At 58.4% G+C, this 56432-nt stretch carries 57 protein-coding genes and 1 other RNA gene (2 of these 58 only partly in view); 21 read left to right on the top strand and 37 right to left on the bottom strand.

Annotated elements, in window-relative coordinates; all coding sequences use genetic code 11:
• Positions 1-1552: the 5' portion of a [protein-PII] uridylyltransferase gene (locus tag HY36_RS08160; protein WP_081806102.1), read on the bottom strand. It extends 1301 nt beyond the left edge of the window; only the first 1552 of its 2853 coding nucleotides appear in the window; it begins with the start codon at positions 1550-1552; its stop codon lies beyond the left edge, outside the window.
• Positions 1553-1680: 128 nt separating this feature from the next.
• On the bottom strand, positions 1681-2145 hold the full coding sequence (locus HY36_RS08155; protein WP_035551356.1) for an Lrp/AsnC family transcriptional regulator: 465 nt from the start codon (positions 2143-2145) through the stop codon (positions 1681-1683).
• A gap of 113 nt (positions 2146-2258) precedes the next feature.
• On the opposite strand from HY36_RS08155, the gene HY36_RS08150 reads away from it, so the two are divergent.
• On the top strand, positions 2259-3461 hold the full coding sequence (locus tag HY36_RS08150; protein WP_035550963.1) for a methionine gamma-lyase: 1203 nt from the start codon (positions 2259-2261) through the stop codon (positions 3459-3461).
• 4 nt (positions 3462-3465) lie between these two features.
• Here HY36_RS08150 and HY36_RS08145 read toward each other — a convergent pair whose 3' ends face one another.
• The 8 genes from HY36_RS08145 to rmuC all read right to left on the bottom strand — a co-directional run bounded on the left by HY36_RS08145 (position 3466) and on the right by rmuC (position 10901).
• A complete protein-coding gene (locus tag HY36_RS08145; protein ID WP_155841802.1) occupies positions 3466-4869 on the bottom strand; it encodes a mechanosensitive ion channel family protein in 1404 nt (467 codons plus the stop codon).
• Positions 4870-4920: 51 nt separating this feature from the next.
• A complete protein-coding gene (locus HY36_RS08140; RefSeq protein WP_035550960.1) occupies positions 4921-5286 on the bottom strand; it encodes an EthD domain-containing protein in 366 nt (121 codons plus the stop codon).
• On the bottom strand, positions 5283-6518 hold the full coding sequence (locus tag HY36_RS08135) for an acyl-CoA dehydrogenase family protein (protein WP_035550957.1): 1236 nt from the start codon (positions 6516-6518) through the stop codon (positions 5283-5285). Before HY36_RS08135 ends, HY36_RS08140 begins: the two co-directional genes overlap by 4 nt.
• 82 nt (positions 6519-6600) lie before the next feature.
• The gene (gene truA, locus HY36_RS08130; protein ID WP_035550954.1) at positions 6601-7341 is read right to left on the bottom strand and encodes a tRNA pseudouridine(38-40) synthase TruA; all 741 of its coding nucleotides are present in this window, start codon (positions 7339-7341) and stop codon (positions 6601-6603) included.
• 9 nt (positions 7342-7350) lie between these two features.
• A complete protein-coding gene (locus tag HY36_RS08125) occupies positions 7351-7836 on the bottom strand; it encodes a GNAT family N-acetyltransferase (protein WP_035550952.1) in 486 nt (161 codons plus the stop codon).
• Positions 7836-8789 (bottom strand): methionyl-tRNA formyltransferase, encoded by a 954-nt coding sequence (gene fmt, locus HY36_RS08120; RefSeq protein ID WP_035550949.1) that lies wholly within the window; start codon positions 8787-8789, stop codon positions 7836-7838. The genes HY36_RS08125 and fmt overlap by 1 nt, the downstream gene beginning before the upstream one ends.
• Positions 8790-8984: 195 nt before the next feature.
• Positions 8985-9512 carry a peptide deformylase gene (gene def / locus HY36_RS08115; protein WP_035550946.1) on the bottom strand — a complete coding sequence of 176 codons (528 nt, stop codon included), beginning with the start codon at positions 9510-9512 and terminating at the stop codon, positions 8985-8987.
• 45 nt (positions 9513-9557) lie between these two features.
• Positions 9558-10901 carry a DNA recombination protein RmuC gene (rmuC, locus tag HY36_RS08110; RefSeq protein ID WP_035550944.1) on the bottom strand — a complete coding sequence of 448 codons (1344 nt, stop codon included), beginning with the start codon at positions 10899-10901 and terminating at the stop codon, positions 9558-9560.
• Positions 10902-11041: 140 nt separating this feature from the next.
• On the opposite strand from rmuC, the gene HY36_RS08105 reads away from it, so the two are divergent.
• Both HY36_RS08105 and HY36_RS08100 read left to right on the top strand, forming a co-directional pair.
• On the top strand, positions 11042-11635 hold the full coding sequence (locus tag HY36_RS08105) for a hypothetical protein (RefSeq protein WP_035550941.1): 594 nt from the start codon (positions 11042-11044) through the stop codon (positions 11633-11635).
• 64 nt (positions 11636-11699) lie between these two features.
• Entirely contained in the window at positions 11700-12629 is a 930-nt protein-coding gene (locus tag HY36_RS08100; RefSeq protein ID WP_081806101.1) for a glycosyltransferase family 2 protein, read from the top strand.
• 6 nt (positions 12630-12635) lie between these two features.
• Here HY36_RS08100 and HY36_RS08095 read toward each other — a convergent pair whose 3' ends face one another.
• From HY36_RS08095 to HY36_RS08080, 4 genes are all read right to left on the bottom strand, one after another.
• Positions 12636-12962, bottom strand: a complete 327-nt coding sequence (locus tag HY36_RS08095) for a YbaB/EbfC family nucleoid-associated protein (protein WP_035550939.1) — start codon at positions 12960-12962, stop codon at positions 12636-12638.
• A gap of 16 nt (positions 12963-12978) precedes the next feature.
• Positions 12979-14658 (bottom strand): DNA polymerase III subunit gamma/tau, encoded by a 1680-nt coding sequence (locus tag HY36_RS08090; RefSeq protein ID WP_035550937.1) that lies wholly within the window; start codon positions 14656-14658, stop codon positions 12979-12981.
• Between the two features lie 72 nt (positions 14659-14730).
• Positions 14731-15510, bottom strand: coding sequence for a tyrosine-protein phosphatase (locus HY36_RS08085; RefSeq protein WP_035550934.1), 780 nt, complete (start codon positions 15508-15510; stop codon positions 14731-14733).
• Positions 15511-15592: 82 nt separating this feature from the next.
• Positions 15593-16417 (bottom strand): mechanosensitive ion channel family protein, encoded by an 825-nt coding sequence (locus HY36_RS08080; protein ID WP_035550931.1) that lies wholly within the window; start codon positions 16415-16417, stop codon positions 15593-15595.
• A 198-nt stretch (positions 16418-16615) separates the two neighbouring features.
• On the opposite strand from HY36_RS08080, the gene HY36_RS08075 reads away from it, so the two are divergent.
• Entirely contained in the window at positions 16616-17521 is a 906-nt protein-coding gene (locus tag HY36_RS08075; protein WP_035550929.1) for an SDR family oxidoreductase, read from the top strand.
• 95 nt (positions 17522-17616) lie between these two features.
• Positions 17617-18180, top strand: coding sequence for a YSC84-related protein (locus HY36_RS08070; protein ID WP_420896675.1), 564 nt, complete (start codon positions 17617-17619; stop codon positions 18178-18180).
• Between the two features lie 78 nt (positions 18181-18258).
• Here HY36_RS08070 and HY36_RS08065 read toward each other — a convergent pair whose 3' ends face one another.
• Complete coding sequence (locus HY36_RS08065) at positions 18259-19710, bottom strand: AMP nucleosidase (protein WP_035551348.1); 1452 nt, start codon at positions 19708-19710, stop codon at positions 18259-18261.
• 322 nt (positions 19711-20032) lie between these two features.
• On the opposite strand from HY36_RS08065, the gene HY36_RS08060 reads away from it, so the two are divergent.
• Together HY36_RS08060 and HY36_RS08055 are read left to right on the top strand one after the other, a co-directional pair.
• Positions 20033-20383, top strand: a complete 351-nt coding sequence (locus tag HY36_RS08060) for a UrcA family protein (protein ID WP_035550923.1) — start codon at positions 20033-20035, stop codon at positions 20381-20383.
• Between the two features lie 192 nt (positions 20384-20575).
• The gene (locus HY36_RS08055) at positions 20576-20947 is read left to right on the top strand and encodes a PRC-barrel domain-containing protein (RefSeq protein WP_035550918.1); all 372 of its coding nucleotides are present in this window, start codon (positions 20576-20578) and stop codon (positions 20945-20947) included.
• 86 nt (positions 20948-21033) lie between these two features.
• On the opposite strand, the gene HY36_RS08050 is transcribed toward HY36_RS08055, so the two are convergent.
• The gene (locus HY36_RS08050) at positions 21034-22062 is read right to left on the bottom strand and encodes a ribonucleotide-diphosphate reductase subunit beta (protein ID WP_035550914.1); all 1029 of its coding nucleotides are present in this window, start codon (positions 22060-22062) and stop codon (positions 21034-21036) included.
• Between the two features lie 235 nt (positions 22063-22297).
• Between HY36_RS08050 and HY36_RS08045 the strand changes: the two genes are divergently transcribed.
• Positions 22298-23155: an alpha/beta hydrolase gene (locus HY36_RS08045; RefSeq protein ID WP_051602632.1), complete on the top strand. Its 858-nt coding sequence runs from the start codon at positions 22298-22300 to the stop codon at positions 23153-23155.
• Positions 23156-23161: 6 nt separating this feature from the next.
• On the opposite strand, the gene HY36_RS08040 is transcribed toward HY36_RS08045, so the two are convergent.
• The 4 genes from HY36_RS08040 to HY36_RS08025 form a co-directional block, all read right to left on the bottom strand.
• Entirely contained in the window at positions 23162-25147 is a 1986-nt protein-coding gene (locus HY36_RS08040) for an alkyl/aryl-sulfatase (RefSeq protein ID WP_035550912.1), read from the bottom strand.
• Positions 25148-25241: 94 nt separating this feature from the next.
• Positions 25242-26273: a lipid A deacylase LpxR family protein gene (locus tag HY36_RS08035; protein WP_035550910.1), complete on the bottom strand. Its 1032-nt coding sequence runs from the start codon at positions 26271-26273 to the stop codon at positions 25242-25244.
• A gap of 17 nt (positions 26274-26290) precedes the next feature.
• On the bottom strand, positions 26291-27142 hold the full coding sequence (locus HY36_RS17785) for a lipid A-modifier LpxR family protein (protein WP_162175968.1): 852 nt from the start codon (positions 27140-27142) through the stop codon (positions 26291-26293).
• Between the two features lie 366 nt (positions 27143-27508).
• Positions 27509-29377, bottom strand: coding sequence for a ribonucleoside-diphosphate reductase subunit alpha (locus HY36_RS08025; protein ID WP_051602629.1), 1869 nt, complete (start codon positions 29375-29377; stop codon positions 27509-27511).
• A 369-nt stretch (positions 29378-29746) separates the two neighbouring features.
• Between HY36_RS08025 and HY36_RS08020 the strand changes: the two genes are divergently transcribed.
• Positions 29747-30298, top strand: coding sequence for a hypothetical protein (locus tag HY36_RS08020; RefSeq protein WP_155841798.1), 552 nt, complete (start codon positions 29747-29749; stop codon positions 30296-30298).
• An 11-nt stretch (positions 30299-30309) separates the two neighbouring features.
• Here HY36_RS08020 and ffs read toward each other — a convergent pair.
• An RNA gene (gene ffs, locus HY36_RS18110) (signal recognition particle sRNA small type) lies at positions 30310-30407 on the bottom strand.
• 120 nt (positions 30408-30527) lie between these two features.
• Between ffs and HY36_RS08015 the strand changes: the two genes are divergently transcribed.
• Positions 30528-32618, top strand: coding sequence for an alpha/beta hydrolase family protein (locus HY36_RS08015; protein WP_241764171.1), 2091 nt, complete (start codon positions 30528-30530; stop codon positions 32616-32618).
• Between the two features lie 163 nt (positions 32619-32781).
• A complete protein-coding gene (locus HY36_RS08010) occupies positions 32782-33855 on the top strand; it encodes an acyltransferase family protein (protein WP_081806100.1) in 1074 nt (357 codons plus the stop codon).
• Positions 33856-33866: 11 nt separating this feature from the next.
• Here the strand turns inward: HY36_RS08010 and HY36_RS08005 are convergent, their stop codons facing one another.
• Both HY36_RS08005 and typA read right to left on the bottom strand, forming a co-directional pair.
• Positions 33867-34052 (bottom strand): hypothetical protein, encoded by a 186-nt coding sequence (locus HY36_RS08005; RefSeq protein WP_035550903.1) that lies wholly within the window; start codon positions 34050-34052, stop codon positions 33867-33869.
• 80 nt (positions 34053-34132) lie between these two features.
• On the bottom strand, positions 34133-35965 hold the full coding sequence (gene typA / locus HY36_RS08000) for a translational GTPase TypA (protein WP_035550901.1): 1833 nt from the start codon (positions 35963-35965) through the stop codon (positions 34133-34135).
• Positions 35966-36124: 159 nt separating this feature from the next.
• Between typA and nudC the strand changes: the two genes are divergently transcribed.
• Both nudC and HY36_RS07990 read left to right on the top strand, forming a co-directional pair.
• Positions 36125-37039: an NAD(+) diphosphatase gene (gene nudC, locus HY36_RS07995; RefSeq protein WP_051602628.1), complete on the top strand. Its 915-nt coding sequence runs from the start codon at positions 36125-36127 to the stop codon at positions 37037-37039.
• A gap of 107 nt (positions 37040-37146) precedes the next feature.
• Positions 37147-37419: a hypothetical protein gene (locus tag HY36_RS07990; RefSeq protein WP_051602627.1), complete on the top strand. Its 273-nt coding sequence runs from the start codon at positions 37147-37149 to the stop codon at positions 37417-37419.
• A 382-nt stretch (positions 37420-37801) separates the two neighbouring features.
• Here the strand turns inward: HY36_RS07990 and HY36_RS07985 are convergent, their stop codons facing one another.
• Together HY36_RS07985 and HY36_RS07980 are read right to left on the bottom strand one after the other, a co-directional pair.
• On the bottom strand, positions 37802-38212 hold the full coding sequence (locus HY36_RS07985) for a YHS domain-containing (seleno)protein (RefSeq protein ID WP_035551330.1): 411 nt from the start codon (positions 38210-38212) through the stop codon (positions 37802-37804).
• A 76-nt stretch (positions 38213-38288) separates the two neighbouring features.
• Positions 38289-38792 carry a hypothetical protein gene (locus tag HY36_RS07980; protein ID WP_051602626.1) on the bottom strand — a complete coding sequence of 168 codons (504 nt, stop codon included), beginning with the start codon at positions 38790-38792 and terminating at the stop codon, positions 38289-38291.
• A 183-nt stretch (positions 38793-38975) separates the two neighbouring features.
• Here HY36_RS07980 and HY36_RS07975 point away from each other — a divergent pair, with 183 nt between their 5' ends.
• Entirely contained in the window at positions 38976-39869 is an 894-nt protein-coding gene (locus HY36_RS07975; protein WP_035550900.1) for a LysR family transcriptional regulator, read from the top strand.
• Here HY36_RS07975 and HY36_RS07970 read toward each other — a convergent pair.
• Positions 39866-40702, bottom strand: a complete 837-nt coding sequence (locus HY36_RS07970; protein ID WP_035550898.1) for a prephenate dehydratase — start codon at positions 40700-40702, stop codon at positions 39866-39868. The genes HY36_RS07975 and HY36_RS07970 overlap by 4 nt on opposite strands.
• A gap of 161 nt (positions 40703-40863) precedes the next feature.
• Here HY36_RS07970 and HY36_RS07965 point away from each other — a divergent pair, with 161 nt between their 5' ends.
• Positions 40864-41739, top strand: a complete 876-nt coding sequence (locus HY36_RS07965) for a c-type cytochrome (protein ID WP_051602625.1) — start codon at positions 40864-40866, stop codon at positions 41737-41739.
• Between the two features lie 14 nt (positions 41740-41753).
• Here the strand turns inward: HY36_RS07965 and HY36_RS07960 are convergent, their stop codons facing one another.
• Positions 41754-42602: an NlpC/P60 family protein gene (locus tag HY36_RS07960; RefSeq protein ID WP_035550895.1), complete on the bottom strand. Its 849-nt coding sequence runs from the start codon at positions 42600-42602 to the stop codon at positions 41754-41756.
• Positions 42603-42625: 23 nt separating this feature from the next.
• A complete protein-coding gene (locus HY36_RS07955; protein WP_051602624.1) occupies positions 42626-43015 on the bottom strand; it encodes a MarR family transcriptional regulator in 390 nt (129 codons plus the stop codon).
• Positions 43016-43144: 129 nt separating this feature from the next.
• Here HY36_RS07955 and HY36_RS07950 point away from each other — a divergent pair, with 129 nt between their 5' ends.
• Together HY36_RS07950 and HY36_RS07945 are read left to right on the top strand one after the other, a co-directional pair.
• Positions 43145-43624, top strand: a complete 480-nt coding sequence (locus tag HY36_RS07950) for a transcriptional repressor (RefSeq protein WP_035550894.1) — start codon at positions 43145-43147, stop codon at positions 43622-43624.
• Entirely contained in the window at positions 43621-44544 is a 924-nt protein-coding gene (locus tag HY36_RS07945; protein ID WP_051602623.1) for a thioesterase family protein, read from the top strand. Before HY36_RS07950 ends, HY36_RS07945 begins: the two co-directional genes overlap by 4 nt.
• On the opposite strand, the gene HY36_RS07940 is transcribed toward HY36_RS07945, so the two are convergent.
• Positions 44541-45734, bottom strand: a complete 1194-nt coding sequence (locus tag HY36_RS07940; RefSeq protein ID WP_051602622.1) for an amino acid aminotransferase — start codon at positions 45732-45734, stop codon at positions 44541-44543. The genes HY36_RS07945 and HY36_RS07940 overlap by 4 nt on opposite strands.
• 126 nt (positions 45735-45860) lie before the next feature.
• On the opposite strand from HY36_RS07940, the gene HY36_RS07935 reads away from it, so the two are divergent.
• Complete coding sequence (locus HY36_RS07935; protein ID WP_035550892.1) at positions 45861-46691, top strand: DUF1206 domain-containing protein; 831 nt, start codon at positions 45861-45863, stop codon at positions 46689-46691.
• An 8-nt stretch (positions 46692-46699) separates the two neighbouring features.
• Here the strand turns inward: HY36_RS07935 and HY36_RS07930 are convergent, their stop codons facing one another.
• Genes HY36_RS07930 through hppD form a run of 5 tightly spaced genes read right to left on the bottom strand, consistent with a single transcriptional unit; the run spans position 46700 to position 50744 of the window.
• Complete coding sequence (locus tag HY36_RS07930) at positions 46700-47329, bottom strand: 3-oxoacid CoA-transferase subunit B (RefSeq protein ID WP_035550889.1); 630 nt, start codon at positions 47327-47329, stop codon at positions 46700-46702.
• A complete protein-coding gene (locus tag HY36_RS07925; protein WP_035550886.1) occupies positions 47329-48036 on the bottom strand; it encodes a CoA transferase subunit A in 708 nt (235 codons plus the stop codon). Before HY36_RS07925 ends, HY36_RS07930 begins: the two co-directional genes overlap by 1 nt.
• A gap of 45 nt (positions 48037-48081) precedes the next feature.
• A complete protein-coding gene (locus HY36_RS07920) occupies positions 48082-49092 on the bottom strand; it encodes a fumarylacetoacetate hydrolase family protein (protein ID WP_035550884.1) in 1011 nt (336 codons plus the stop codon).
• Positions 49093-49095: 3 nt separating this feature from the next.
• A complete protein-coding gene (locus HY36_RS07915; protein WP_035550882.1) occupies positions 49096-49647 on the bottom strand; it encodes a VOC family protein in 552 nt (183 codons plus the stop codon).
• On the bottom strand, positions 49647-50744 hold the full coding sequence (gene hppD / locus HY36_RS07910) for a 4-hydroxyphenylpyruvate dioxygenase (protein ID WP_035550879.1): 1098 nt from the start codon (positions 50742-50744) through the stop codon (positions 49647-49649). Before hppD ends, HY36_RS07915 begins: the two co-directional genes overlap by 1 nt.
• 91 nt (positions 50745-50835) lie before the next feature.
• On the opposite strand from hppD, the gene HY36_RS07905 reads away from it, so the two are divergent.
• On the top strand, positions 50836-51303 hold the full coding sequence (locus HY36_RS07905) for a MarR family winged helix-turn-helix transcriptional regulator (RefSeq protein WP_035550876.1): 468 nt from the start codon (positions 50836-50838) through the stop codon (positions 51301-51303).
• Between the two features lie 3 nt (positions 51304-51306).
• Here HY36_RS07905 and HY36_RS07900 read toward each other — a convergent pair whose 3' ends face one another.
• From HY36_RS07900 to HY36_RS07890, 3 genes are all read right to left on the bottom strand, one after another.
• Positions 51307-53121 carry an SLC13 family permease gene (locus HY36_RS07900; protein WP_035550873.1) on the bottom strand — a complete coding sequence of 605 codons (1815 nt, stop codon included), beginning with the start codon at positions 53119-53121 and terminating at the stop codon, positions 51307-51309.
• Positions 53122-53209: 88 nt separating this feature from the next.
• Positions 53210-54190, bottom strand: a complete 981-nt coding sequence (locus tag HY36_RS07895; protein ID WP_035550870.1) for an alpha/beta fold hydrolase — start codon at positions 54188-54190, stop codon at positions 53210-53212.
• Positions 54190-54927 (bottom strand): DUF4197 domain-containing protein, encoded by a 738-nt coding sequence (locus HY36_RS07890; protein ID WP_035550867.1) that lies wholly within the window; start codon positions 54925-54927, stop codon positions 54190-54192. Before HY36_RS07890 ends, HY36_RS07895 begins: the two co-directional genes overlap by 1 nt.
• A 178-nt stretch (positions 54928-55105) precedes the next feature.
• On the opposite strand from HY36_RS07890, the gene HY36_RS07885 reads away from it, so the two are divergent.
• The gene (locus tag HY36_RS07885) at positions 55106-55468 is read left to right on the top strand and encodes a BlaI/MecI/CopY family transcriptional regulator (protein ID WP_035550865.1); all 363 of its coding nucleotides are present in this window, start codon (positions 55106-55108) and stop codon (positions 55466-55468) included.
• A protein-coding gene (locus HY36_RS07880; protein ID WP_035550862.1) for a M56 family metallopeptidase crosses the window boundary here: on the top strand, positions 55465-56432 show its 5' portion. It continues 1063 nt past the right edge of the window; only the first 968 of its 2031 coding nucleotides appear in the window; its start codon is at positions 55465-55467; its stop codon lies off the right edge, out of view. The genes HY36_RS07885 and HY36_RS07880 overlap by 4 nt, the downstream gene beginning before the upstream one ends.

Raw genomic sequence — 56432 nt, 5'->3', positions numbered from 1 at the left:
TATGCTCATCAACCGTGTAATGATGATACATGTTGAACTGTGTTTGGGCGACGATACCGCCAAACTCGGGGATGGCCTTACCCAGAACGCCCGCTTCATTCATCCGCCGCAGGATGAGACCAGGCTCCTTGCTGCCAAGAATAGCGTCCAGTATCAGCCGCCTTCCCTCGTCGGAACTACGGACGCTTTCATTCAGGGCGCGCAAGTTCCGGGTAATTGCCGACAAGGCATTCGGATGAATATCCTTGTCTTCCCGGCGGGCAATAATGAAGAGCCGGAGCATGTTCAGCGGGTCATCCTTCATCACGTCTTCAGATGTGATGCTCACCCGCCCGGCATCCACCACAAACCCCTTGTCAGCCAAGGCTTGCGGCGTTTTCTGTGGCAGCAGTCTGCGGAACCCTTCAGGCTTCTTCTTCTGTTCAGCCTCCAGCTTCGCCGCGATAATGCGCGTCAATGCGCCAACATCTTTCGAAACGAGGAAATAGCGCTTCATGAAACGCTCGACACCCAATTGCCCCGTACGGTCCCGATAGCCCATACGCGCCGCAATTTCCGGCTGCAGATCAAAGCTCAAACGTTCCTCCGCGCGCCCTGTCACATAATGCAGGTGACAACGCACCGTCCACATGAACTTCGCCGAGCGAATAAAGGACGTATACTCACTACGCGTGAACGGTCCGCCCTTCATTACGTCTTCGAGAGTCTCGCCACCATAAATATGCTTCACGATCCAGTAGAGGGTCTGCAGATCCCGAAGGCCGCCCTTGCCTTCCTTGATGTTTGGCTCAACCACATACCGCGCATCACCCTGTCGGGCATGACGGGCGTCGCGCTCGGCAAGCTTATCCATGATGAACTCGGCGTCTTTTCCTTCGACGGCTTCCTTCATGAATTTCGACATCATCTCGTCGGAAAGAGCTTGATCACCGCAGATGAAACGAGAGTCCAGCAGAGACGTCTTGATCGTTACGTCTTCTGCAGCCAGCTTCACACATTCTGCTGGGGTACGGAATGCGTTGCCAACTTTCAGCCCCATGTCCCACAATGCGTATAGCATGTACTCGATCACGCTTTCCGTGTGCGGAGAGGCCTTGTAGGCGCGCAGGAACAGCAAGTCCGTATCTGACGACGGCGCCATCACCCCTCGCCCGTATCCTCCCGTCGCGAGAATGGCGAGACGCTCGGCCTCTGTGGGGTTGCGCGCACGGTGCACATGTGTGGTGGTGAAGTCATAAAGCGCATGCACAACCTCATCCTGTACCGCGGCAAGTAATCGGGCCGTATCCAGGCCGTCCGCCCCTTGCTGCAGTCGTTCTTGCGCAATCATGCGGCCTCTGAACATGGCGCCGTGCAAATGATCCAGGGCCGCCTTGCGCATCGCCTGCGCGTCCCCAAGATTATCAAGCGCTGCCGTGGTCAATTTCACCCTCAGCGAGCGACCATCAATGATGTTGGAAATACGCCACTTGCCCGGCCGGCGGCTCGTCCGGTTGCGGGATTCAACGAGAGTGGGCTCTTGCGCGGGTTTGACGGGAGAATCTGTGCTCATGGATAGCCTATATAGCAAGTCACACTGTCCCGCCTATGCCATGATCACCGAAGGCCGGATTTTCCCGCTTCTCGACCTCAGGTGCGCTGCCAATCTGGCAATCCGGCGGCGTAATGCCCCGCATCCGGTCAGGTATTGATCTTTACCGGCAACACGCGGGATTTCTTGACCACGCCATAGGCGAAACTGGTCTCGACCGATGAAATCCCCGGCAGCTTCTGAAACGTCTGTCTTACCAATTGCTCGTATTCGTCGAGGCTGCCCGTTACGACTCGCAACTGATAATCTGAGCCACCTGCCATCAGGTAGCAGTCGAGTATCTCAGGCGTTTCCTCAACAATCTTCTCGAACTTCTGGATCGTGTCTTCTGTATGGATAGACAGGCGGATCCTGACAAAGCACGTTATCGGGTATCCGCAGGCCTTCTGGTCGATCGTCGCGGAATAGGCCTTGATGATACCGGCCTTCTCCAGATTGCGAACCCGGCGCAGGCAGGGAGAGGGAGACAATCCAATTTTCTCTGCGAGATCCTGATTCGTCAGACGGCCATCCTCTTGAAGGGCCTGAACGATTTTAGCGTCAATTTTATCCATACCACCCTCGAACTGGTATAATATGCCAATCATCACGCCATGCTTGGCATAAATTGACAGCACCTGTCCCGAGAGCGCTGCTATATTGCTTCGACAGACAGCAAGGTTCCCCCATGGCCCTCAAACCGTCACGCGATCCAGGATTTGCAACCCGAGCCATTCATCATGGCTACTCACCTGCGAATCATTCGCACTCTCTTACTCCGCCCGTCCACATGACGTCTACCTTCGTTTTCCCCGATACTGCAACAGGTTCGGCACTTTTTGCGGGGGAAACCGAAGGGCATTTCTATTCTCGCATCTCCAACCCCACGCTTGAAGTCCTCGAAACGCGCTTGGCGAACCTTGAAGGGGCCGAGGCTGGTCTTGCGACGGCCAGTGGAATGGGCGCGATTGCTTCGACGCTCTGGACGCTCGTCAAACCCGGCGACGAGATCATCACGGACCAGACGCTCTATGGCTGCACGTTTGCGTTCATGCGGGATGGGTTGTCTCGCTTCGGTGTCAAAGTTCGGCATGTGGATCTGAGAGACCCGGAGAATCTGCAGGCGACAATTAGCGACACGACGCGGATTGTGTACTTCGAAACGCCAGCAAATCCCAACATGCGCCTCGTCGACATCGCCGCGGTGTCGTCAATCGCGAAACAGGCCGGCGCGCTGACCATTGTAGACAACACCTACGCGACGCCCTTGCTGACGCGCCCGATTGAGCTTGGCGCGGACCTAGTTGTCCACTCCGCCACCAAATATCTGGGCGGGCATGGAGACCTGGTGGCAGGTGCTGTGTGTGGCCCGGCTGACCTTGTTCAGGACATTCGCCTGATTGGCGTAAAGGACATGACCGGCTCAGTGATGGCGCCCCTGACCGCCATGCTGGTCATGCGGGGCCTCAAAACCCTCCAGCTAAGGATGATGCGCCATTCTGAAAGCGGCCTTCGCATCGCCAACTGGCTCGAACAGCATCCAGCCGTTTCAGCCGTCCACTATCCCGGTCTGCCAAGCCACCCTCAGCACGATCTGGCCAAACGCCAGATGTCGGACTTTGGCGGCATGATCGCTTTTGAACTGGCCGACGGGTTTGAGGCCGGGACAAGAATGATGGACCGACTACAGCTCATCCAGCGCGCCGTAAGCCTTGGGGACGCCGAATCCCTGATCCAACACCCTGCCAGCATGACCCATTCGACCTACTCTCAGGAAGAACGCCTCGCCCACGGCATTTCAGATGGCCTCGTCCGTATGTCGGTCGGATTGGAGGATTCAAAGGACCTGCTGACAGATTTGGATATGGCACTCGGTAGCGATCGCAGCTAAATTCCTATTCAACGGGTCTTTGTTCGTCCAGCAAGTCAGCCTCAGAACTGCTGGCACGTTCGGCATCGACTTTCTCATCAATCGTATTGTCAGCCGCGACATCGGAATCATAATTTGAACTCGGTCGAGCTTTCACGCGCGGCTGTTCAGCTGCCCCAGCGCCGCGGCTTTCAGGCTTTGCGCTTTTTAATGCATCTTCCACGCCGCTATCGAAGCGAACACGATAAATCGGTTCCGGCAAGGTGAAGCCCCCCTCTTCCAAGACATCCTTGGTAGCGACGATCGCAAGACCTCGGGCCTTGGCGAAATTCGTTTGCCTTTGATCAACCCAGCCCATGAAGCGCAGCACAATATTTGAGTCTCCGACAGTCTGCACGAGTGCTTCAGGCTCTGGGCAGGATAGCACGAACGACATGGCCTTCAGTCGATCAAGGCCTATCTGCATTGCCGCCACAGGATCATCAGCTGCGTCAACACCGAGTTCAAATTCAAAACGGCGCTCTGGGTTACGCGTATAATTCAGAATCACTGCCTTGAAGACAGCGGAGTTAGGAATGCGTAGATGGTTGCCGTCCAGCGTCATCAGGATGGTCGAACGCGAAGTTAACCGCATCACCTTTCCCTCATGCTCATCGATGACAACGTGCTCGTTCGCCCGGAACGGTTGGCGTACACTGAGCATGATTGAGGACACATAGTTTTCCAGCGTATCACGGACCGAAATGCCGATTGCCAGGCCAATCACGCCAGCACCGCCCAGGATCGTTCCCATCAATGCAGTCGCGCCAAGCACATTCATCGAGACGACCAGCGCAACCAACAGCATCAGTATTCGGAACGCGCCGGACACCAACTCCTCAAGGAAGGGATTCGGGAGCGCCCAACGCCACAGGCTACGCCACGAGGCCACAAGATGCCCCAGTAAAGCCAGGAACAGGAAAACCGCGAGGGCTGCGCCATACAGTGGTAAAGCGCGGTAAAGCTTGTCCAGCCTCCCGGAGGGGTCTCCGAAAAACGGCCCGGCACCATTATCTACCGATAACCTTCTTTCTATCTGGTTCTCAACTGTGACCACCCCATTCACGCGCAGGGCAATTTCTTCAGCGCGAACTTCCGCAGCCGTGTTCGCCACTTCTCCACCCAGAGTGACCACACCGTGGCTTACGTCCACGGTCACTTTGCGCAGCGTAGCAATCTCATCAAAAATACCGGAAATACGCGTCTTGATTTCTGAATCGCTCGCCTGTGGTGGCGGAGTCTGGATAGCAGGCGTAGGATCCTCGATCGGCCCTGATGATTGCGCAAACGCTATCGGGCCGACCACCGCAATGCAAAGCATCATCAGACTGACGCATACTCCATTTGCCAGCGAGCAAAGATTGCCGATTGCGATTTCGTTCCGTTTCACCTGCGCAGAATACGTGAAACAGTTGAAAGTTCCATTCGGGCAAGTCGTCAGCTAACTCACGACTTCAAACTCATCCCCAAACCAGAGCGGAGAGTTTGCCAAGTCTATGAACTTCTTTTCGTCCTCCAGCAGTTCGGCGCCGGCTTTTGCCGCCGCCGCGTTGCTCTTGGCGGCCATGGCCTTTTCGCTTTTGAACCATAGCTCAGCGACGCCATCATAAACTGGAGGACCACCGCGGCTCGCCTGCATGCTGGCATTCAAATTGTCATGCGATGTATGATTCTGCACGTAGCGGAGGATCCCCAAAACCTCTGCATGTTTCGCCACCAGTGGTGCATGCTTCTCTCGCCAATAGACTTGAAATTCCTCTCGGCTGAGATGTGGCAATCGTCGCAGGCAGAACGTCAGCTTGATCATAGCAGATCGCCCCCCGCCGCACCGGCGGTTGTACCATCCTTCTTGAAAGCGCGGATGACATTCTTTCCCGTGATCCATTTGTGCACCTCATCCGGCCCATCGACCAGGCGTTGTGAACGAATGTGTGTGTACCAGGCGGCCAGAGGCGTATCGAGCGAATAGCCAAGCGCGCCGTGCAGCTGGATTGCTGTGTCCACCACCTTGTGAACCATATTAGCCAGATAGACTTTGGCGATACCGTTTTCCTGGCGCAAATCCATGCCGTTTTCCGCCTTGTAGGCGATATGCATCAACATGAGGCGCGCGATGTAGAGCTGGCTGGCACACTCCGCGAGCATGAATTGAACGCCCTGCCGGTCTTCGAGGGGCTGGCCAAAGGTTTCCCGATTGGTGACATGTTCCGTAGCAAGATCGAGTGCCCGCTGAGCCATGGCCACATTGTGCATGCCGTGGCGCAGGCGACCATAGGCAAGACGATGCTGGCCCATTGAGAATCCGCCCCCTTCCCCACCGAGCAGATTCTCCTCGGGAACAACAAGGTTTTCGATCTTCACTTCGGCATGTCCGCCGCCCATTTCCTCATAATGCGGGCCATGCACTGCCATCGTCGGAATATCCCGGATGATCTTGTAACCGGGATTTGGCAGCTCAACGATGAAGGTTGAGAATTGCTGATGGCGAGGCGCATCGGGATTTGTCTTTGCCATGACCACGGCGATGTCGGCTGCCGTAGCCGCGCTCGAAAACCATTTCTCGCCGTTCAGGACGTAATTTCCCTTGCCATCCTTCTCGGCGCGCGTCTGCATCCCGGTGGCGTCGGCCCCGGCTGCTTTCTCAGTCATCGAATAGCAAATCCGCTTTTCGCCATTCAGCAGTGGCTTCAGATACTTCTCTTTCTGAAAATCCGTACCATGTGCCAGCAGGGTCAGCATGGTGGCGTCATCCGGCCCCTGAGAGTTCATCGACAGAGCGCCAAGGTGGCTTTGGCCAAGTTCCATTTGCACGAGCGCATTGGCGAGCGGGCCAAGCCCCATGCCGCCATGCTCTACCGGGATGAAGGGGCACCAAAGCCCACGCGCCCGCGCTTTCTTCCGCAATTCGGGCAACACCTCCTTGAAAGGCCTACCCGCAGCCATTTCCTTCTCCGCGGGAATGCACTCATCTTGCACCCACTGGCGCACGCGCTCGCGCACTTCCTTGGCATCCTCTGGAATCGTGAAATCAATCGCCATTGCCTGTCTCCCTTTGTTGTTTTGAAGGGAGGCTAAGTCGGAAGCGTTTTGTAGAACAGGCTGACTTCGCGTCAGCAACACGTCACTCGTAGTCGACTTTCTCGAGGTACAAGCCATCGGGCGGCGAAATTGGCCCGCACTTCGTTCGATCTGCAGCCTCCAGAATCTGCTTGATCCATTGCACCGGGCGACGACCACGGCCCACTTCGACCAGACTGCCGACCATTGAGCGCACCTGCCTGTGCAGGAAGCTCTGAGCGCGACAGGTCAGTTCGACCCTGTCACCATATCGCGACACGGAAATGGCATTAAGCGTGCGAAGCGGCGAATTTGCCTGACAATCCGTGTCGCGAAATGTCGTGAAATCGTGCGTCCCGACCAGGTGTTGCGCCGCTTCGTGCATCTTGTCCGCATCAAGTGCAGACGGCACGCGCCAGGCCAATCCACGCTCCAGTGTCAGGTCCGCCCGCCGGTTGACGATGATAAATCGATAGTGGCGTTCGGTAGCGCTGAAGCGGGCACTGAACTCATCGTCGACTTCTTCGGCCTTCAGGATAGCAATCGGATGAGGACGCAAATGGAAATTCATCGCATCGGCGACCTTGTGGCCACGATCGATCTGCAAATCCATGTGCGCGACTTGCCCGGTTGCATGCACACCACTGTCTGTGCGTCCCGCGCCAAACACTTCGACTGGCGCGCCATCATCCAGTTTGGTCGCGGCCTCTTCCAACGTGCCTTGCACAGTCGGGAGCCCCGGCAGGCGCTGCCAGCCCTGAAACGGGCCACCATTGTATTCTATGAGCAGTCTGTATCGTGGCATCGCGCTGCCCTAGCCAAAGGCAGGCGGATAGGTCAACCGTCCGGACGCTGGCGCATCGGGATGAAGGCGCAACGCCATGAACGCTTCGCCTGACCAATCGCTATCGAACGGTGCAGCCAGATCCGCAGAAAACCCAAATCGCGGATAGTACTCGGGATGACCCAACACGAACACAATTTGTTCGCCTGCTCCTTCCAACGCCATAAGCCCCATCTGGATCAGGCCGCTTCCGATACCGGTCTTCTGAAAATCAGGATGAACCGACATCGGTCCCAATCCGACGGCGACTGGCGCGCCGTCGATGCGTATTCGGAAAAACTGGATATGGCCGGCAATCAGATTGTCATCGCTCGCGACCAAGGAGAGAACACTGTCTTCGCCTTCGGACATAGCCTTCACAATCCTGCCCTCGTCCTGGCCACCAAATGCAAGATCATTCAGGGCGATGATTTCCGCGAGATCCTCGTCTCGGGCGGGTCGAATCCAGAAACTCATCAGCCGAACACCGTATCCGGAGCAATTGCCTGTCCTTTCAGGAACTGCTCAGCATCCATCGGCTTCCCTCCTGGTTTTTGCAGCTTGAGGATACGCACAGCGCCCCCATCACCACAAGCCACGAGCAAACGATCATCCAGAACCATACCAACTGGCGCGGACGTTTCGCGCCCGGACCGCCGGCTCATCAATAATTTCAGCCTGATTGGCTCATCCTTGCCCGGCGGCGTCCATTCGCACCAGGCACCCGGAAACGGTGAAAGCCCTCTTATCTGGCAATCCACCTCCCGCGCCGACTTGCCCCAGTCAACGCGCTGGTCCGCCGGGCCGAGTTTCGCGGCATAAGTCATCCCGTCTTCCGCCTGCGGAACAGGCGTGAGACTTCCATCCGCCAACCCAGCCAGCGCGCGGGGCGCAAGCTGTGCTGCCAATTCTGCCAAGCGATCGTGAACTGAGCCTGCGGTGTCTTCTACCGTGATGGGTGTACGTTCAGTGGCGACGACCGGGCCAGTGTCGAGCCCAGCCTCCATCATCATCGCATCAACACCCGTTTCCGTGTCGCCGGCCATGATCGCACGTTGAATTGGGGCTGCGCCACGCCAACGCGGCAGGATCGACGCGTGCATGTTGAGACACCCCAGCCTGGGCGCATCCAGAATAGCCTGAGGCAGGATCAGCCCATAGGCGACCACAATTGCTGCATCGAGTTCCAGCGCAGAAAATGCCTCCTGCTCCGGTGGCTTCTTAAGGGATTTTGGCGTGCGCACCTCGATGCCTCTCGCTTCGGCGAAAGCATGCACCGGTGTCGGGGTCAACTTCTTGCCCCGCCCGGCAGGCCGGGGCGGCTGGGAATACACGCAAACGACTTCATGGCCTGCCGCCATCAGTGACTGAAGCACACTGACGGCGATATCGGGGCTGCCCATGAAGGCAAGACGAAGAGGTTTTGTCATGATGTCGGAGATAAGCGCTCAGAGACGTTTTTGAAAGCGCAGAGTCCAGGACGTGTCAGCGCATTGCCGCTGTCATGCTGAACGGCACCACCCCGCTTCCACCAACGACATATACAATAACGGCGGCAAGAATCAGCGCCAACATCCATCGGAACCAGGATAACGCGAAAGGATTTGCGCGTTTCCTCATCTGGATCAGGCTGCGCTCTTCTGCTTGAGTCGCTTGATCTTCTTTACCTTATCCACGGCGCGCTGGCGCTTCAGGCGAGATAGGTAGTCGATAAACAACGTGCCTTCGAGATGGTCCATCTCGTGCTGGATGCAGACCGCATACATGCCGGTCGCAATTTCCTCGACCTCGTTGCCATCATAGTCGAGATACTTCACGCGGCACTCTGTCGGGCGCTCAACTTCCTCGAAAATATCCGGCACCGACAGGCACCCCTCTTCATAGGGGGCCTTGTCCTCAGTCAGAGGAAGGATTTCGGGATTTACGAAATAGCGCGGCTGCGCCTCCTCACCTTCCTTGGCCAGATCCATCACGATCACCCGCAACGGAACACCAATCTGGATCGCAGCAAGGCCAATGCCCGGCGCGTCGTACATCGTATCCAGCATGTCATCCATAAGCGCGCGAATGTCGTCAGTGACGCCACCCTCGACGGGTTTCGACACTTCCTTCAGACGCGGGTCCGGGACGGTGAGGATTTCTCTGATAGCCATAAGGATGAAATATGTACGCTAGGCCGGATGGTCAACACTTGCCCCTCATTCGGCGGCAAGGGGTTTCTTCGGCGCCCCAAAGTCCAGCTCTCCTGTGTTTTCAGAAACATTCGCCCTGTTTTCGATCTGTTTCGGCTCAGACAAGGTTTTCGAAGGCGGTGCGATTTCCATGTCCTCGAACTTGCGCAGTGTTGGCAGGACCCGTTTATCAAAAGATCCCATGGCTGAATTGAAGTGATCAACCGACCCGTTGAGAGACTTCCCGAGCTTTTCGATATGGCCCAGCATCACGCCCATACGGCCATACAATTCGGCCCCCAATTCAGCCGCAGCCATGGCATTTTCATTCTGGTGATGCTGCCGCCACAGATGGGCGACGGTTCGCGCAAGCGCGATCAGTGTTGTGGGCGTTGTGACGATAACCTGGCGGCTCATTGCTTTCTCGATCAGGTCTGGCGAATGCTCCAAAGCTGCCGCGAAGAAGTTTTCTCCTGGAATGAACATGGCAATATAGTCGAACCGTCCGCCCAGATTGGACTGATAATCCTTTGACGCGAGCCCATTCACGTGGCGCTGAACGCTGGCAGCATGCGCTTTCAGGTGCGCCGCCCGTTCCGCCGGGTCTTCAGCGTTTACGGCTGACATGTATGATGCGAGCGAAACCTTGGAGTCGACGACGATCTGACGCCCCCCCGGCAAGTGGATGACGGCATCCGGACGCTGCCGCCCCTGCTCCGTATCGTCGTGCACCTGTTCGGAAAAGTCGCAATGCGCCGATAGCCCAGCCTGTTCCATGACGTTGCGGAGCGTCATTTCACCCCAACGTCCTCCGCCCTTCGGTGCGGTCAACGCGCTCACCAACTTGCCGGTCTCCTGAGTGTTCGTCTTCAGGCTTTCGTGAATCGCTTTGACTTGTTCCTGAATGGCAGACTTGTCTTCAGTCCTGACTTTCTCGATCTCATCCACCCGCTTCTTGAACGCGTCGAAATTCTCCCCGATCGGCTTCATCAGCTCTTTCAGTTCACCCTGCGCACCTTCTCGATGTCGCTTGAATGTCTCTTCTGCACGCTCAAGAAACTGGACATTCGCTCTCTGCAGCACGCCTTGCGCCATTTCGGCGAATTTGCGCTCATCCTCCGCACTTCTTGCTTTCGCTTCAGCCAGTTCGAGTTCAGCTTTTCGCGCCACCTCTTCCAGTGTCCGCGCGCGTTGCTTCGCTTCATCGAGATCGTCAGTCGCCCGTTCCAGATCGAGCGTCAGCCGCTCTTCTTTCGCGCCCGACTTGCTCGCCAACCACCATGCCGTGCCCGCGAGTGCGAGGGCCAACAGAAAGAGGATGAGATGCGCAGCGTCAAACCCAGCGCCGCCAATAATGATAACAGGTTCCATTCGCTCTGCCTCGCACGATTCTCGCCGGAACATATAAGGAACGGCAAATTGTGTCCATGATTGGGCTCATTTTCGGGCGAACTTGACTTCGCGCAAAGGATGATACCCTTTTCCACTCGGATCACTAAAGGGGCTAATTGATGCGGCTATTCTGGATCGGCCTGCTGGCTGGGCTTGTAGCGTGCGCATCGCCTGCCCGCGCGCCGGTGGATATTGAGCCGCCAGAGACAGCAGAGATCACATATCTTCCGCCGCTGGCCGAAGTAACGCTCGTCACCGCAGCCGGCATGCGAGAGCCACGGCCGGAGGAAAGCGATACCGCACGTCTTAACCTTGCCGAAGCCTTATCCAGCATGGTGCCAGAAGAGCTTTTCGATCCATCTCGAAACGCTACGGATCGAGCTCAACTCTTGTCGCAACACCTGGGCACGCTGGACCCTGAATCTGTTGCATTGGCTGAGCCAACAGACCGACTCGTTGCCCTCATTCGGGTCCGCTATGATTTCGAAAGCTCTGCCAGCCGGCTCGTTCAGGGCAGTCTTGACGTCATGTTCGGCGGCGTGCCCGGTCCGGATGGGATCGAACAATCCGCAGAACTCCTCCTAGTGAACTCAAAGACAAATGAACTAGTATGGTACTGTCAGATTGACGCCCGCGATCCACGGAAGACAGAAGAGGCGCAACGCCTGATTAATGAGCTTATCGCGAGAACTTTACCGCCAGCGGAAACATAGGACTGTAATCCAGGCGCGGATTCGCTAAATCATGGCACAGGATTTGCTGGCAACTACAACCAGCATGTTTTACTCGCAAGAACTCTGGAACGAGGTCGCCAAAGTGACGATCGACATTTGCGTCTGCACCTATCGCAGACCATCCATCGAAGACACATTGCGATCGCTGGATCTGCAGAACTTGCCGAAAGGTACTTCACACCGGGTCATCGTGATCGACAACGATGAGACACCAAGCGCAAAAGACCGCGTCGAGGCAATTGCCAAGACGCTTGCCGTTCCCGTGACGTACATACATGCGCCAGCAAATAACATCTCCCTTGCCCGGAATGCCGGGTTGGATGCTGCGACGGCAGAATGGATCGCCTTTATCGACGATGATGAAGTCGCAGATCCAGACTGGCTCGCTTCTTTGCTCCAGATGGCCAAGACACGTGAACTGGACGCAGTGTTTGGTCCGGCCTATGCGGTGTATCCTGACAATGCTCCAGACTGGATGCGCGAACAGGACTATCACTCAAACATTCCCGTACGGAGAGCTGGTGTCGTTCAAACGGGCCACACATGCAACGCGCTGATGCGTGCCAGCTCCTCACTCGTAAAAGGGCAGCGCTTCCTTTTGGAAAAGGGGAAAACGGGCGGAGAAGATACCGAGTTCTTTTTCCGCCTATGGTATTCAGGCGCCAAATTCGGGATCAGTGAAGCTGCGATCGTCCATGAAGCAGTGGACCCGAAGCGGCTGAATGCAGAGTGGATTCGCCAACGAAAGTTTCGCTCCGGCATGAGTTTTGGCTATCACTATCTGAAAACGCGCAACCCGGTGACACTCACTTTGACCGTCCTTTCTTCGGCGGCAAAAGTGGGCTTCTGCTACGGAATGGCCGTGCTGCATGCATGGTCAGAGCAAAAACGAAATTACTGGACAATGCGCGCCGCTTTCCATCGCGGATGGATGGCTTCGGCGTTTAGAACTGCCGAACCTGAACTGTACTAGACTGGCTTAGAACGGCATCTTGAACCCTGGCAGCATGCCGCCGCCCAGGCCCTGAGTTGCTTCCTTCATCGCCTTCTCCATCGCTTCATCCAGACGCTTGCGAGCATCGGAATGAGCAGCCTTGATGAGGTCTTCAACGATCTCGGCATCATCAGACATGAGCGATGGGTCGATCTTTACACTTACCATATCCCCCTTGCCTTTGAGGCGAACCGAGACAAGGCCTGCCCCCGCGACGCCTTCGGCCTCGGTCGCCTCGATCTTCTCCTGCGCTTCCTGCATCTTGGCCTGCATCTGCTGGGCCTGTTGCATGATCTTGCCAAGGTCTTTCATGGGAAGCGGGCCTCCTTCAGGCCGTTCGTCTGGAGTTCAAATCGATGACATTGCCATCGCTCGTCGGCGGCTCTGTCACATCAACAATGGTTATACCGGGGATACTCTTCAAGGCGTCTGCGACAGCGGGATGACTGGCGGCAGCGGCAAATAGCTCTTCCCGGGTTCGGATCTCGGTCTGGCGCATGGTTTCCGCGTCCGTACGGATCTGCTCGACCACCCAGTCATCGCCTGTATCTCTCTCCAGAAAGGCTTTCAGGCGCGCCAGAAGATCATTCGGCGCCTGCTCTTCCAGCTCGCACGAGAAATAGCCATACCGCACCGGCCCAGGGCGCACGTATCGCTCAAGTTCGACCTGCAGATTCACTTCTCGATGCTCGCCGAGATAGGCGACGATCTGGGCAAAGCTCTCCAGCCCGCCGGCGGAAGACGGGGCCATACCGTGTTGTTCAGGCTTTCCCGGCGCACCGCCTTTTTCGGCAATCATGCGCGCCGCCTCTTCCGGAGACGGAAGGTTTGCAGCGGCTGCGAGACGCAGGATAATCATGTTCAACGCCGTCGCCGTATCAGGCGCAGTTTGAAGATCATTGAACCCAGACAAAAGTATCTGCCAATAACGCGACGCCTGAGCGGCGGTCAGCTTCTGCGCCATGGCGAGCGTGCGTTCCGTCCATTCAGCGGGCCCGGCAGACTGGAATTCGCCACCGGTCGCCTGCGCGACGGACACATCCGCGCATACATCCATAAGGTCTTTCAGGATCACGGCAGGGTCCGCGCCGGCATGGATCTGGTCTTTTACTTCGGCCAGCGCTTCCGGCGCGTTGCCGGAAATCGCCTTCTCGAATGCATCCAGAAGACGCGCACGATCGCCAAGCCCCAGCATATCCCGCACTGCGGCTCCGGTGACTTCCTCACCATCCATCGTCTGGACGATGGCTTGGTCCAGAATGGAGAGCCCGTCGCGCACAGAGCCCTCCGCTGCGCGCGCGATCAGCGCGAGGCCCTCCTCTGAAACTTTCGCTCCCTCATTTGCGGCGACACGCCCCAAATGTGCTGCGAGATTCACCGCATCAAGCCGTTTCAGGTCAAACCGCTGACACCGCGACAGAACCGTGATCGGAACCTTGCGAATTTCTGTGGTCGCAAAAATGAACTTCACATGCGGTGGCGGTTCTTCCAGAGTCTTAAGCAGCGCGTTGAACGCCGCCGTCGAAAGCATATGAACTTCGTCAATGATGTAGACCTTGTGGCGGGCCGATACCGGCGCATATCGCGCCCCATCCAGCAGGTCGCGCATATCGGCAACACCCGTGCGACTGGCTGCGTCCAGCTCCAGCACATCCGGATGCCGGCTCGCCATGATGGCGTCGCAATGCTCGCCCTTCGGGTCGAGACGGATGGACGGCCCATCATGATCATCGGATTGATAGTTGAGCGCGCGGGCCAGAAGGCGCGCCGTCGTGGTCTTCCCGACGCCGCGCACACCGGTCAACATGAACGCATGCGCCACGCGGCCCGTCTCGAACGCATTGGAGAGCGTACGAACCATCGCCTCCTGTCCGATCAGATCCTCGAACCGGCGTGGCCGGTATTTACGCGCAAGGACCTGATAAGCCTCCGATTTCGGAGCCTCATCCTCCCCGAACATGGAGAAGGTCTGGTCGTCGCGTTCTTCGGGGAGTTCGGAATCGCTCATCGGGCGCGACTTTAACGAGTCTCAGGGCGCTGCGGCAATGGGGCGAGTGTCGAATAAAGTGGAAGGCGCGGCTCACGCTTCCAACAGATGCGCCCGAAGCTGTTCTTGAGCCGCGTCATCCACGCCCAGAACTTCCGCCAGATAGGCGTCAACAGTGCCATGCTTGTCATGAATGACGTTGAAGGCCGTATCGAGGTAACGCAGCCGAACACCGAGGAAGGGGCGAAACACTTCAGGCTCATAAACCTTGCCGACCTGCTCATTAAAGAAAGCAGCAGCCTGGGGCAGGAATTCATCGACATTCACCGCCGTATTGGTCAGCTCATAGTCGGCCCGCAAATCTGCCTCTTCGACGCCTAGCACGTGATGCGTCAAGGCGCAGAGAATGCCGGTGCGGTCCTTGCCAGCGGCGCAGTTCACAAGCCCTGCGGCTTGTCCTTCCAGTCCAGCGAGATGCTCAAACCAGCTGGAAAACAATTCCGCATGATGTGCCTTGAACGGCGCGAGCGCATAATAGTCGTTCATCCAGTCATCGGCCTTCTGGGCGTCAGCCTCGACCTTTTTCAGGAATTGCGCATGTGGCGCTTCATGCTCACGCCCGCCATCATGGGTCAGCGTGTTCGGGGCAGACCAGCGAGCGACATTGCGTTCGCGCTCATCAGGGCGGCGAAGATCGGCCTGCAGGTGGATGTCCAGGGCGCCCAGCGCTTTCAGATCATCCTCGGTCGCCTCGGCATAATGGCCGGACCGGAACAAGCGCCCCCGTTTGATCTGGCCGCCATAACGGGATTTATACCCGCCAAAATCACGAAAATTGCGAACGCCCTGAAGCGAATAGATTCTGTCTGTCATGCTGGCGACCTAGCCCGCATGCGCGCCCGCGTCCAGATGAGCGTTGGGGAAGGTTTTGTGACCTCCCCCAGACAGTCTCGGCCTATTCGTTGACCACAATCACCTTGCGGTGCGGGAACGGAATCTCGATACCAGCTGCATCCAGTGCCTTCTTCACCTGCTCCGGCAGCGAATAACGCACATCGAAATAGTGCGCGCCATCGCAGAACGGACGCACCAGGAAATCCACCGAACTGTCGTTCAGGGTCTCAACCTCCACAAATGGAGCCGGATCTTTGAGAACATGCGGATGATCAGCCAGAACCTTTTCGATGGTTGCACGTGCCTTGTCGATGTCCTCGCCATAGGCGACGCCGAAATGCATATCCACGCCGCGCACGGGATGGTGGCTATGATTGATGATCTGATCGCCCCAGATCTGACTGTTGGGAATGATGATCTGCTGATTGTCGAACGTCTGAAGCACAGTGGTGAACAGCGTTATTTCCTCTACCTTCCCGAACTTGCCCGCCGCATCGATGAATTCGCCCACACGGTAGGGTCGGAACACCATTAGCATCACGCCAGCCGCCAGATTTGACATTGCTCCCTGAAGCGCAAGACCCACCGCCAGACCGGCGGCACCCAGCAAGGCGACGATTGACGTCGTTTCAACACCGAACCGGTTGAGCACCGCGATGATGACGAACGCCAAAATCACATATTTGGCGACGCTGCCGAGAAACCGGAACAGGGTGTCATCAAGGCGCGCATTCCGCTCGCCCATGTTGCGGATGCTTTTCCCGATCCGCCCGGCGATCCAGAATCCGACGATCAGGATTACGATTGCCAGCAATATGTTGGTTGCCCAGGCCAGTGCGCCCGGCAGGTATTGGTTGATATCTATCTGTTCGACCCAGTCTGTCATGGATCAGCCCCCTCTTTGGTTTGCGTTACAAAATCGTAAGCCAGACCACGCCTGAACGCCGACAGGCCCGTTTGTTCAGTTCAGGTTCACCCGATCATTCCGGATCCCTGTCCCAGGTCGCCGCTCAGGTTCGACACTGTCGGGAACCCTCGGCGTTCGGGACTGTTGTTTGGCTAGTCACCCACTTACGAGGCCACCATGTCAGACACAGTTGAAAACCAGTACGCCATGCGCGATCCGCGGACGCAATACCCCAAGCCCCCCTTCCCGAAACAGCCGCAGGACAAACCCGGCTTCGATCACAAGATGGACCCCAAGGCAGACCATGGCGAAGCCAGCTATCAGGGCTTTGGTCGCCTGAAAGGTCGTAAGGCTCTAATAACTGGCGGGGATTCCGGCATCGGACGCGCGGTTACGATCGCCTATGCGAGAGAGGGTGCAGAAATCTGCATCAATTACTTGCCTGAAGAAGAGAGAGACGCGCAGTGGCTGGTCGAACTGCTGAAAAAGGAAGGCCACACCGTCCATACAATTCCGGGAAACCTCACGGACAAGAGCTTCTGCCAGAAACTGGTGAAGGACGCTCAAGCGAAACTGGGCGGACTGGACATTCTGGTGACCAATGCCGGCAAGCAGGTGCGCCAACCCGGCATTGAAGACATCACAGACGCGCAATTCGATGAAACGATGAAGACGAATGTGTACGCACTGTTCTGGCTGACAAAGGCTGCATTGCCCCTGATGCCGCCAGGCGCTGCGATCATAAACGTCACTTCAAATCAGGGTTTCAGTCCCGCGCCATATCTGCTCGATTATGCGACGACAAAATTCGCGATCAGGGGCTTCACTGAAGCAATTGCCCAAGGCGCCATCGAAAAGGGCATCCGGGTCAATGGCGTCGCGCCAGGACCGTTCTGGACGCCACTTCAACCTTCCGGGGGCCAAACGCAGGAAAAAGTTCAGGAGTTCGGCAAGGCAACGCCGATGGGCCGACCCGGCCAACCCGCCGAACTGGCCCCCACTTTTGTGTTTCTGGCGTCGCAGGAATCCAGCTATATAAGCGGTGAAATCATCGGCGTTACCGGAGGCAAACCAATCAGCTGATTCCGACACCGCGCGACACGCCCGCCAAGCGCGCCGCGTTCGGGAACCATCCCCGCCCTACCACAGTTATGTGACCTGGATCGTAAAGGAGTCCGATCATGAAGACGTTTCGTTTTGCCCTGCTGGCTGGTTGCTTTGCCGCCAGTTCCGCATTTGGCCTGAGTGCCTGCTCATCGCTCCCTGACGAAGTGGACCGGGCACAAATCGACGCCGGGAGTCGCGCGGCTCTCAACAAGCTGATCAGCGAGAACTCTGCGGCACGCGCCATCAATGGCCAATCCCGCGCCGTTCTCGTCTTCCCATCAATGGTGAAGGCAGGCCTTGGCCTCGGCGGCGCCTACGGTGAGGGTGAGCTGATCCGCGCCGGATCAACTGTCGACTATTATAGCTCCTTCACAGGCTCATGGGGCCTGCAGGCAGGCGCGCAATCATACGGTTATGCGGTATTCCTGATGAACGACGATGCGGTCGAATATCTTGAAGAATCCGATGGCTGGGAGATCGGCGTCGGGCCGACTGTTGTTCTGGTGAATGCCGGAGTTGCAGAAAACCTGTCGACCTCTACACTGAAAGAAGACGCTTATGCGTTCGTGTTTGACCAGAAGGGCCTGATGGCTGGTATCAGCATTGAAGGCACGAAGATCACGAAGCTGCATTAAACGGCTAAGGCTCAGGTGAGCCAGGGCGAAGGCGCAGGATACCGGCTCAGCCGTGTACCTGCGCCTTTTTCCGTTCAACTAGCGGAAAGGCGGTTCGTCAAACGCACGCAATTTCCGGCTGTGCAGTTTCGCGCCCTTGTCGGCGGAAAGGCGCTCCAGCGTTTCTATGCCAATACGGATATGTTCCCCGATTGCTCGCTCATAGAAGCGGTTCGCTGCGCCAGGTAGTTTGATTTCACCGTGCAGCGGCTTGTCTGACACGCATAGCAACACGCCGTAGGGAACGCGAAGACGGAAGCCATTTGCGGCAATAGTCGCACTTTCCATGTCGATCGCGATCGCGCGGGACTTGTTGAACCGACGCGCCGACGCAGAAAAGCGCAACTCCCAGTTCCGGTCATCTGTCGTCACCACGGTTCCCGTCCGCAAGCGGCGTTTCAGTTGCTTTTCATCTTCCCCGGTTACGCTCGCCGCAGCCTGTTGCAGGGCCACCTGAACTTCCGCAATTGGCGGAACAGGAATTTCCGGCGGCAGGACGGCGTCCAGCACATGATCTTCGCGCAGATAGGCGTGGGCGAGCACATAGTCCCCGATCGCCTGACTGTGTCGCAAGCCACCACAATGGCCGACCATCAGCCAGACTTCCGGACGCAACACCGCCAAATGGTCAGTGATCGTCTTGGCGTTGGAGGGACCGACGCCAATGTTGACCAATGTGATGCCGCCACCATTTGGCGCGCGCAGATGATAGGCTGGCATCTGGAACCGGCGCCAGGGTGAAGCATCAATCTCAGCGCGCGACGTATCCGTGGGCTCGGATATCTCAAGGCCGCCAGGAACGGACAGGGATGTATAGTGGTTATCGTCGCCAAGCTTCTGCAACGCCCAGTCACAGAACGCATCAACATAGCGGTGATAGTTCGTGAACAGCACATAATGCTGGAAATGCTCAACCGGCGTTCCACAATAATGTTGAAGGCGCTTCAGGGAAAAATCCACGCGCTGCGCATCGAACAAGGCAAGCGGGTGCGTTTCGTATGGCTCGTACAATTCCCCATCGGCAACCTCGTCACCAATATCGGCAAGATTCGGGCTTGGGAAATGGCGCGCCAATTCAGCCGGGGAAATCTCTTCCAGCCCGCTCGCCTGCCCCTGATCCCACACATAGGCATAGGGAATTTCGGAATCCGACTGCTCGACGAACACATCGATGTCATAGTCCCGCATCAGCAGTGACAACTGCTCCATCAGGTAACCACGGAAGAAGTCCGGCCGGGTGATCGTAGACACATAGGTGCCGGCCTCCGACATTTTCCCGAAGGCGCGTGATATCGGCGGCGGAGGGCCTTCCGGATTGTAGACGAGGCGAATCTGCGGATAGCAGAAAGCGCCCGACGCCCTCAAATCAGCAGATGGCGGCGTTCCCGAATGAAGGAAGATGTCCAGCGCGGACGACAAAGCGGAGACAGCGTCGGAATAGAGTTTCTCGAGCGCGTCAATAACTTGATCTGGTGTGTTCAATTTCGACATGACACCAAATGGCTGCATTGCGACTTTCTGTCAATCTGCAGGCCTCCGAGCGCTGTATGTGACAAACAAATAGGCAGCCAAAGCTCAGCCTTCGCGCATTTTGAGGTGCAAGGCAGCTATGACTTTCTGCTGTGCACCTTTTTGTTGAGCCATGCGCAAACATGCGCTTTTGTTGCAGCGCAACATGACACGTCAGTCCCGCGCGGAAAGGCCATGACGCTTCGGCGTCACTGCGGGGAGAACAGACAAATGGCGTGGCGTGGGGCGGGAGGAGTTCCCTGTCGGCAATCATGCCGTCGCTAACTCTTAAGGTAGTTTAGACATGAAAAAGTTCATCGTTCCGGCACTTCTGGCCGCTGTAACCCTCGCTCCTGCTGCAGCCACTGCAGAAGGCAAACCCATCACTGTAGAAATTGCCTACGATAAAGCGCTGCTGGGCTCTGAAGCCGGTGCCGCTGTTGTTCTCGAGTCCATTGAGGCTCAAGCCAAGGAAGCCTGTTCTGCACGTTCGCCGGTCACCAACCAGCCTTATGTTGACCGCACCTGCACCAAGAACATCAAGAAAGCTGCCCTGAAAAAAATCCTGAACAAGCAGGAAGTTTCCGGCCTCAGCACCGCGCCTGCATTCGCGCGCCAAGCTGTGACCCTCGTCGCTGACGCGGGACAACGCTAGACCACGTTTCCTCCCGGAATAGCGTTGGAGGGGCTGCCCAGGGCCACGGGCAGCCCCTCATTTTTTGTGCAGAGCAACAAAACCGGATCAGGGGCATACACCGGGAAGATTAAACTGGCGCAATCATGGATCGGAGGATTGTTGTGCACGTTGGTTTGGTCTGGGTGGGCTACTCAAACCCCGGAGGCAAACATGCCAAACGACGCTACAATGACTTCCAATCCTCTCATCAGTTCTGACCGCGTTGAAGGCACAACCGTCTACAACACGGCAGGCGACAAAATCGGACATATCGACAATCTCATGCTGGACAAGCGCAGCGGCAAGGTTGCCTATGCTGTCATGTCCTTCGGCGGATTCCTCGGTATTGGAGAGGAATACCACCCCCTTCCCTGGCAATCTCTCGATTATGATGAGCGCCAGGAAGGCTATGTCGTAGACATCAGCGAAGACCAGCTTCGCAAGGCACCTACGCTGAAACGGACGGAATACGACCGGCTACGCGACGACGCTTATGGCCGCAGCGTGTATTCCTATTACGGTGCCGCGCCATTCTGGTACTGACGCCGGTCCAGAACCTCGGCCCAAAAGAAAAAGGCGCGCTTTCCAAACCGGAAGGCGCGCCTTTCACACATCAATTCAATCAGTAACTAGCCGATAGTCGCGTCGACGAGCTTGCGCTGATCGAATTTCGACCAGACACCATCATCGCCATGCCAGTCGCCGCTTGTCGCGCCCTTTGAGTATTCTGTCGCGCGCTGCTCAAAGAAGTTTGCGTGCTCAACCCCGTTGAGGATCTCCGTCAGCCACGGGATCGGGTGCGTCGTAACGCCAAATACCGGCTCCAGCTTCAACTGGCCCAAACGCCAGTCAGCGATGTAGCGAATGTACTGCTTGATGTCGTCGGCGGTCATACCCTCGACCGGTCCCATTTCGAAGGCGAGCTCGATGAACTTGTCTTCGAGCGACACAACCGTCCGGCAGCATTCGCGAATGCGTTCGCGCAGCGCATCATTCATGACGCCTGTTTCGGCACAGAATGTATGGAACAGCTTGATCATGCCCTCGCAATGCAGCGACTCATCGCGCACGGACCAGGACACAATCTGCCCCATGCCCTTCATCTTGTTGAAGCGCGGGAAGTTCATCAGCATCGCAAAGCTGGCGAACAATTGCAGGCCCTCGGTAAAGCCGCCAAACACGGCCATGGACACAGCGATATCCTCATTCGTGTCCGTGCCGAACTGGCCGAGATAGTCGTGCTTCGCCGCCATCTGTTCGTATTCCATGAACGCCGAGAACTCGGAATCCGGCATGCCGATAGTTTCCAGCAAAAGCGCATAGGCCGCGATGTGGATCGTCTCCATGTTGGAGAAGGAGGCGAGCATCATCGACACTTCGGTCGGTTTGAACAGGGGCATGTAATGCTCCATGTAGTTCGCACCAACTTCAACATCTGACTGGGTGAAGAAGCGGAAGATTTGAGTGAGCAGATTGCGCTCGGAATCGTTGAGCTTCACAGCCCAGTCCTTGCAATCCTCACCGAGCGGCACTTCTTCCGGCATCCAGTGAACCTGCTGCTGGATCTTCCAGAAGTCATACGCCCACGGGTAACGGAAGGGCTTGTACGCCCGGCTCGGGGTCAGCAATCCGGGCACATTTGAATTTCCGTCAGCCATCAGGGCCTCCTAAATCGTCTGCTGTATTTTCGGGAACAATCTACACCACATATAGTGCCTGAACCGCGGACGGCACGCAAGATGTTTGACTGTGGCAAAGTGCACTTGTTCACAGGCTTGCTCACAGTTTTGGCATAATTGCCGCTTAAGGCTGGCGCCGCACGCATTCCTGCAGATAGATCGGCACCATTGCAGCGTTCAAGCGTTCCACACCCGCCCTACGAGACGAGATTTCATGCGTTTATTCAGTGTCATTCTACTTGCCTTGTTTGCAAGCCTGTCGACCGCAGCGCCAGCGAACGCGAAAGTGATCCGCGATGTCATCTACAATGATGCGCCCGGACTGGACCCCGGTGACGTGCGTGCAGACGTGTACCTGCCTGAGAATCCGGACGGCGCGCCGATGATTCTGATGATGCATGGCGGCGCCTGGACGTTTGGAAACAAACAGAGCGGCCTCGGCATGTTTCAGGCGCGCTACTTCACGAGCGAAGGATTCATCTTCATTTCCGTGAACTATCGCCTCGCACCCGCCAATCCCTTCCCGGCACAGCAGGAAGATGTTGCCGCCGCCATCGCCTATTTCCACGAACACGCCGACGAGATCGGTGGCGACCGCAACAATATGTTCCTGATGGGCCATTCGGCAGGCGCACACATGGCGGCGCTCACCGCGATCGATCCAGACTATCTCGACGAACATGATTTGACGCCGTCCGTCATCAAGGGGGTCGTGGCGATGGACAGTGCCGCCTACAATCTTGTTCGCACGGGCAGCGATGGCGACATTCCGGATTTCTACCACCCAACTTTCACGGGCGACGATCAGGATGTCTGGGCAGCGGCCTCCCCCACGCTTCAGGTTGAGGAAACCACGGACATCCCGCCATTTCTCCTGCTGTATGTGAACCGCGCCGTTTCCCCCAGTCGCGCGAAGGAACTGGCCGAAGCCCTCAATAGCGCCGGGCACAAGGCGGAGGCCCGGCTCGTGAAGAAGCGCGACCACAAAAGCCTGAATGACCGCCTCGGTGAAAAAGGCGACAAGGTCGCGCCAATGATCGTGGACTTCTTCCGCGATCAGATGAGTGATTGATTCGCCTTACGGCTCGACCACGTTGAACCAGAAGTCCGGCGTTTCGAGCGCCGAGAACCAGGCCATCAATGCCATTGGGTCGCCTTCAACCGACGCCTCACCTGCAGCCGCGATCTCCCGGAAACTGCGGGCCTGAAGGATCAGGTCGTTAAACGCATCCCGCGTCAGGGTCAGCGTGGCGACCGCATCGTCTGATTGTGTATTGGGGCGCGGGAATGCCGTCGCCTCCCCCACATCTATCACAAAGTCTTCGCCGGTGTCGGTGAACTGGAAATTCAGTTCGAACGGATCACGGCTCAGACTTTCGGGCGAGTAGCGAACAGCAAGCGCGTTGAACAATTCAGCGGTCGGTACACCTTCAACAAATTCCCGGCTTCGCGTGCGGACCTCTCCATCGTCTGACAATCCCAAACGCAATTCTTGGGCGCCAGTGAGATAGTAATCCCGCCACGCGCCGCTTTCTGCCTGAAAGCCGAGCTGTTCATAACTCGCTGCCAACCAGTCGCGGGCCGCCTGGTTTTCCGGGTTTGCAAACACGGCATAGTTCAGGACCTCGGCTGCCCATCGATAGTCACCTTCGTCGAAGGCTCCCTGCCCGATTGCAAGCGCGGCCTCTTCGCCCCCGACAGCCTTGATGAACCGTCCGGCCTTGGCCTCCAGAGGGTGGGCGTTGAACGTGGCAGGCACACCATCCCACCAGCCAAAATATGCCTGATAGACAGCCTTCGCATTATGGTTCAGCGTGCCGTAATAGCCGCGCGTATCGAAACTATCGGTCTGCACCGACGGTTCGGGCAGCGCCTCGGCGATCTCGAACTGAGTTTCGCCCCTGTTCGCGCGACGCACCGTCTGGTCATGCGTGTAGCGATAAATATCGCGTTGGCCTCTCAGATAGGATTCCACATTTTCCTGCCCAAAGGTCGGCCAATGATGGGATGCAAACACGACGTCAGACTTGTCTCCATACTCTGTCAGGACATAGTCAATCACGCGGCTCCATTCCAGCAAGTCGCGAACCTTCGCCCCGCGCAGGGTCAGCGCATTGTGGAATGTCGCCGTGGCAACTTCCGCTGTGCACAGAGCATTGAACTCAGGCAGGTAAAACATGAACTCTGCCGGCGCCTCCGTCCCTGCCGCATCCACGAATTCAAACGTGACACCATCAATCACCCGCACCGTACCGCGCCCCGGCACTTCCTCGGTCGGCTCTATCAAGCCTATAGTGCCTTGCGCGAGCGCTGGCCCGAGTCCGACACCCACCTGCCCAGTCGGTCCACTTGGCAGAGAGCTGCCAAACATCAACACGGCCCGGCGGCTCATATAGTTTCCGGCGAGCAGGTTTTCCGCCACGGCAGATTCCGCAAAGCCAACAGGCGCCAGCACTGGCACGCCTCGGGCCTCTATATCGACTTCGTCGATCACACCGCGGACGCCCCCGAAATGATCGCCGTGCGAATGGGTGTAGATCACGCCGGTCACAGGGCGCTCGCCTAGCGTATCGTTGACCAGTTGAAGGCTGGCCGCCGCCGTTTCCTGGCTGAGCAAGGGGTCAACAATGATCCATCCGGTCTCACCGCGAATGACAGACATCACCGCCAGATCGTAGCCGCGCACCTGATAGATCCCGTCCATCACTTCAAACAAGCCATGCTCGGAGTTCAGCCGCTCCTGTCGCCAGAGCGACGGGTTCACCGTATCCGGACTATTGCCTTCGATGAAATCCCGATTACTGACCTGCCAGACCGTGTTGCCATTCGCTTCAGTAATCCGATCCTGCTTCAATTGGGCGAGCAGCCCGCGGGTTGCGTCGACGAAGTCTGATGTATCCCCAAGAGGCAAGCGCTCTGCCACAGCGGCGTTTGCTGCGCGGGTCGCATCCGTTGCAACGCCCATTGGCGGCGCTTCCGACTTGATAGGCCGGTCACTCGTCTCCGAATTTTGTGAACACGCCCCCAGCGCAATGGCGATAGCCAATCCGACCAGTCTTCTCATGATTTCCTCCCATGCGGATGTCTCTGCTCCGCTTTCGGGGCAGTGTGCGATGGGCGGAAATTGAGCGCAAGCCAGCCGCGAGGGAAATCAATGCCTAGCGCGCGATGCTGATAGAGAGGGCCCCGAAGCGTTGTGGACCATCCTGACGCACGAATTCTTCGGTTCGGTTCACAAAGGTAAAGGCCAGCTGCACGCTGCGATAATGGACGGCTATACCAGCCTGCAAGTCTCCGACGACCGCGCGGCGATCCTCCACCCGTGGGCCGTCGCGCCAGAGATTGCCATCAAGGAACATGTCGCGCGCAATCGCCCGGCCATCTACACCGACAAAGAAATATCCGCCGAGCGGATCTTCCGGCGTGCCAGGGACGAATTCCCCCGCTCCGGATAGTGCCGGACGAATACGGGGCGGTCCGAAACTGGAATCAAGGTCCCATCCAATCCGCGCGGTCAGCCCCGTTGCGCCATATGTGCGCACATTTCCAAGCGCGACGCCCAAATGCGCCCCGAAATCGGTTTCCAGCCCCAAGGGCAGGTCTGGACCGTCAAACATCTGAAGACGCTGAGCGATGATTTCGACACCCGGCTCATCCTTCAGCTGATAGTCCCAGCCTTTCGCGGTCGGTGCACCAATGATCTCATGCCAGGTATTCTGGACGAATTCCCCAGCTGCGGACGGACCGACCACTCCGAGATTCACCTGTAGGGTATCCTGCGTATTCTCGCTGCTGGCGGCAACTGTTGACGAGAGCGCCAGCCAGGCCGCGTATGGTCGGTCGGTTGGGTCCGGCACAAAGGCCTGCGTGTCTTCCGGCGTGAAGATCGCGTGAGAGAGTGCAAACCCCTGCCTAAGCTCTGTCCGATCAAGATCAATCCATGGCAGGCGATATGCGACCCATTGAAGGCCAGGGTGGACATTGTCCGCGCCCGAAACACGCTCAATCCGCAATCCGTTGGAATAGTTTCGATCTGTGCCACCGCCGAAGAAATCATTCTCCGTAGAGAAAGAAACAACCGCCGGCTTGCGCGGCACGGTTGGCTCATCCTCCTGCGCGAAGGCGGCGGGCACATTCAGAAAAGCTGCGGACAGAGCCGCAGCCTTGAAAAGTGTGGTTGGAGCGTTCATGCGCTTGCGATTAGCAGTTAACGGCGCATCGTGAAACTAACACCTGCGAAATCTTCCGTTTCACTGATGCTGACATTGCGGTCGGAATATTTCACTTCACGGCGGATATAGCTGAGTGACAATTCTCCGCCGCTCCTCTGGACGGACACGCCGGCCTGCAGATCTCCTACGGTCACTTGATCTGTGAGGGACATATCACCGAGGCTCGGCCGGAAGCCGTTCGCATCGGCGTCCCATACCAGCGCTTCGCCATCTGCGCCGGCAAAGATATACCAGCCCTGCGGCTGTCCGTTGCGGTCGAGAATATCAATGTTCTGACCGATACGAACCTCACCCCCTACACGGCGGGTCAGGATCTCGCCCTCTTCCCGCACAGCGATCCGCGGGGCAACGCCAACGTCGAATTTCAGTCCGGTGACTTCGCGTGGGGCGGAGATGGCAATCTCTGCGGCGATGTCCTTCTCGATACGGCCAGGGCGTGTCAGCGCTGCACGGCTACGTTCGGCGGAAACGGCCACCAATGTGTCGCTGTTTCCCCAATCGATGCGTGTATTGTTTGGAATGCTGAACTCGGCTGTCGGGGCCTGCCGATAATCTACCGGCTCGCTTGCGAGTAGCCGGGCGGCAACCTGATTGGTGGCCTCAAGCGGCACACCGCTGAACCGATGCGATTGCGCGCTGAACACATGAACCGAAGCCTTGTTGGAGGCCGAAGCGACGAGTTCAGTGTTCGATGCAGTCGGCACGGCCATCTGCATGCCGAGGCTCGGTGGAACGATGGCTTCAGAACGCACCTGTTCGTGCGGGGACGTGGTCGCGCACCCCTGGCAAGCCATGGTTATGACTGCGGTCGATATTACAAATACCATTCGCTTCAAGCCTCGCATGTCTTAATCCCTGAGCCGTCTCTCTCAAGGATTAGACCAATCGACGCTTAACTTAGCATAAAGATGTCGCCAGCCTCAAACGTCGATCAGCCGAAATACATTAATTTGTTCGATTTGAACTCGTACCTGTAGTTTTTGTTCCAGAACCCGGAAAATTTGTGGTTTTCACATGGTTTTCTCTGGAAGAGACGCCGAATTGAAATTTAACCTATTGTAAAATTTCATGAATTTCGTGGCAAGATTGCGGCGCGGCCAGTAGTTCCGGCTACATTAGTAGTAGACCAACAAAAGAAACCGGCACCTCATTGAGGTGCCGGTTCTGATTCTTCGACCGTTTTCGGCGACGCTTTACTGGCAGGCCAGGCACTCGTCATAGTCGGTGTTCGGCGTCTCCATTTTCTGGGTGCCGATCTTCTCGGACCCGGCAAATGCAGCGCGCTGTACCGATTTGGAACGGCAGTAATAGAGCGATTTGAGCCCCTTCTCCCATGCAGTCCAGTGCAGCATGTGCAGGTCCCACTTGGCGATATCACCCGGCAGGAACAGGTTCAGCGACTGGGACTGGCAGATATAAGGCGTGCGATCCGCGGCCAATTCAATGATCCAGCGCTGGTCGATTTCGAACGCCGTCTTGAAGACAGATTTCTCATGCTCGTCGAGGCAATCGAGATGCTGGACAGATCCCTCATGCTCCAGGATCGATACCCAGACATCGTCAGAGTTCTTGCCCTTGCTCTCAAGCAGCTTCTCCAGCTGCTGGTTCTTCACGGTGAAGGAGCCAGACAGCGTCTTGTGCGTGTAGACGTTTGCCGGGATCGGCTCGATACCTGCCGATGTACCCCCGCAGATGATGGAGATCGACGCGGTCGGAGCGACAGCCATCTTGTGGCTGAAGCGCGCCATCATGCCCACGTCACGCGCGTCCTCACACGGGCCACGCTCTTTGGCCAGCTTGACCGAAGCAGCGTCTGCGCCCTGACGCATGTGTTTGAACATCTTCTCGTTCCAGACTTTGGACATGGCGCTTTCCAGCGGCACGTTCATCGTCTGCAGGAAGGAGTGGAAGCCCATCAGACCAAGGCCGACGGAGCGCTCGCGTTTCGCCGAATAGACGGCGCGGGCCATTTCCGGCGGTGCACGCTCAATGAAGTCTTCCAAGACGTTGTCGAGGAAGCGGAAGATGTCTTCCAGGAAGGTCTCATCCTTCGACCACTCAAGGAACTTTTCGGCATTGACCGAGGACAGGCAGCAAACTGCCGTACGGTCCTGCCCCGCATGGTCGATACCGGTTGGCAGGGTGATCTCTGAACAGAGATTCGATTGCGTGACCTTGAGGCCCAGCTTGCGCTGGTGGGCCGGCATGGAATTGTTCACCGTGTCCGTGAAGAGCAGGTATGGCTCACCCGTCTGCATGCGCAGCTCAAGAATCTTCTGCCACAGCTTGCGGGCATTGATGGTGCGGATCACTTCGCCCGACTTCGGGCTGATCAGGCCATATTCTTCATCATTCTTCACCGCATCCATGAAGTCGTCGGTGATGTTGATACCATGATGCAGGTTCAGGGATTTCCGGTTGAAGTCGCCCGATGCCTTACGGATTTCAAGGAATTCCTCGATTTCCGGATGGTGGACATCGATGTAGCAAGCAGCCGACCCACGACGCAGCGAACCTTGGCTGATCGCCAGCGTCAGCGAATCCATCACGCGGATGAACGGGATGATGCCGGAGGTCTGACCGTTCTGGCCCACTTTCTCACCGATAGAGCGCACATTGCCCCAATAGGTGCCGATGCCACCGCCATTGGAGGCCAGCCAAACATTCTCGGTCCAGGTTTCAACAATATCGTCCAGAGAGTCGCCGACCTGGTTGAGGAAGCAGGAAATCGGCAGGCCGCGGGCCGCGCCACCGTTCGAGAGAACAGGCGTCGCTGGCATGAACCAGAGCTTGGACATGTAATCGTAAAGGCGCTGGGCGTGCTCGCTGTCGTCAGCGAAAGCCAGCGACACCCGCGCAAACATGTCCTGATAGGATTCTCCGGGCAGCAGATAACGGTCCTGAAGCGTCTTCTTGCCGAATTCAGTCAGCAAGGCATCGCGGGATTCGTCAATCTGAATTGGGTTGCCCTCAACAACGCGCAGCAGACCTTCCACACCTGCCTTGGGCTTCCCCTTGCGCAGTGCAGTTTCAGACACAGATTTGGCCTCGGTTGCAGACATAGGTGCAGCCCTCCAGATTCATTAGAAACATATAGGTCCGGAAGCCCCTGAAAGCCAGATATTGCTCTCAACCCCGTTCCTGACACAACATATAGTGTCTGAAGGTTAATAGGCGGTCAACGGGACAAGTCTCAAAAACGTCAAGATAGCCGTGGAATTCGGGTTAATGAATGGTTAACACACCCCGCAAACTCCCGCCACTATTGACCTTTCGGAAGCTGCACAAAACTGCATCAAATTTCAGCTTCCCGCCTTGGCAAAAAAGTCTCTCGAAACCGGAGTCGAAATCGATTCCGTTAATGCCAGATGACCAGATCCATACCGATTGCGCGACCTGATTGGGAAATTCGCTAACTATCCCCGTGCATTATGCCACTACGCCCCACTCCGGCACGCGAGGACACGATGCTCAACTGGCTCAAGAATCAAACACTCCACAATTGGTCGAGCGCGCCCATCGTGAATGATGGCGAAACCATCATCGACGCGACCGCTGCACAGATCTACGAGAAGCTGGACTTCGCGACGCCCCTCAATGCGTATAGCGAACGCGGATACGTGTTCGGTGCGGGCAATCCGGCCTACGACATCTTCGAAGCGACAGACCCCGGCGAGCCAGGCAAGACACTGATCTTCGAAGTGACTGAAGCGCGCCCCGGCAAACGTTACTGCTACCGCACCACGATCCGCGATGCTGACGCTGACTGCCCGGTGATCGAATCGTCGAGCGAGTACACGATCATCCCGCAGAAAGATGGTCGGCAGCTGCTGCACCTTCAGGAATCCAGCGTGCTCGCCTCTGGCCTGAACCGTCACGCCTACATATTGGAACGCGCCAAGCTGAACTTCTCGGTGTTCCGCACGCTCGCGCGCCTGAGGCTCCATCTGGAACTTGGCACCGACCTGCGCGACATCAACTGAATTTCCTGAAAAGCGGAGACAGACGAGCGACCCGGGCGAAAAACTCGTTGGGGCTGCTTCGTTCCCGACCTGACCCGATTGGCGAGCGACCCGTCCGCCGCCTGCCTCCTGTCGCCTATATGCTTCGCTGAAAGCGGGGGCGCAAGGGCCAGCGACACCCAAACCACTTACCCGGCGCTCAAAACCCGTGTTAGCCTCCTTGCCTTCAGGGATGATGGAGGACTGCCCCGTGAAACTTCACCGTATCGCCACCGCCGCCAGCGTCGCGGCGCTTATGGCCGTATCGCCTGCTTTCGCCGATTCTGACGCAGCAGATAAGAGCAAGCGTTTCACCGCTGAGCGCGTATTCGACATGGAGTACGCCACCGATCCGCAGATTTCGCCAGATGGGCGCACCATCGTCTATGTCCGCCACAGCATGGACCGGATGACGGACCGCGACACAGGCCATCTCTGGGCGATCGATGTGGAAACCGGCACACAGCGCCCCCTGCTCGGCGCGAATGGCAGCGCCGGCGCTCCGCGCTGGTCGCCGGATGGCACACGCCTGCTCTTCTCGACCTCCGAGAACGGCAAGCCAGCGCTGAAGATCGTCTATATGGACACCGGGCTCTCCTATTCGCTGGCCCAGTTTGAAGAAGCACCGTCTGGCGCAACCTGGTCACCCGATGGCAAGAGCATCGCCTTCTCCATGTTCGTACCCGGCGAAAAGCCCGGCTTTGCGACCGCGCCCAAACAGCCCGAGGGCGCGAAATGGTCTGACCCGGTCAAGGTCATCGACGATCTGACGTTCCGGTTTGATGGCCAGGGGTATCTCGAGGATGGCTCGGACCAAGTGTTCGTCCTGCCCGCTGAAGGCGGCTCTCCGCGCCAGGTTACCAAGGGCGAAGCCGACATGGGCGGCGCAGCCTGGCTGGACAATGATACGCTGCTCGTCTCGGGTAATCTTGCCGATGATCGCGACATGGACCCGGTCGAAAGCGAGATCTATGCAGTCGAACTGTCTGACCTCTCCATAACGCCGCTCACCAGCCGCGATGGCCCAGACCACTCGGCACTCCCCTCGCCCGATGGCCAGACGATCGCCTTCCGCGGATACAATGACGAGCTGAAATCCTACCAACAGAACAAGCTCTATCTGATGGATGCGAATGGCTCGAATGTTCGCGAGCTTGCGCCAGATTTCACCGGCTCGCCGAATCAGGTGCGTTGGGCCCCGGATGGCAAAAGCCTGTTTGTCCTTTTCGAGGATCATGGCGTCCTGACGCTGAACGAGGTCGACCTGCAAGGCCGTATGACGTCAGTCGTCACCAATATCGGCGGCACATCCATTGGGCGCCCCTATGCCGGCGGCAGCTTTTCCGTGGCGAAGAATGGACGCCGCGAACAGATTGCCTATACGGCCGGCTTCGCAGACCGTCCCGCTGAGGTCGGCACCATCCGCTCAGACAGCCGCGACAACCGTATCCTGACGGACCTCAACGCGGACGTTCTTCCTTATCTGGACATGTCCCCGATTGAAGAGATCAAGGTCGCCTCCAGTCATGACGGTCTTGAAATCGAAGCCTGGGTCGCCCTGCCGCCAGACTTCAAGGCTGATGGCAGCTTCCCGCTGATCCTGGAAATTCATGGTGGCCCGTTCTCGATGTATGGCCCGTTCTTTGCCAGCGAGATCCAGCGCTACGCTGCAGAGGGCTATGTCACCGTTTATGTAAACCCACGCGGGTCTACCGGGTACGGAGAAGACTTCGCACAAGCCATCGACCGCGCCTATCCGGGGTATGATTATGATGACCTAATGAGCGTCGTCGATGATTTGGTGGCGCGCAATTATGCAGACCCTGACCGCCTGTTCGTGACCGGTGGCTCCGGCGGCGGAATCCTGACCGCGTGGATCGTCACGAAGACAGACAAGTTCGCTGCGGCGGCCTCGGTCAAGCCGGTGATCAACTGGATGACAATGGCGATGGCCAGCGACATCTCCCAATATGTTCGCCGGCACTGGATTCGCGAAGATCCGTGGACGAATCCGGAAGCCTTTCTGAAATTGTCGCCGATCTCCTATGTCGACAAGATCGTTACGCCGACGCTCGTCATGGTGGGCGAGGAAGACTGGCGCACCCCGACCTGGGAGGCGGAGCAATTCTACACGGCGCTCAAGATGAATGATGTGGAAACGGCTCTTATCCGCGTGCCGGGCTCACCGCATTACATCGCGGGCCGACCAAGCCGCCTGATTGCCAAAACGGACAATATCATGGGCTGGTTTGCCAAATATGATCCAGCCAAGACGGAATCCGATTCTGACACAGGCGAATAGATTCACACCATGTTTCAGACAGTGCCCGGCCTCCGGGCACTGTCGTTCGATCTAACCTGTTCTGCAAACATATTTACAGAACAGGGAGTTGCACCCGGCCACCTCTTCTAATTGGCCCCCGTCTTGCGTTGTGGACACGCAATTGGTTTTGGAGGGGCTGGTCATGCTCAACAGCATTAACCTGCTCAGGACATTGTCGTGTTTCGCTATCTTGATCTTCCACATACGGGAGTTCGTGCACGCTCATTCTGATACCGTACACCTCGCCTTCTCTGCCGCGCCCGGCTTCCACCTGTTCCTGGCAATCAGCGGCTTTATCCTTGTCTACATCACCCAGCCGCACGACACCCCCATGAACTTCATGCTCAAGCGGACGGTGCGAATCGTCCCGCTCTATTGGACTGCCACAACATTGGCTCTGGGCATGGCACTCCTGAAACCGTGGCTGTTCCAGGATGCGGACACCAGCCTGTCATCCATCATAAGCAGTTATCTCTTCCTGCCGCATTACGATCTTGGGGCTGACATCCAGCCAATCCTGTTTGTGGGATGGACGCTGGGCTATATAATGCTGTTCTATCTACTGTTCTCGCTCACGCTGTTCGTTCCCGAACAATATCAGATTCCAAGCGCTATCTTGATGACGCTTGGCGTCATCGCAGGCGCGCATCTTTTGCCAAATGGTGCGTATCGCGAATTCTATGGCGACCCCATTCTGGTGGAGTTTGCAATGGGGTGCATCATCGGCCTGATACTACGTCAGAGCCATGTTCAAGACTTTGTACGACGCACCCCCATGTGGCCTTTCGTTCTGATCGGACTTGCGGGGTTCGCACTTGCAATGAAGCTCGATTGGGAGGGGTGGGGCAAAATCGCTACCTATGCGCCGCCGAGCGCGTTGCTTGTCTTCGCCTGCGCGGGCCAGGACCTGTTCCGTCAGCCCCTCAAAAACAAGATGGTCTCAGTCGGTGGGCAAATCAGCTACGGTATCTTTCTGATCCACCCCCTGCTCATCTCGGTAGTGGGCGTGGCGGTTTTCAATATCACCGGAAATGATTGGGTAGCGACCGCACTGATGTTCGTGGTGATCATACCACTCACAACAGTGCTCGCTTATCTCAGCTTCCGGTATTTCGAAACGCCGTCGAACACTTGGCTGCGCCGTACTTTGCGCTTGTCCAACAAGCCGCCGAAATCCGTCCGGCAAGTGCAGATTCCCAGCCAGCCCGGTACGTAGGCGGGCGCCTGCTAGTCACTGGCCGCGGTTTCATCCCGCCGACGAGTTCTCGCGACGCCCGTGATGATCCCGAAACCAATCAGGATGATGGCGCCAACCCCGATCCAGACGGGCGGTGCACCGATCAGGTAGGCTGCATAGGCCAGACCCGAAATCAGGATCAGGAAACCGATAAGATAGAGTCCGAAGGACGACATTGTGCGCTCCAGTGCTGTTCATGCAACTGGAGACACAACGTCAGGATGTCTTGGCGGTTCCCGGGTGCGGCCGGCGCCGATCAGGCGTCCGCGTTTGCCTTGGCGGCGCGCTTGCGCTCGTGCGGGTCGAGATGAACCTTGCGCAGGCGGATATTCTCCGGCGTCACCTCGACCAATTCGTCGTCAGAGATATAGGCCAGCGACTTCTCAAGCGTCATTTGCAGAGGCGGTGTCAGGCGCACGGCATCATCTGTACCGGAGGCCCGCACGTTGGAGAGTTTCTTGCCCTTCAGCACGTTCACTTCCAGATCATTGTCACGATTATGCTCGCCAATGATCATGCCGCCATACACCTTGTCGCCCGGATGGATCATCATCGGGCCACGATCTTCGAGGTTCCAGAGCGCGAATGCCACTGCTTCGCCCTGGTCCATGGCGATCAGTACGCCTGTGTGACGACCCTGGATCTTGCCCTTGTGCGGCTGGTAGTCGTGGAACACGCGGTTCATGATGGCCGTACCGCGCGTATCAGACAACAACTCGCCCTGATACCCGATCAGCCCGCGCGTTGGTGCATGGAAGATCATGCGTGTACGCCCCACGCCGGATGGACGCATGTCCAGCATCTCGGCCTTGCGCTCAGACAGTTTCTGAACAACGGCGCCGGAATGCTCGTCGTCCACGTCGATCACGACTTCCTCAATCGGCTCAAGGCGCTCGCCATTCGGGCCTTCCTGCATCACAACCTGCGGACGCGACACGCCAAGCTCAAAGCCCTCGCGGCGCATGGTTTCGATCAGAACCGCCAGCTGCAGTTCGCCGCGGCCGGAAACGGTAAAGGCTTCGGCGTCCGTTGCGCGCTCCACTTTCAGCGCGACATTACCTTCGGCTTCTTTCAGCAGGCGATCCCAGATCATCCGGCTGGTGACTTTCGAACCTTCAGTGCCCGCCAGCGGAGAATCGTTCACGCGGAACGTCATGGAGATGGTCGGCGGGTCAATCGGCTGGGCGGCCATCGGCTCACTGACTGACGGATCACAGAACGTGTCGGCCACGTTCGCTTTGGTCGTTCCGGCAAGCGATACGATGTCACCTGCATTGCCTTCTTCCACCGGCACGCGCTCAAGGCCGCGGAAAGCCAGAACCTTCGAAACACGGCACTGTTCCACCAGTTCGCCATCGCGATTGAGGATCTTGATCGCCTGGTTCGGCTTCACAGAGCCAGAGGCAATACGGCCCGTCAGAATGCGGCCAAGGAACGGGTCAGACGAGATGGTCGTCGCGAGGAAGCGGAACGGCCCCTCTTCCACCTTTGGCACCGGCACGTGATTGACCACCATTTCGAACAGCGAATCCATGCTGTCGGTCGGGTTCTCGTAATCCGTGCTCATCCAGCCCTGCTTGGCTGAACCGTAGAGAATCGGGAAATCGAGTTGCTCGTCGGTCGCGTCCAGGTTCGCAAACAGGTCGAACACTTCATTGATCACTTCATCCGGGCGACGCTCAGGCTTGTCGATCTTGTTGACAGCCACGATGGGACGCAGGCCAACCTTCAGCGCCTTGGACACAACAAATTTCGTCTGCGGCATCGGGCCTTCAGCGGCATCAACCAGCACGATGGCACCGTCCACCATGTCCAGGATCCGCTCCACCTCGCCGCCGAAATCAGCGTGTCCGGGCGTATCCACGATGTTGATGCGGTAGTCTTTCCACTCAACCGAAGTCGTCTTGGCGAGAATCGTGATTCCGCGCTCTTTTTCCAGATCGTTGGAATCCATCATGCGTTCGGCGGTCTTTTCGTTCTCGCGGAACGTGCCGGATTGCTTCAGCAATTCATCGACGAGCGTGGTCTTGCCGTGGTCAACGTGGGCAATAATCGCGATGTTGCGCATTTTCTCGATAGGCGTGGACATGAAGGATATGCTTTCGGGAGGGAGGCTGTTTTGCCGCGCACATACACGGGCCCGCCGCAATTGGCTATGCTTTGTTGTCAGGCACCCCCTGCCGCGGCGCACCGCATTTACAAACGGACCATCAGACGGCAAGTCAGCTCGGCAAAGTGAGGACCCTCCATGACCAATTCCAATGACATGCCCCTTGCCGCCAATCCCATCGACCGCGCCGCCCATCACCGCAAGGATGATGCCTGGCTCGATACGGCCTTCAAACGCGATGATGTGCTGGTATTGCTGCTGCGCAATGGCGACCCGTTCGCCGCAAAGGATGGCGGTCTGGTCTGGATGGGGCCGGAAATCGAGCAGGTCTCACCGGGGTCCCCGCGTATTTTCCTCGGTGAAGACAAGAACGGAACGCCGATTTTTGCGGTGAATTTGCCGTCCAAATTCGATCTGGAAAGCTCCCTCATTGCTGGCGCAGGCGAATTCATCGAGTTTCGGGCTGCCGCTGGCCGCATGAGCCCGCTGGAGGCAAATTGCGCCTCCACGGCGCGCAGCATCTTCCTGTGGCATGGCTCGCACGGCTTCTGCGCGAAATGCGGTGCCGGCACGGCCATTGTGGAAGGCGGCTGGAAACGCGAATGCCCGGCCTGCGGCACCGAACATTTCCCACGCACAGATCCGGTTGCCATCATGCTGGCGGTGAAAGGCGAAAAATGCCTGGTCGGACGACAGGCAAACTGGCCCGCCGGCTTTGTTTCGAGCCTGGCAGGCTTCTGCGAACCTGGCGAAACCATCGAACAGGCTGCTGCGCGCGAACTGGAAGAGGAAGCCGGCATCGTTTGCAACCCCGCGAGCGCCGAATATGTTGCCTGCCAGCCTTGGCCATTTCCCTCATCCCTCATGGTCGGCCTCATTCTGGAAGCGGACTCCGAGGAAATCACCATCGACCCGTCCGAACTGGAATCGGCGGAATGGATCAGCCGGGACGATGTGAAACAGATGCTCGCCGGAACGCATCCGCGCCTCTTCTGCCCGCCCCCGATGGCCATCGCGCATCACTTGCTGAAGACCTGGGCTGAGCGCGGCTGACACGCTCATCTGACCTCCGACTATCCCCTCACTGAGCTCCACAAAACTGGAGTTGATTTTCCTCGAATCAATCTAGTCTGAAAGTTGCCATTTACAGGAGACCCGACATGGCAACGACAACCTTGAAGAAACCAGCGAAAAAGGCTGAACCCAAGAAGGCCGCAGTAAAGAAGGCCACGGCGAAAAAGGCCGCCCCGAAGACTGTCGCCAAACCTGCTGCAAAGAAGACTACAAAGCCTGCAGCAAAGAAGGCCGCGGTGAAACCAGCCGCAAAAAAGGCTACCGCCCCGAAGGCTGCAGCAGCCGCCAAAAAGCCAGCTGCCAAAGCAGCGAAAGCGGCCAAGCCGGCAGCAAAGAAGACGACCGCAAAGAAGAAATAGGCTTGCGGCCATCAGTGTCAGGAACGGGCGGGCCCTCCGCCCGTTTTTTAATGCCCAACTACAGCGCATGAAAAACCCCCGCATCGCCTGGATGCGGGGGCGCTGGCAGACCGGCGGCAAACGGCATCGAGTGCCCTCCGGATTGCGCAGACTGAACTGATCACGGGCCGGTCTGTCCCCCCAAAGATCCTAAGCACAGCCTACCGGAATATTGTGGCATTTCTTTTCGCACCGCGTTTACCGGGCGTTTTTCTCCCGCGCCTCAGGCGACTCCCGGGGAAGTCGGAAAATGCCTGCAAATCCCGAGGCTTGGCGGCTATCCCATTTGCCGACTGGCCATCGGTATCAACCGACATCAGATTAACCAATGAGTCGCGCGGCCTCATTCATTAATCGCCGCCCACTCTGAATTGGCCTTTTCGATAAAGCCCGGAATATCCGCGTCCCACTTTTTCTGGATGTTCTTGTTGTAGTTCAGATAGAGCTTGCCATCGACAATCTTCCAATATCGCGCATCTCCCTTGGCGTGCTTACCATCTGCCATCGCCCAGGCACAGTAACCGCCATACTGGGGTGCGTAGGCTTCAGGATCTGCAAGGAACGCATCCCGGTTGTCCGCGCTGGCGAACTTGAACTGGGCGCCCATATACTCCGTCGTGAATTCATCCCGCCCCTTCACCGGCTTTCCTTCGGCGAAATAGGCGACGGGGTCATGGCCCTGAAGCGCTGTATTTGAGAACACGCCAGTATAGATTGGCGGTTCGGCATAAGCAGCCGGAGCAGTCACCAGCATTGGCGCGCCTGCGACCGTGGCCGCGATGATCATGGCACGTAGTTTCATGGAAAACCTCCTGTAGTGCGTTTGGCCATCACGCCGTGTCAGATCCGGTCGAAAGGCCGGGCAGTATGGCCCGACCAATACCGGTCACGATCGAGATGAGCGTCTTGCGATGAAAAACGAGATAGGCAATCGAGGCCAGCCAGACAGTGACGGCCATGGCGAACAAGCCGCCGCCATCATTGTTCGGATCAATGCCCAGCGGCGTAAACAGATGAAAACTGACGGCGCCTGACATGACGGCAACGGCAATCAATGCCCCAAGCGTCTGAAGCCGGCGAAGCACGGGCACAATTCCGAGCAGCAACAAGACCGACGCCACCAGCTCGGCAGTCCCGATCACATATTGGCTGAACAGGCCTGTCTGCGTGAAAAGCCCGCTCGCGCCGAAACTTGCGGCCCACCCATCCAGCTTACCGAAAATGACCTGCGTTTCCGGCGCATTTGTGAATTTGAAGCGCAGACTGTCCAGAAACACGGCGCCCGCAATTAATGCGTAGGCGACCGGCGCGTATTTTTTGACCAAACCAGACATTGTGCGTCCTCCCTTTGAGGCGGAGGTTGTCCCACGCTTCCTGCTCTCTTTCAAAACAATGGGGTGTGAGCCCTGCCCACTTTTATGTGAGCAGGCGCACGAAATTTCGTGAATTTTCGCCCTGCCCTCGCGAATCTCGATGGGCGTCCCTAAATAGGGTTCTGTCATGCCGGGAGGGGTCAGATGGACCGTATCGACGCAATGCGCCTGTTCGTTCGCGTAGCTGAAGCGGGCAATTTCTCCAAAGCCGCCACAGCGCTCGGAGTTGGGCAACCAACCGTCTCGCGCCGCATCCAGGACCTGGAAGCGCAGCTGGACGTTACGCTGTTCCAGCGCACCACGCGCGCGCTCAGCCTGACCGAAGCCGGAGAGCGCTTCTACCGCCGCGCGATCGAACTGATCTCTGATTACGAAGCCGCCGAAGCCGAGGCACGCGGCCTTCAGCATGAACCCGTCGGATTGCTGCGAATTTCCTGTTCGAACTCATTTGCCCGCCGGATCATCCTGCCAGCCATTCCGCCCTTTCTCGAAAAATATCCGCGTATCCGGTTCGACATTATCTCCGACGACGCCCTGACGGATCTGGTGGAGGAAGCCATCGATCTGGCGTTTCGCTTTGGCCACCTGCGGGACTCGCGCCTGATGATGCGGAAACTGGCCGAGTCTCCCCGCTCACTCTGGGCCTCGCCTGATTATCTCGCAAAACGCGGTACACCGCAGACACCGTCCGATCTGGAACAGCATGATGCGGTTCTGTTCAGAAAAGGCCTCTACTCCGACTGGACCCTCAGGCGGGGCGAGGAATCCGTCACGGTTCGCGTCGATGGGCCATTCGCGGCGTCAGGCGGCGACAATCTGCTACAAGCGGCACAAGCGGGGCTCGGTATCCTGCTGGCGCCGAACTGGCTCGTCGCGGACTGCGTCAATGACGGTCAGCTTGTGCCGATCCTGCCGGACTGGGAACTGGATCGTCTGCCCATAAACTGCGTCTGGACCGCCGGTCGCTTGCGCGGAAAGACGAAGCTCTTCGCCGATCATGTGACCGATATTCTCAAGGACGCAATCGACCAGTGCTAATCGGCGATGTGTTCGGTGCTCGGGAACACGCCCAGGATTTTCAGCGATTGCGAGAAAAAGCCCAGCTCTTCGAGCGCAAGTTGCACATGCCGCTCGTCCGGATGACCCTCGATCTCTGCATAGAACAGCGTCGCCGTGAATGAGCCGCCAACCATATAGCTTTCCAGCTTGGTCATGTTGATGCCGTTCGTCGCGAACCCACCCATTACCTTGTAAAGCGCCGCTGGAATGTTGCGGACCTCGAACATGAACGCCGTCTTGGCGGGGCCATCCTGCGCTTCAATGTCGGAATGCTCCTTCGACATGATGATGAAGCGGGTGGTGTTGTGAGCAGCGTCTTCAATGTCCTCGGCGAGGATTTCGAGCCCATACACCTCTGCCGCAAGTCTTGGCGCAATGGCCGCAATAGATGGATCACCAAGCTCGGCAACCTCTCGCGCGGCGCCGGCGGTATCCGCTGCTGTGACCGAATCAATGCCGTGCGCGCGCAGGAAATTGCGGCACTGGCCAAGCCCCATGATGTGGGAGCGGGCCTTTTTCACAGCCTCCAGTTTCGTGCCCTTCAGGGCCATCAGCTGGAACCGGATCGGCAGGTAATACTCGGCGACAATCTGCAATTCGGTATTGGGCAGCAGGTAGTGGATATCGCCCACACGGCCAGCAATCGTGTTTTCGACCGGAATCATCGCCAATTCAGCCTCACCACGCTCCACAGCAGCAAAACAGTCCTCGAACGTGCGGCATGGCAACGGTTCGAGATCCGGATAGGCATCATTGCAAGCGATGTGAGAGTTTGCGCCAGGTTCACCCTGGTACGCGATTTTGCCGGTCATGGGTTGGAGGCCCCTTTTCGTGGATTTAATGTGCGTCGGATCGCCGCGACGAAAGGGGGAAGCCCCTATGACGCACACCCTTTATATTGTCTGCTTCCCGTTAGCGTGCCAATAAGCCCGCGCCAAGACGTATGACCAGACAGATTCGAAGGAATACCTCCATGGGAGAACTCGGTCTCAACAAGATTTTCGGTGCGCTGATTGCGACGGCACTCGGAGTCTTCGCCCTGCAGACGCTATCCAGCATCGTGTTCAGCCATGGAAGCGATGGCGGCCATCACGGCGAAGAGCACGCCGAACCGGCCTCGATGTCAGAAAAAATGTGTGAGCAATTTGCATATTGTGTCGAAGTTGCAGATGCAGGCGGCTCCGGCGGCGAAGAGGAAGAGGTATTCGACCTCGGCCTGCTGCTCGCAAATGCTGACGTTGCCCGCGGCGAACGCACCTTCAAAGGCAAGTGCACCACCTGCCACACCATCGACCAGGGCGGCGCCAACGGCACCGGCCCGAACCTTTACAACACGGTCGGCGCTGAAAAAGCCCACCATGATGGTTTTGCCTACTCCGCTGCCCTTTCCGGCATGGACGGAGAATGGACCTATGAGGCGCTCAATGAGTGGCTCTACAATCCAGCCGGCTACGCCCGCGGCACAACAATGTCGTTCGCTGGCCTGCGCCGCGATGACGACCGCATCAACGTGATCGCCTATCTGGCCTCTTACACCGACAACCCTCCTGCCTTCCCCGAGCCGCTTCCGGCTGAGGGCGAAGAGACGGCTGAAGGCGATGCCGTAGACGCCGCGCTGCCCGTAGACGGTGTGGACGACATGGATAACCCGACGCTTGCGACGGGCGAAGTTGAAACGGTTGACTCCGTTGATGGCACCGGCCCGAATGACGGCGATGTTGGCGAAACCGTCACCATTCCTGATGAAGTTGCCGAGGCCGTCGAAGAAAGCGCTGATGCAGCAACCGAGACAGCTGAAGACGCTTTTGAAGAAATTGCACCGACAGAGACTGAAGAAGAAGACGAATAAGACCGTCTTCTGCGCTACTGGCTGGACAACCAGTCAGGCTGGCGCCGTCTTTCAGCAGAAACGTCTATGCGCCGGGCCCCAATGGGCTCGGCGTAATAGTTTGCGATACGGGTCACGGCAGATTCCAGCGGCTCGACCGCCACGGCCATGTGCCACGCATTGGCATGCAGCAAATGCTCGCTATCGGTCATGATCCCGACATGGCCTTTCCAGAAGAACAGATCACCGCGCCGCAGGGCATTTGGCGCGCGCCAGTCGGGGATGCCCTGCCCGCTCCATTCATATTGCATGTCGCTGTCACGCGGCAGCATGATTCCCACGGCCTCGAAGGCCTGCTGGGTCAGTCCCGTGCAATCAATCCCGAGGCTTTCGCGTCCGCCCCATAAGTAAGGCGCGCCAAGAAATCGCTCGGCTTCCGCCACCGGATCATCTTGAAGGGCTCCGACAGGAGCCACATGGCGCTTGTGCACCCATCCACCGCGATCGGAATGGAGCCAATCCCCTTCCGTCCCGCTGACACACAGCCGTGCGCCCTGGCTCAACAGGAAGTGCGGGGCCGATTTGAGATCGGGTTCGCTATAGCAATGCGTGCGCGGCGAGATAATCTTGTGGGTAACTGGCAAGGTCGGTGCAGACAGCGCCTCCATCAGCACCCATCCGCAATATCGGTCGCGGCGACACTGCGCATAGCCAAACTCGCCTTCCTCGCGGAACACGTCGACGATTTCCCCGTGCAGGGCCTGCGTTTCCAGTCGGGCATCCGGCTGAGGTGCCTGGCGTACGGCGACCACGCCTGCAGTCACCTGATAAGCTGTTGCTTCGCCGTCGGGTCGCTTCAGTCTCTTGTCGTCAAATGTCGGCATGCCTGTTCCCGAATACGGGCGCGTCAGGCAGCAGCATTTGTGTTCCCGCGATGCTTCGGCGCCATTTGCTGATCATCCTTGCCAGATGCTGCCGCAAGAACAAGGCCAGAGAATGTCCGCAAATACGCCATACCGGCCGGTGTGCGCTCAATAAAGATATTGCGGAGATCGGTGTCGTCCTTGATGCGGCGGATGAAGTCCAGACGCGACAGGGCGTCCAGCGCCCGGGTAACGGCTGGCTTGGCAATGTTGAGGTGTTCAGCGAGCCCTCGCACCGTGTGCGGGCCGGGCGTCAGCGCGATGGTCATCAGAATGGCCTGCTGACGCGCTGTCAGGTCCGGCGCATCAGACCGGACAGACGCCGTTACAGCGCGTCGCCACAATTCCAGTCCTTCACGCTCCGACAATGCCATTTCATTTTCCTTGTTGTTCGCCTTTGTGGAGAATCTCAGGTGATTTGCAGACTCCGTCTAGAGGCGTTCTCGGGGAAAGCTGACGACAGAGGCCTTCACATTCAGGGCAAAACACACGACATTGCGGCCATGGCCCACGCAGACACACCTCTTCACGCGAATACGCCCTGCAGCCCGCAGGATGTGGACGCTTTCCTGAACGAAGCAGAGACGCTGGTTGCGCGTCGCGGACTGAAAATGACGCGAATTCGCCGCAAGGTGCTCCGGCTGCTCCTGGAAAGCCCGGAACCGGCGAAAGCGTATGATTTGCTGGACAATCTGGACGGAGAAGGCTCTGCCAAACCGCCAACCATCTACCGCGCGCTTGATTTCCTTCAGGAAACCGGTCTCGCCCACAAGATCGAAAGCCTGAACGCCTATGTGGCCTGTGGCCATGCCAGCCACAATCATTCAGCCGTGTTCCTGATCTGCAATTCCTGCAACGCCGCAGAAGAGCTGCACGCAACCTCGACCAACAAGGCCCTGCGCGCCGAAACCGAAGCGGCCGGCTTCACCATGACGCGCGCCGTGATCGAAGTTCGCGGCACCTGCCGGGATTGCGCTGCATGATCACATTGTGGAGGGGGAGCTGCAATCAGTGGGATTGCGACGAGATGGGGCACATGAATGTGCGCGTCTATGTCGAGAAGCAGGTGGAAGGGCTCGCGGCATTCGCGCCCAGCCTTGGCATGCCGCACGCCTTCCGGGCGAATTCACCGTCGACCATTATTCCGGTAGACCAGCACATCCGCTTCGTGCGGGAGGTTCTGCCCGGCAGGCCGCTGACCATGAATGGCTGCGTTCTGGAAGCCGGCGAAGATGACGCGCTGATCTATCAAGAACTGCGCCACGGCGATGGCAGCCTGGCCGCCTGCATGCGAACACGTGTGCTGCATGTCGACACGACCATGCGCAAACCCTTCCCGTGGAGTTCCCGAACGCGGCAGGCCATTCCCGACGTTACAGATACCGCGCCAGAAGAATCCGCACCGCGCTCAATCGATATGTCAGCCCCCGGACTGCCTCACAGTGAGATCACGCTGGACCGCGTAAAGCAGGTCGGCGCACCATTGGCCGGGCGCGGCGCTGTGCCACCTCAGCATCTCGACGTGCATGGCCACATGTATCCCTATTGGATGCTGGGCCGCACATCGGATTCTGTTCCGAACATCCTTTACAATTGGCGCAAGAAGGTTGCCGAGTCCGCCGGGGATTTGCGCATGGGCGCTGCCGTTCTGGAATACCGGCTTCGGTATCATGACATGCCCGTGGCCGGGGATCTGTACGAACTCTACACATCATTCGGCGGAGCGCAGGGCAAGACGCACAACCTGATTCACTGGATGATGAATCCCGCCAACGGAAAGCCTTGGGCCACCATGCAGGCAACGGCGATCACGCTGGACCTTGACGCCCGCAAGGCCATCCCTGCTCCGCCGGACATGATCCGGGGGCTGAGCGAGATGGCCGCACCGGGGCTGGAAATCTAGGCTTCGCTGGCGATGATGTCCGCGATGGTCGGAATGTCTTTCAGGTTCAGGCCTGCAATATTGATCCGTCCGGAGTTCGGCATGTAAAGGCCGCTCTTTTCGCGCATCGCCGTAATCCCGTCCTTGGACAAGGGCAACTGGCTGAACATGCCGTTCTGGTTTGCCACTGCGCCGAGGCGGTTGGACCCGGTCTTCTCGACCAGCGCGTCCGCAAGCGCCTTGCGCAGGGAAATCATCCGCTCGCGCATCTGGGTCAGCTCGGCTTCCCACTCTGCGCGCAGTTCAGCATTGTTCAGGATAGTGGCCACGATGGCCGCGCCATGTGCCGGCGGCATGGAATAGCTGGCCCGGGCGAGCGCCGCCACATGCGTCGACGCGGCTGCGATGCCTTCGGCCGTTTCTCCCACCGCGAGGAAACACCCGGCTCGCTCACGATAGAGCCCGAAATTCTTTGAACAGGAATAGGAGATCAGCGCCTCGCCGGCCGCATCGATGAAGGCACGCACGCCCTTCACGTCCTCATCCAGCCCTTTGGCGAAGCCGTGATAGGCAACGTCCAACATCGCGAACAGGCCCTTCTTCTTCACCAGTTCGCCAACGGCTTTCCAGTCATCCACCGTCAGGTCGATGCCGGTCGGGTTGTGGCAAGGCCCCTGAATAATGATGCCATCGCCGCGCTCAGCCTTGTCGATTCCGGCCATCATGGCCGCAAGGTCCAGCTCGCCCGTTTCCGGATCGGCATAGGGATATTCCGCCACGTCAAGACCCATGAAGCGCACGACATTCGGATGGTTTGGCCAGGTCGGGTTCGACACCCAGACGGTTTTGACGCCCATACGGCTCATCAGGCCCGTACCGAGGAAAAGCGCGCCACAGCCGCCCGGCGCGGTGAAGGACAATGTGCGCCCTTCTGTAATGGCGGCTGCGCCCTCCCCGAACACAAAGGCCTCAATGGCAGCGCAATAGTCCGGATTGCCGCGCGGGCCTTCGTACACTTTGGTGGTCTGGGATTCGAGGATCAGCGCTTCGGCCTTGGCGACCGCAGACATGACCGGCGTTTCGCCCTCATCATTCTTGTAGACACCAACACCTAGGTCGAATTTTTCCGCGCGCATATCTTCGCGATAAGCAGCCATCAGGCCCAGCAGCGCGTCTGCGGGCATCGGAGTCAGGGTCGAGAATTGTGACATGTCGGAGGTCCGTTCTTCTGGGAAGTCGCGGCGGACCCTATGCATTTGCCGACGTCACGGCAACCGCCTCAACGGGAACCGATTGTCGCGCAGCGGCTTTTATTGTCAGACGCGGAAAGGACCGGAATGACTGACCATGCCAATACAGCGATCGAATGGCTCATGCGCGCAGGCTATGGCGCGCGTGGTGTGGTCTACCTGATCGTTGGCGGCCTGGCATTCTTTGCGGCGCTGAATGGCGGCGAGGCCGAAGGCACGTCTGGCGCGCTGAATTTCCTGATCCGCCAGCCATTGGGATCTATCCTGTTGGGGGTCACGGCGGCCGGGCTTTTCGCCTACACGCTCTGGCGGCTTGTGGATGGTGTGCTCGACCTGGAGAATGAAGGCGACGATCTGGAGGGTTACGCCAATCGCGCCGGACAGATCATGTCTGGCCTGACCCATGCCGCACTCGGCATCTCGGCGATCATCATCCTCATGAAAGGCGCGCAGGCGAGCGGCGGAGATTCCTCGGCCGAGAATTGGAGCGCCACGCTGATGCAGCATCCCGCAGGACGCCTCATTGTGATCGCTGCCGGTATCACCACGCTTAGCGTCGCCATCTACCTCTTCATCAAATCCTGGAAGGCCGCTTATCGGAAAGACATTGTCCGCAAGGGGATGGCCCCGAAGCTGGAGCCCGCCGTGCGCTTCGGCCTCGCTGCGCACGGCTTCGTCCTGCTCATCGTCGGAGGACTGATCCTGTGGGCAGGCATTTCGGCCAACCCGGAACGTGCAGCAGGGCTCGGCGAAGCGCTTCGCATATTGGAAACCCAAGCCTTTGGGCGCATCCTGCTGGCCCTTGCCGGAGCAGGACTGGCGGGATTTGCCGTCTATTGCTTCGTGATGGCGCGCTATCGCATCGTGCCGCGGCTGGCAGGCGACACGCTCAAGACGCTCGCCTCACCTACCAGCTAGGCTCCGCATTATTCGACGAGTGTTGCTTCGGTCTTGGATTTCACCTCATCCAACGTCACGCCGGGCGCGAGTTCGACGACTTTCAGACCCCCTTCAACCACATCCATGACGCAGAGATCGGTGATGATCCGGTCGATCACGCCCAGCCCTGTCAGCGGAAGTGTGCATTCTTTCAGCACCTTGGACTCGCCGCGCTTGTTGGCGTGGTCGGTCACCACAACAACCCGGCCCACTCCGGCGACAAGGTCCATTGCGCCGCCCATGCCTTTGACGAGCTTTCCGGGGATCATCCAGTTTGCGAGATCGCCATTCTCGGCCACTTCCATCGCGCCAAGGATCGCCATCGCAATCTTGCCACCCCGGATCATGCCAAAACTGGTCGCGCTGTCGAAGTAGACAGACTGCGGAAGCTCCGTAATCGTCTGCTTGCCAGCATTGATCAAATCGGCATCTTCATCGCCCTCGAATGGGAACGGCCCCATGCCCAGCATGCCGTTCTCGGATTGCAGCGTGACGTTCACACCCTCCGGAATGTGGTTTGCCACCAGCGTTGGAATGCCGATGCCGAGATTCACATACATGCCGTCTTCAAGTTCCTGCGCGGCCCGCGCCGCCATCTGATCGCGATCCCAGGGCATCAGGCACTCTCCTTCTTGCGGACAGTCCGCTGTTCAATTCGCTTTTCGAACTCGCCCTGCACCAAGCGGTGCACGTAGATGCCCGGCAGGTGGATCGCATCAGGGTCCAGTTCACCAGGCTCCACAATCTCTTCGACTTCCATGACGCAGACCTTGCCACAAGTCGCGGCGGGCAGGTTGAAGTTGCGGGCCGTCTTGCGGAAGATCGCATTGCCAGTCGTGTCGGCCTTCCAGGCTTTCACGATGGCGAGGTCTGCGAAGATCCCCTCTTCCAGGATATAGGTCTCGCCATTGAAGACCTTCTCTTCCTTGCCTTCGGCCACCAGCGTGCCAACACCGGTCTTTGTGTAGAAGCCCGGAATGCCAGCGCCACCGGCGCGCATGCGCTCGGCCAGCGTGCCCTGCGGGTTGAACTCCAGCTCCAGTTCGCCGGAAAGATATTGCTGCATGAACAGATCATTCTCGCCCACATAGGACGAGCACATTTTCTTGATCTGCTTTGTCTGCAACAGAAGGCCGAGGCCGAAATCGTCCACGCCGGCATTGTTGGAATAAACCGTCAGATCCTTCGTTCCAGCGTCCCGGATCGCTGCAATGGACAGTTCCGGAATGCCGCACAGGCCGAAGCCTCCAGCGGCAATCGTCATGCCATCAAACAATACGCCATCCAGCGCGTCTGCGGCCGTCTTGTATATCTTGCTCGCCATGAAGTGCGGGCCTCCCCTTGGTCATGCTGCGGTGCAGCAGACGTTCTAGACCTGCTCGACGGTTTGTTCAATCGCTCCGAAGATCGAATGGCCCGATTTGTCGAACATCTCGATCCGAACCGTATCGCCGGGGGACATGAAGGGTGTCTTGAAGTCTCCGGTGGCGATCTTCTCGATCATGCGGATTTCGGCGATGCAGGAATAGCCGAGACCACCCTCGCTGACAGGTTTTCCGGGGCCACCATCGGCGCCCTTGTTGGACACCGTACCGGAACCGATCACCGTGCCAGCCGTCAGGGGCCGCGTCTTGGCCGCATGTGCCACCAGACGCGCAAGGCTGAACGTGGCGTCTTCTGCGGCCTCGGCGCGGCCGAAAGGCTCGCCATTATGGTCCACGCGCAGCGGCAGGTGCACGAGGCTGTCTTTCCATGCGTCGCCCAGTTCGTCCGGCGTCACCGCAACCGGCGAGAACGCGCTCGGTGGCTTGGACTGGAAGAAGCCGAAGCCCTTGGCCAGTTCACCGGGGATCAGCCCGCGCAGGGACACGTCATTGCACAGCATGACCAGCTTGATGTGACCGGCGGCATCGGCCTCAGAGACGCCCATCGGCACGTCATCGGTGATGACCGCAATCTCCCCTTCCATGTCACAGCCCCATGCCATGTCACCCAGCGGAATCGCATCGCGCGGGCCCAGAAAGGCATCAGAGCCGCCCTGATACATCAGCGGATCATCATAAAAGCTTTCCGGCACTTCGGCGCCGCGCGCCTTGCGCACCAGTTCGACATGGTTGATATAGGCCGACCCGTCCGCCCACTGATAGGCACGCGGCAGCGGGCTTTCGCAATCATGCTCGTGGAAACGTGCGGTCGGCACGCTGCCAAGCTCCACCTGCTCGGCCAGCTGTTGCAGTTTCGGGGCGTAGACGTCCCATTTGTCCAGCGCCGCCTGCAGCGTTGGCGCTATGCCTGCCGCGTCGGTGTAGCGAGTCAGATCCTTCGAAACGACAACGAGACGCCCGTCACGGGCGCCATTCTTCAGTGTAGCGAGTTTCATGGTTCAGCTTTCGTCTGCGATTTTTTCGTGTAGCCAAGCCGCATGCCTCGGCGCTTTCTTTGTCGTGCTCCACTCGTCGATCATAGGCTGGGCAACGTCTTTCAACTGCTTCATCTGCTCTGGTGTGCCGATGTCGGCAGCGAGTTCGATGCGGTGGCCGTTCGGGTCGAAGAAGTAGATCGACTTGAAGATACCATGATGCGTCGGGCCCAGCACGTCGAGCCCCATGCCTTCAAGGTGTGCCTTGGTTTCCATCAACTCGTCCAGAGAGCCGACGCGGAACGCGATATGCTGCACCCATTGCGGTGTGTTCCGATCACGGTCCATATCCGGCTGGGTCGGTAGCTCGAAGAAGGCGAGCACGTTGCCATTTCCGGCATCCAGGAAGACATGCATGTACGGGTCATGCGCGCCGGTCGACGGCACTTTGTCCTCGGCGATGGCCAGCTGGAAATCCATGCCCAGCGCATCGCGATAGAACTCCACCGTCTCCTTCGCATCCTTGCAGCGATAGGCAACGTGGTGAACGCCTTTCAGGGGGGCGGGAGCAGTCATTACGCGTCCTCCTTTTCCTCGACCTTCAATGCACCTCGCTGGATTTGGTCACGTTCCATGCTTTCGAACAAGGCCTTGAAATTGCCTTCGCCAAAGCCGTCCTTGTAATCGCCCTTGCGCTGGATGAACTCGAAGAAGACAGGGCCGATCTGCGCTTGCGCAAAGATCTGCATCAGCAGGCGCGGTTCGCCGCCCTCGGTCGTTCCGTCCAGCAGCAGGCCGCGGGCCTTCAGGCCCTCAACGTCTTCGCCATGCCCTGGCAGGCGCTCATCCAGCATTTCGTAATACGTCGCCGGCGGCGCGGTCATGAAGGGCACGCCGCGCTCTTTCAGACGGTCATAGCAGGCATAGAGATCATCACAGATCAGCGCGATATGCTGGATGCCCTCGCCATTGTACTCGCGCAGGAATTCCTCGATCTGGCCCTTGCCGCCCTCGCCTTCCTCGTTCAGCGGAATGCGGATCTTTCCGTCCGGCGCCGTCAGCGCCTTGGAGGTCAGGCCGGTATACTCGCCCTTGATGTCGAAATAGCGGATTTCCTGGAAGTTGAAGAGCTTCTCGTAGAAGTCTGCCCAATACTTCATCCGCCCGCCATAAACATTGTGCGTCAGGTGATCGATCAGCTTGAAGCCAGCGCCTTCGGGGTGCTTGTCCACGCCCGGCAGGTATTCAAAGTCGATGTCGTAAATATCCAGATCGTCGCCATAGCGGTCGACCAGATAGATGATGGAATTGCCGATGCCACGAATGCCCGGAATGTGCAGCTCGCTCGGCCCGGTATTGACGTTCACGGGCTCGCCGCCCTGCGCCAGGAGATGCTGGTAGGCTTTGCGGGCATCGCGCACCCGAAAGCCCATGCCACAGGCGGAGGGGCCGTGCTCTCGCGCGAAATACCAAGCGGCAGAGCGCGGTTCGTAATTGGTGATCAGGTTGATGCCACCCTGACGCCACAGCTCAACATCCTTCGTGCGGTGACGGGCAATCCTGGTGAAGCCGATCATCTCGAATACCGGCTCCAGCACGCCTTTTTCCGGTGCGGAGAACTCAATGAACTCAAATCCGTCAAGGCCGGCGGGGTTCTCAAACAGGTCTGCCATATGCGCGCTCCAATCGTGATATCGGGATGAGTACTATTAGTTTCATATGTAACTAATTGACACGACGCGCGCAACCCTCAATCAATAGGACATGCCCGATTCCGATAATGTCTCTCTGCTTCGCCTGCGCGAATTCCTGCCCTACCGGCTGTCTGTCCTGTCGAACACGATCTCGACGCGGATTGCGGCGCTGTATGATCGCGAGTTTGGCCTGTCGATCTGGCAGTGGCGGGTCATGGCCGTCGTCGGCGACCGGCCCGGCATCAGCGCGACCGAGATCGGCCAGCTGACCGCGATGGACAAGGTTGCCGTCAGCCGAGCCATCGCTGCGATGATTCAGATGGGGTATCTGGAGCGCAAGACGTCCGAAACCGATGGCCGACGGTCCCAGCTCTTCCTCACGCCTGCAGGCAGGGACGTCTATGAACTCATTGTCCCAATCGCCCTGGCGGAAGAGCAGAAGCTGTCCGGCGCCCTGACCGAAGACGAGCAGCAGGAGCTTGAGCGCCTGATGGGCAAGCTGGCCGATGCCGCCTCCCCCGACCGGGAACTCTGGTAGTGCTCAGCCCAGCGGCCAGAAGATCGGAATGACGATCATGGCGGCCGCAAACATCACAAGGTTCAACGGCACACCGATCTTCAGGAAGTCCGAGAACCGGTATCCCCCTGCACTGTAGACCAGCGTATTCGTCTGATACCCGATAGGCGTGGCAAAGCTGGCGCTGGCAGCAAACATTACCGCCACAACAAAAGGGCGCGGATCAATACCAAGCTGTGCACCTAGCCCGATGGCGATTGGCGTCAGCAGGATCGCAGCGGCATTGTTGCTCATGATTTCGGTCAGGAAGGATGTGACGAGATACAGTACGGCCAGCACCGCGATCGGGCCAAACCCGGCGGTCACCTCTGCCAGATGCCCGACCAGAAGGCTTGCCGCGCCAGACTTCTCCATGGCCAGCCCCAGCGCCAACATGCCGAAAATCAGCATCAGGATGTCCCATCTGATCGCCCGGTAGGCTTCCTGATGGTCCAGGCAGCCAAGCGCAACCACCGCCGTTGCCGCAATCAGGGCCAGCGCCGCAATGGGCAGCACGCCCAGCGCCGCCAGCCCCATCACCGCTACCAGTGCCACCATCGCAATCGGAGCCTTGGCGCGCCGGATTGCCCGTTCGGTCGTCTCGGTCAGATTGTTGAGAATACCGTCATCGAACAATTGTCGCATCCCGCGCGCTGGCCCTTCAAGCAGGACCGTATCCCCGACATCAAATCGCATGTCCTGTGTGTTGGTGACATTCTCTCCGCGCCGATGAATGGCCAGCACGTAAACGCCATAAAGGCGCGCAAGGCCGAGGCCCGTCAGGGACCGCCCGATCAGGCGGGATTGCGGCCCGATCACGCCCTCCATGATCACGGTCTCGCTTGTCTGGATCGGCTCGAATGCCGGGCGGAGATCGCTGGCTGATGCGCCGATTGCGATGCTGCCGGCCTCCTTCAGGGTCAGGACTTCCGATACGGGCGAGCGCAAGACCACCCGGTCCCCTGCCTGGATAATCAGGTCACGCAATTCCGCCCGGAGGGACAGGCCATCGCGGAACACGTCGATCACCTTGAACCCTTTCTCGGCGCTAAATCCGGTCTCGGAAATGGCTTTGCCAATCAAGGGGGAACCGAGCGGGATCAGGATCTGCGCGAGGAAGCGCCGCTTCGTGGCATCCGGCAACATGTCGATCAATGACTCCCGCGTCGGAAGCAGGAAGCGCGACACGAGCCCCAGATAGGCCGCACCCACACATGCCAGAACAGCTCCAGCGGCGGTGATCTCGAACATGCCGAAGGGGGCGAGCCCTGCTTCCTGCGCCACGCCATCGACAAGGATGTTTGTCGACGTACCGATCAATGTTGTCGTACCGCCAAAGATCGCGGCGAAGGAAAGCGGGATCAGCAGTTTGGATGGCGCGACCCCCAAACTGCGCGCCAACTGAATCACGACCGGAATGAGGACGACGACAATCGGCGTATTATTCATGAACGCCGACAGAACCATCACGCCGCACATCATGGCCAGCATCGCGACAATCGGCGACGCACGCCCGGCCAGCCGCGTCACCATCCGCCCCGCCGCATCAATCACGCCTGTGCGCTCCAGCGCAGCAGACAGGACAAACATGGCCGCAATCGTGATTGGTGCCGGGTTGGAGAAGACTGCGAGCGTTTCCGGAACCGACAGAATGCCTGTCAGCAGCAAAGCGCCCATTGCCAGCAAGGCCACCACATCTGATGGCAGGATTTCCCGGATGAAGCCGAAAAACACAACCGCCACGAGCAACAGCACGATGGCGATCTCCACCCCCGGCAGAGCCAGGATATCAAGCGGCATGGGGTCAGCTCCAATGTCAACCGCGAACCTTTACACGCTTGCCGAATGTTCCACCACTGATCTTTTCTAAACTGAGGACTGCCCCGCCCTATCGCGCGCCGCGCCGGCGCACCTTCAACGACCGCTCCACGAAGGCGTCCTCTTCCAGCGTGAACCGCTCCACCAGCCGCGCCAGAAAGGCGGAAAGCTGATCGCGCACTTCATAGGGCGCCTCCATCGGCAGGAAATGCGTCGTCCCGCGCACGGCCTTCATCATCATCGCCGGATAGGTCAGGATCAGCTTTGCCCGCACCTTGTCGGTGATCACGGAATCTCTCGTTGGCCGCAAAATGGTCATCGGGATCTGGTGTTTCTTCACCCGCCGGAGCGCGCTCCACGGACGGTTGCGTTGAGCCGCGAACGTGGCCGACTCCCATTTCGGCTCGCACAAGAGACGCCAGGTCTGCTCGTCACTGTCGATCGGATTGTGGTCAACCCGCTCGATCCCATCCAGAAGATAGTCCGCCAGAAAAGGCTCCCGCCACGTCTTGAACGCCCCGCGACCGGTATAGGATTCCAGCGCTTCGCGAAATGTGCCGAATTCCGCCCGGCGCTTCTTCGCCCGCCGCGCCATGCCGTTCTTCGGCATCAGGAAGGAAATCGGCGTCAGCATATGCTGCCAGAAATAGATCGATTTCGACATGATCACCGGATCAACCAGGATCAGGCCCTTCACCAGGTCCGGGCGCTTGCCCGCCACCATCAGCGCAACGCATCCGCCCATGGAATGCCCCGCCAGGATCACGCCATGCGGCGCTTCCTTTTCCAGCCACTCAATCACATCATCGCGGTGACGCTTCCAGGATTTCATCTGACCCGGCTTTGCCTGCAGCGTCGTGCGGCCATGACCGCGCATATCGAGCGCTGCAACGCGCTGGCGCAGGCCCAGAGGGGCCAGCAGGGATTGATACGTCATCCCGTTGAATCCGGTTGCGTGCAGCCACACCGCCGAAAAGGGCTTGATGGGATCACCGAATTCGATGCCGGCCATCTCTCCGCCGGCTTTGGCTTCATACGTAAAGCGACGCATCAGCCCCTCGATCCAAAGACGCGCCGTAACAGCTCCGTCGTCCGAGCCACAGGATTCTCACGAATTTTCTTCTCCTCGAGGGCCACATAGTGGAACAGCCCATCCAGACCCAGCGACACAGCATGGTCTGTCAAATCATTCTGAAGCGTCGTGGTAACGCCGCCAACGCCATAGCTATTGGCCACCTGTTCAAGAGACGTAAACGCCCCCGCCTCTGCCAGCGAAGATCTGACATAAGGCGTGAACGAAGCCCGCAACTGGCTTTCGGTCTTCGCGCGCAGGAAATCTGTCGCCGCCGTGTCTCCACCGTTCAGGATACGCACAGCATCCTCAATCGTGATCTGCCGGATCGCGCCGAGCACCAGCGTCTTCGCCTCCGGCACAGCGCCCTCAGCGGCGCGGTTCATCCGCAGTTCCAGATCGTCCAACGGGCCGCTTGCCCCGACGCGGGACAGGCCGGACTGGATATCACGATAGGTCTTCGGCAGGGGAATGCGGATTTCAGGATCCCCGAAATACCCATTGGTCTGGCCCAGCTGCGCCGCGACAAGGTTCGTGCCTACCGTCAAGGCTTCGCGCAGGCCCGCATCTATCTCCGCCTGAGTGAGGGAGCTGTCGCCCGTCTGCTGGCTCAGTACCTCGCCCAGCACGCGTCCGAAATCGCCAGAGCTGCCCGTCGTCGCGCAACCTGCCGGCAAGGTTGCCACCGCAATCGCCGCAATCATTACACGCTTCATGGCCTTCTCCTCCACTTTATTCAGAGGACCGTACTCGACTGCGACCCCGAATAGAAGCCACACGAGCGCGGATTCCTGCGACGATCTGCACCTTACGAATGTGTCATCGAAAACTTGTTGACCACGAATGTAGTCATCGCTTACGACTACACCTGTAGTCCAGAGAGGGGTTCTACATATGAAGATTTCTGACGCCGAACTCGAAGTCATGGCCGTGTTGTGGAAACAGCCCGGCCTCGCCGCCGCGGACGTTCACGACGCGCTCGGATCCGAGAAAGACTGGACCAGCCGCACTGTCAAAACACTGCTGGCCCGGCTGGTTGAGAAGGGCGCGCTGAGCACCCAGGAAGACGGTCGGCGCTATCTCTATTTTCCGCTGATTGAGGAAGGCACCTACAAGGCTGGCGCCGCGCGTCAGTTTGTCGATCAGGTCTTTTCCGGACGTGCCGCCCCTCTGGTTGCCCACCTGGCAGATACACGCGGCCTGACCGCTGATGACATCGCGGAACTTGAAAAGCTTCTGGGGGAGTTGAAGAAATGATTTTCGACCTGAACAGCCTCAACATCGGCTACGCCGCGCAGACCATTATCGCGGTGTCGATCCTCATCGCCCTCATCCTGGTTGCGCGAAAGCATGTCGCCCGCCAGTTCGGCGCAGGCGTCACCTATGCCCTGTGGGCCATTCCGGTCGCCCGACTGGTCCTGCCTCCCCTGTCCATGCCCTCGCCGCTGGCGGGTTTCTTCGAGTTCTTCCAGACTCCGATGCCTGCCTCGGCCGGGACGGCTGAAGTTGCCCCTGCACTGTTTCGCTCACCTGAACCTGTAGGCACCGTAACTCATGTCGTCGGGGCTCCGCCTGTCTCAAGCCCGGTCGATTCGAGCCCCCTACTCGATGGCGCACCCGGTCTCGTGGCATTCCCGGAAGTGTCCGATCCGATACTCGGCGGATTGCTGCTCGGCACAATGTTCGCCGTCTGGGTTGGCGGAGCCCTATACATGATCCTCCGCAGCAGCTGGGCACACCACAGCTTCATGAACACGCTGCGCCGCGAGGAAATGGCCCCCTCTCCGGAACTCGCCCGTCTCGCCGAGGAGGTCGCCCGTCAGGTTGGCATGAAGAAGATGCCCAAGGTCTCCACCAGCTTCATCTCGTCAGGCCCCCTCGTCTCCGGCTTGCTGCGTCCAACCGTATTGCTGCCAGCCTGGTTCGAGGACGACTACACCCAAAGCCAGCAACGCGCTGCACTGGCCCACGAGATGACCCATATCAAGCGCGGTGACCTTTGGGCCTTGCAAGTCTCGGAAATCTTTGTCGCCCTGCTCTGGTTCAACCCGCTGGCATACATGGCGCGCCGCGCCTTCCGCACGGACCAGGAGGCCGCGTGTGACAGTGATGTCCTGAAATCCGGCGCGTCCTCGCCGCACGCCTATGGCGAAACGCTCCTCAAGGCTGTGCAGCTCGCCCTGCCGGAGCGCCTGACCGCGGCGGCCAGCCTGCCGCTGAC

The sequence above is a fragment of the Hyphomonas atlantica corrig. genome, assembly GCF_000682715.1.
Lineage (GTDB): Bacteria > Pseudomonadota > Alphaproteobacteria > Caulobacterales > Hyphomonadaceae > Hyphomonas > Hyphomonas atlantica.
The sequence above is the reverse complement of the archived record's forward strand: the minus strand, read 5'-3'. Positions and strand labels throughout refer to the sequence as shown.

Excerpts from the sequence above, each read along its gene's own strand:
- HY36_RS08155 (WP_035551356.1), bottom strand. The coding sequence starts at position 2,145 with ATGGATAAAATTGACGCTAAAATCGTTCAGGCCCTTCAAGAGGATGGC.
- HY36_RS08150 (WP_035550963.1), top strand. The coding sequence starts at position 2,259 with ATGGCCCTCAAACCGTCACGCGATCCAGGATTTGCAACCCGAGCCATT.
- HY36_RS08140 (WP_035550960.1), bottom strand. The coding sequence starts at position 5,286 with ATGATCAAGCTGACGTTCTGCCTGCGACGATTGCCACATCTCAGCCGA.
- HY36_RS08135 (WP_035550957.1), bottom strand. The coding sequence starts at position 6,518 with ATGGCGATTGATTTCACGATTCCAGAGGATGCCAAGGAAGTGCGCGAG.
- truA (WP_035550954.1), bottom strand. The coding sequence starts at position 7,341 with ATGCCACGATACAGACTGCTCATAGAATACAATGGTGGCCCGTTTCAG.
- HY36_RS08125 (WP_035550952.1), bottom strand. The coding sequence starts at position 7,836 with ATGAGTTTCTGGATTCGACCCGCCCGAGACGAGGATCTCGCGGAAATC.
- fmt (WP_035550949.1), bottom strand. The coding sequence starts at position 8,789 with ATGACAAAACCTCTTCGTCTTGCCTTCATGGGCAGCCCCGATATCGCC.
- def (WP_035550946.1), bottom strand. The coding sequence starts at position 9,512 with ATGGCTATCAGAGAAATCCTCACCGTCCCGGACCCGCGTCTGAAGGAA.
- rmuC (WP_035550944.1), bottom strand. The coding sequence starts at position 10,901 with ATGGAACCTGTTATCATTATTGGCGGCGCTGGGTTTGACGCTGCGCAT.
- HY36_RS08105 (WP_035550941.1), top strand. The coding sequence starts at position 11,042 with ATGCGGCTATTCTGGATCGGCCTGCTGGCTGGGCTTGTAGCGTGCGCA.
- HY36_RS08100 (WP_081806101.1), top strand. The coding sequence starts at position 11,700 with ATGTTTTACTCGCAAGAACTCTGGAACGAGGTCGCCAAAGTGACGATC.
- HY36_RS08095 (WP_035550939.1), bottom strand. The coding sequence starts at position 12,962 with ATGAAAGACCTTGGCAAGATCATGCAACAGGCCCAGCAGATGCAGGCC.
- HY36_RS08090 (WP_035550937.1), bottom strand. The coding sequence starts at position 14,658 with ATGAGCGATTCCGAACTCCCCGAAGAACGCGACGACCAGACCTTCTCC.
- HY36_RS08085 (WP_035550934.1), bottom strand. The coding sequence starts at position 15,510 with ATGACAGACAGAATCTATTCGCTTCAGGGCGTTCGCAATTTTCGTGAT.
- HY36_RS08080 (WP_035550931.1), bottom strand. The coding sequence starts at position 16,417 with ATGACAGACTGGGTCGAACAGATAGATATCAACCAATACCTGCCGGGC.
- HY36_RS08075 (WP_035550929.1), top strand. The coding sequence starts at position 16,616 with ATGTCAGACACAGTTGAAAACCAGTACGCCATGCGCGATCCGCGGACG.
- HY36_RS08065 (WP_035551348.1), bottom strand. The coding sequence starts at position 19,710 with ATGTCGAAATTGAACACACCAGATCAAGTTATTGACGCGCTCGAGAAA.
- HY36_RS08060 (WP_035550923.1), top strand. The coding sequence starts at position 20,033 with ATGAAAAAGTTCATCGTTCCGGCACTTCTGGCCGCTGTAACCCTCGCT.
- HY36_RS08055 (WP_035550918.1), top strand. The coding sequence starts at position 20,576 with ATGCCAAACGACGCTACAATGACTTCCAATCCTCTCATCAGTTCTGAC.
- HY36_RS08050 (WP_035550914.1), bottom strand. The coding sequence starts at position 22,062 with ATGGCTGACGGAAATTCAAATGTGCCCGGATTGCTGACCCCGAGCCGG.
- HY36_RS08045 (WP_051602632.1), top strand. The coding sequence starts at position 22,298 with ATGCGTTTATTCAGTGTCATTCTACTTGCCTTGTTTGCAAGCCTGTCG.
- HY36_RS08040 (WP_035550912.1), bottom strand. The coding sequence starts at position 25,147 with ATGAGAAGACTGGTCGGATTGGCTATCGCCATTGCGCTGGGGGCGTGT.
- HY36_RS08035 (WP_035550910.1), bottom strand. The coding sequence starts at position 26,273 with ATGAACGCTCCAACCACACTTTTCAAGGCTGCGGCTCTGTCCGCAGCT.
- HY36_RS17785 (WP_162175968.1), bottom strand. The coding sequence starts at position 27,142 with ATGGTATTTGTAATATCGACCGCAGTCATAACCATGGCTTGCCAGGGG.
- HY36_RS08025 (WP_051602629.1), bottom strand. The coding sequence starts at position 29,377 with ATGTCTGCAACCGAGGCCAAATCTGTGTCTGAAACTGCACTGCGCAAG.
- HY36_RS08020 (WP_155841798.1), top strand. The coding sequence starts at position 29,747 with ATGCCACTACGCCCCACTCCGGCACGCGAGGACACGATGCTCAACTGG.
- HY36_RS08010 (WP_081806100.1), top strand. The coding sequence starts at position 32,782 with ATGCTCAACAGCATTAACCTGCTCAGGACATTGTCGTGTTTCGCTATC.
- HY36_RS08005 (WP_035550903.1), bottom strand. The coding sequence starts at position 34,052 with ATGTCGTCCTTCGGACTCTATCTTATCGGTTTCCTGATCCTGATTTCG.
- typA (WP_035550901.1), bottom strand. The coding sequence starts at position 35,965 with ATGTCCACGCCTATCGAGAAAATGCGCAACATCGCGATTATTGCCCAC.
- nudC (WP_051602628.1), top strand. The coding sequence starts at position 36,125 with ATGACCAATTCCAATGACATGCCCCTTGCCGCCAATCCCATCGACCGC.
- HY36_RS07990 (WP_051602627.1), top strand. The coding sequence starts at position 37,147 with ATGGCAACGACAACCTTGAAGAAACCAGCGAAAAAGGCTGAACCCAAG.
- HY36_RS07985 (WP_035551330.1), bottom strand. The coding sequence starts at position 38,212 with ATGCTGGTGACTGCTCCGGCTGCTTATGCCGAACCGCCAATCTATACT.
- HY36_RS07980 (WP_051602626.1), bottom strand. The coding sequence starts at position 38,792 with ATGTCTGGTTTGGTCAAAAAATACGCGCCGGTCGCCTACGCATTAATT.
- HY36_RS07975 (WP_035550900.1), top strand. The coding sequence starts at position 38,976 with ATGGACCGTATCGACGCAATGCGCCTGTTCGTTCGCGTAGCTGAAGCG.
- HY36_RS07970 (WP_035550898.1), bottom strand. The coding sequence starts at position 40,702 with ATGACCGGCAAAATCGCGTACCAGGGTGAACCTGGCGCAAACTCTCAC.
- HY36_RS07965 (WP_051602625.1), top strand. The coding sequence starts at position 40,864 with ATGGGAGAACTCGGTCTCAACAAGATTTTCGGTGCGCTGATTGCGACG.
- HY36_RS07960 (WP_035550895.1), bottom strand. The coding sequence starts at position 42,602 with ATGCCGACATTTGACGACAAGAGACTGAAGCGACCCGACGGCGAAGCA.
- HY36_RS07955 (WP_051602624.1), bottom strand. The coding sequence starts at position 43,015 with ATGGCATTGTCGGAGCGTGAAGGACTGGAATTGTGGCGACGCGCTGTA.
- HY36_RS07950 (WP_035550894.1), top strand. The coding sequence starts at position 43,145 with ATGGCCCACGCAGACACACCTCTTCACGCGAATACGCCCTGCAGCCCG.
- HY36_RS07945 (WP_051602623.1), top strand. The coding sequence starts at position 43,621 with ATGATCACATTGTGGAGGGGGAGCTGCAATCAGTGGGATTGCGACGAG.
- HY36_RS07940 (WP_051602622.1), bottom strand. The coding sequence starts at position 45,734 with ATGTCACAATTCTCGACCCTGACTCCGATGCCCGCAGACGCGCTGCTG.
- HY36_RS07935 (WP_035550892.1), top strand. The coding sequence starts at position 45,861 with ATGACTGACCATGCCAATACAGCGATCGAATGGCTCATGCGCGCAGGC.
- HY36_RS07930 (WP_035550889.1), bottom strand. The coding sequence starts at position 47,329 with ATGCCCTGGGATCGCGATCAGATGGCGGCGCGGGCCGCGCAGGAACTT.
- HY36_RS07925 (WP_035550886.1), bottom strand. The coding sequence starts at position 48,036 with ATGGCGAGCAAGATATACAAGACGGCCGCAGACGCGCTGGATGGCGTA.
- HY36_RS07920 (WP_035550884.1), bottom strand. The coding sequence starts at position 49,092 with ATGAAACTCGCTACACTGAAGAATGGCGCCCGTGACGGGCGTCTCGTT.
- HY36_RS07915 (WP_035550882.1), bottom strand. The coding sequence starts at position 49,647 with ATGACTGCTCCCGCCCCCCTGAAAGGCGTTCACCACGTTGCCTATCGC.
- hppD (WP_035550879.1), bottom strand. The coding sequence starts at position 50,744 with ATGGCAGACCTGTTTGAGAACCCCGCCGGCCTTGACGGATTTGAGTTC.
- HY36_RS07905 (WP_035550876.1), top strand. The coding sequence starts at position 50,836 with ATGCCCGATTCCGATAATGTCTCTCTGCTTCGCCTGCGCGAATTCCTG.
- HY36_RS07900 (WP_035550873.1), bottom strand. The coding sequence starts at position 53,121 with ATGCCGCTTGATATCCTGGCTCTGCCGGGGGTGGAGATCGCCATCGTG.
- HY36_RS07895 (WP_035550870.1), bottom strand. The coding sequence starts at position 54,190 with ATGCGTCGCTTTACGTATGAAGCCAAAGCCGGCGGAGAGATGGCCGGC.
- HY36_RS07890 (WP_035550867.1), bottom strand. The coding sequence starts at position 54,927 with ATGAAGCGTGTAATGATTGCGGCGATTGCGGTGGCAACCTTGCCGGCA.
- HY36_RS07885 (WP_035550865.1), top strand. The coding sequence starts at position 55,106 with ATGAAGATTTCTGACGCCGAACTCGAAGTCATGGCCGTGTTGTGGAAA.